The organism is Variovorax sp. OV700 (genome assembly GCF_900099805.1).
GTDB lineage: Bacteria > Pseudomonadota > Gammaproteobacteria > Burkholderiales > Burkholderiaceae_C > Variovorax.
This window is the reverse complement of record NZ_FNDR01000007.1, coordinates 110333-165769: the sequence shown is the minus strand read 5'-3', so window position 1 is coordinate 165769 and position 55437 is coordinate 110333. Positions and strand designations below refer to the sequence as shown.

The window sequence follows — 55437 nt, the reverse complement described above, 5'->3', positions numbered from 1 at the left end:
ATGCGCATGGGCGTGCTCTTCATCACGCACGACATGGGCGTGGTGGCCGAGATTGCCGACCGCGTGCTGGTGATGTACCGCGGCGACAAGGTGGAAGCCGGCACCTCCGACACCGTGTTTGCCGCGCCGCAGCACCCCTACACCAAGGCGCTGCTGTCGGCGGTGCCCAAGCTGGGCGCGATGCAGGGCACCGACCTGCCGGCCAAGTTCGAGCTGCTGCGCACCGAGGGCAGCCCGGACACCGTGCCGTGCACCAACACCACGCCGCAGACCACGGTTCGCTCAGACGCCGGCCCGATCCTGCGGGTGCGCGACCTGGTGACGCGCTTCGACGTGCGCAGCGGCCTCTTCGGCCGCGTGAAGCGCCGGGTGCACGCGGTCGAGAAGATCAGCTTCGACCTGTATCCCGGCGAGACGCTGGCGCTCGTGGGCGAATCGGGCTGCGGTAAGTCGACAACCGGCCGCTCGCTGCTGCGGCTCGTCGAAAGCCAGAGCGGCGCGATCGAGTTCGGCGGGAAGAACATCCGCGAGCTGCCCACGCGCGAACTGCAGGCGCTGCGCCGCAACATCCAGTTCATCTTCCAGGATCCGTTCGCCTCGCTCGATCCTCGGGTGACGGTCGGCTTCTCGATCATGGAGCCGCTCTTGATCCACGGCATTGCCAAGGGCGCCGAAGCACAGCAGCGCGTCGACTGGCTGCTGCAGAAGGTGGGCCTTTCGCCCGAGGTGGCGCAGCGCTATCCGCACGAGTTCTCCGGCGGCCAGCGCCAGCGCATCGCGATTGCGCGCGCGCTCGCACTCAACCCCAAGGTGGTGGTGGCCGACGAATCGGTGTCGGCGCTGGACGTTTCCATTCAGGCGCAGATCGTCAACCTGATGCTCGACCTGCAGCGCGAACTGGGCGTGGCCTTTCTCTTCATCTCGCACGACATGGCGGTTGTGGAGCGCATCAGCCACCGCGTGGCCGTGATGTACCTCGGCCAGATCGTCGAGATCGGCCCGCGCCGCGCTGTGTTCGAGGCACCGCAGCACGCCTACACCCGCAAGCTGATGGCCGCCGTGCCGGTGGCCGATCCGTCGCGCCGCCACAAGCCGCGCGCGCTCCTCGAAGGCGAGATTCCGAGCCCGATCCGCGCCGTGGGCGACGAGCCCGAGGTGCCGCCGCTGGTGCAAGTGGCGCCCGGGCACTTTGTCGCCCGGCACGCCATTGGCGGCGCCTTCTGATTGATCGACCGATTTTTTCAACCCGCAGGCCCTCCTGCTTTTTTCTCGAACCACCGGAGTTCTTTCCATGAAGCAATCTTCCTCCTCCCTGCGATGGGCATCGGCACTGCTGGGCCTGGCCGCTCTGGCGATGACCGGCACGGCAATGGCCGCGAAAGACGCCGTGCTGTCGATTGGCTACCAGCCCGAAACACTCGACCCGTACAACACCAACACGACCATCACCACGGCCGTGACCAAGACCTTCTATGAAGGCCTGTTCCAGTTCGACAAGGACCTGAAGGTGCAGAACGTTCTGGCCGAAGGCTACGAGGTGTCGAAGGACGGCCTGGTCTACACCATCAAGCTGCGCCAGGGCGTCAAGTTCCATGACGGCACCGACTTCAACGCCGAAGCCGTCAAGTTCACGCTCGACCGTGTGCTGAACCAGGAAAACAAGCTGCTGCGCTACAACCAGTTCAACCGCGTGGGCAAGGTCGAGGCACTCAACCCCACCACCGTGCGCATCACGCTGAAGGAGCCCTTCGGCCCCTTCATCAACTCGCTGGCGCACGCCTCGGCCGCGATGATTTCGCCCACCGCGCTGAAGAAGTGGGGCAACAAGGACATCGCCTTCCACCCTGTGGGTACCGGCCCCTTCGAGTTCGTCGAGTGGAAGCAGACCGAAGCGGTCAAGGCCAAGAAGTTCGACGGCTACTGGAAGAAGGGCTATCCGAAGATCGACAACCTCCAGTGGAAGCCGGTGCTCGAGAACAACACGCGCGCCGCCATGCTGCAGACCGGCGAAGCCGATTTCGCATTTCCGATTCCCTACGAGCAAGCCGAGCTGCTGAAGAAGAGCGACAAGCTCGAAGTGGTGGCCATTCCTTCGATCATCACGCGCTTCCTGGCTTTCAACATGCTGCAGAAGCCCTACGACAACCCGAAGGTGCGCGAAGCCATCGGCTATGCCATCAACAAGGAGGCGCTGGCCAAGGTCGCGTTCGGCGGCTATGCCTTCCCGGCGCAGGGCGTGGTGCCGCAGGGCGTGAAGTACGCCGAGAAGATGGCGCCCATTCCCTATGACCTGAAAAAGGCCAAGGAACTGATGAAGGAAGCGGGCTACCCCGACGGCTTCGAGTCGGTGCTGTGGAGCGCCTACAACAACACCACCAGCCAGAAGACCATCCAGTTCGTGCAGCAGCAGCTCGCACAGATCGGCATCAAGCTGCAGGTGCAGGCGCTAGAAGTGGGCCAGCGCACCGAGCAGGTCGATGCCTGGCCCGACCCCAAGACCGCGAAGGTCCGCATGTACTACACGGGCTGGTCGTCGTCGACCGGCGAAGCCGACTGGGGCCTGCGCCCGCTGTTCGCCTCCGAAGCCTGGGCGCCGAAGCTGAACAACATGTCGTTCTACAAGAGCGAAGTGGTGGACAACGCGCTGGCCAAGGCATTGGTCACCGTGGACGACAAGGAAAAGGCCGCGCTCTACAAGACCGCGCAGGAAGAGATCCGCAAGGACCTGCCACGCGTGCCGCTGGTGACCGAGCAGAACCTGTCGGCGCATTCCAAGCGCCTGTCGGGTGTGTACGTGATGCCTGACGGCAACATCAACATCGACGCGATCGCTGTGAACTGACCCACCCCCGAAGCGGCTCACTTCGTGTAGCCGCCTCCCCCTCGAGGGGCGACACCAGCGGCCCGGCAAAGCCGGTTCCGCGGTGTCCCCCGAAAGGATCCCAGAAGGCCCCCGAGAGCCTTACCGCCTGTATGCCATGCTGAATTACTTTCTCAAACGACTGTTGGGCCTGATCCCGACACTGCTCATCGTGGCAGTGCTGGTGTTCCTGTTCGTCCACATGCTGCCCGGCGATCCGGCGCGCCTTGCCGCCGGCCAGGAGGCCGACGAGCAGACGGTGGCCATGGTTCGCCACGAGCTGGGCCTGGACAAGCCGCTGCCGCAGCAGTTCGTGAGCTTTTTCACCCACATGCTGCAAGGCGACTTCGGCACCTCTATCCGTACGCGGCGGCCGGTGTCGACGGAGATCGGCGAGCGCTTTTTCCCCACGGTGATGCTGACCATCACCAGCATGGTCTGGGCTGTGTTTTTCGGCATGGGCATCGGCATCGTCTCCGCGGTGTTCCGCAACCAATGGCCCGACCGCCTCGGCATGACGCTGGCGGTGTCGGGCATCTCCTTTCCCGCATTTGCACTCGGCATGCTGCTGATGCAGATCTTTTCGGTCCAGCTCGGCTGGCTGCCCACCGTGGGCGCCGCCACCTGGAAGCACTACATCCTGCCCTCGATCACGCTGGGCGCCGCCGTGGCGGCCGTGATGGCACGCTTCACGCGCGCATCGTTCGTCGAGGTGATCCAGGAAGATTTTGTTCGCACCGCACGCGCCAAGGGCGTGCGGGAGCGCACCGTCATCATCAAGCACTGCCTGCGCAACGCGCTGATCCCGGTCGTCACCATGATGGGCCTGCAGTTCGGATTCTTGCTGGGCGGCTCGATCCTGGTCGAGGCGGTCTTCAACTGGCCCGGCCTGGGCCGCCTCTTGGTCGACGCCGTGCAGATGCGCGACTACCCCGTCATCCAGACGCTGGTGCTGCTGTTCTCGCTCGAATTCATCCTGATCAACCTGGTGGTGGATGTGCTGTACGGCTACATCAACCCCACCATCCGCTACAAGTGAGCAAGCAGCCATGACGCAAGCTTCCGGCCTGTCTGCCGCCGAATCCATCGTTTCGCTTTCCCCCGTGGCCGTGGTGCAGACCGCGGGCAAGGTCCGCACGCCCTGGGGCGAATGCTGGCGCCGCTTCAAGAAGCAGCCGGTGGGCATCGTGGCCGCGCTCTTCGTGCTGCTGCTGGTCTTCGTTGCGGTGTTCGCGCCGTGGATCGTGCCCTTCGACGCCGAGAACTTTTTCGACTACGACATGCTGAACACCGGGCCCTCGGCCACGCATTGGTTCGGTGTCGATCCGCTGGGCCGGGACATCTTCAGCCGCATCCTGATGGGCGCGCGCATTTCGCTGATGGCCGGCTTTCTTTCGGTGCTGGTGGGCGGCTTCATCGGCACGGCCTTCGGCCTGCTCGCGGGCTACTACGAAGGCTGGTGGGACCGCATCGTGATGCGAATCTCCGACGTGCTGTTCGCCTTCCCCGGCATCCTGCTGGCGCTGGGCGTGGTCGCCATCCTGGGCAGCAGCATGACCAACGTGGTGGTGGCGGTGTCGGTGTTCAGCGTGCCCGCCTTCGCGCGCCTGGTGCGCGGCAACACGCTGGTGCTGAAGCAGCAGACCTACATCGAGGCGGAGCGCAGCATCGGCGCGTCGGACTGGACCATCATCGTGCGGCACATCCTGCCGGGCACGATCTCGTCGATCGTCGTGTATTTTTCGATGCGTGTGGGCACCTCGATCATCACGGCGGCCAGCCTTTCGTTCCTGGGCATGGGTGCGCAGCCGCCGACGCCCGAATGGGGCGCGATGCTCAGCGAAGCACGCGCCGACATGGTCACCTCGCCGCACGTGGCGCTGTTCCCCAGCCTGGCCATCTTCTTCACGGTGCTGGCCTTCAACCTGCTGGGCGATGCGCTGCGCGACGCACTCGACCCGAAGATCGACCGCGAGTAGCCTGCATTTCTTTCTTCATTCATGGCATCGAATCCCCCCTGCATCGGGAACCTGCTCCAGGGTCCGCGCAACGCAATCACCGACGTGGAAGGCGTGACGGTGGGCCACCGGACGCTTGATGACGGCCCCGTGCAAACCGGTGTGACGGTGATCCGGCCCCATGCCGGCGACCCGTTCCGCGACAAGGTGCCGGCCGCCGCGGTGGTGCTCAACGGCTTCGGCAAGAGCGTGGGGCTGGTGCAGATGGCCGAGCTCGGCGTGCTCGAGACGCCAATCGCGCTCACCAACACCTACTCGGTGGGGGCGGTGGCAACTGCGCAGATCCGCCATTGCGTGGCCGCCAACCCCGAGAGCGGCCGGTCGCTGCCCACGGTCAATCCGCTGGTGTTCGAGTGCAACGACGGTTTTCTCAACGACATCCAGCGCCTGGCCGTGAGCGAGGCCGACTACCTGCATGCGCTCGAAGACGCCGGCAGCGACTTTGCACAAGGCTCCGTGGGGGCCGGGCGCGGCATGTCGTGCTTCCAGCTCAAGGGCGGCATCGGCAGCGCCTCGCGTCGGGTGTCCGCGCAGGATGGCGGCGTGCACACGGTCGGCACGCTGGTGCTGGCCAACTACGGCCGCCCATCGCAATTGGTGCTGGCTGGCCAGGCGGCCGGCCAGCAACTGGTGTCCAGGCTGGCCGCAGAAGGCAGCCGGACATCGAGGGAGCCCGAAAAAGGCTCGATCATCATCGTGGTCGCCACCGACGCGCCGCTGGACGCACGCCAACTGCGCCGGCTGGCCTTGCGCGCGGGCGCCGGCCTGGCGCGTACGGGCTCGGTCTTCGGCCATGGCAGCGGGGACATCGTGCTGGCCTTCTCGACCGCCTGCACGGTGCCCGACCGCGCCGAACGCCCGATGCCGGCCATTGCGCTGGTGCACGAGAGCCTGCTCGACGGCCTGTTCCAGGCCGCGGCCGACAGCACCGAGCAGGCTATTCTTCATGCGCTGTGGCACGCCACGGCCGTGACCGGGCGCGACGGCAACCACCGGCCGACGCTGGCCGAGCTGCTGCCCTCCTCCGTACTTTCTTCTCTCGCACCGCCACACGCCCCATGAAAGTCCTGATCTCCACCGACATCGAAGGCGTAGCCGGCGTTTACCACTCGGAGCAGGTTCGCTCCGGCAACCCCGAGTTCGAGCGCGCCCGGCTACTGATGGCGCAGGAGGCCAATGCAGCCATTGCGGGCGCCTTCGATGCCGGCGCCGTGGAGGTGTTGGTCAACGACTCACACGGCGGCTTTCGCAACATGCCGCCCGACGTGCTCGATGCGCGTGCACGCGTGGTGCAGGGCAAGCCGCGCTACCTGAGCATGGTGGCCGGCGTCGAGGAAGGCGTGGACGCGGTCTGCATGGTCGGCTACCACTCGCGTGCGCAGGGGCGCGGCATCCTGGCGCACACCATCAACAGCTTTGCCTTTGCAGGCATCTGGCTCGGCGACCAGGAGCTGGGCGAGGCCGGGCTCTATGGCGCGCTGGCCGGCGAGTACGGCGCGCCGGTGGTCATGGCCAGTGGGGACGACGTGTTCATCGCCGAGAACCGGCCGCTCTTTCCGCATGCGACCTTTGTCGAGACCAAGCGCGCCACGGGGTTCAACAGCGGCGTGTCGCTGTCGCCCGAGCACTCGCGCGAGGCAATCCGGGCCGGCGTGGCGGAGGCGCTGGCCGGGCGCGCCAACGCAAGCCCGCTGGTCTTCAAGGGCCCGCAGATGGTCACGCTGCGCACCCAGTCGCCGGCCATGGCCGATCTGTTCTGCCAGTGGCCAGCCTTCGAGCGCGTCGACGGCGTGACCTTGCGCTTCACTGCGAACACGGTGGAGGCCGCGGTGCGCATGCTGAACTGCTGTTCAGCAATGTCGTCGATGCTGCGCTAAAAGTATTACTCCCTCTCCCTCCGGGAGAGGGCTGGCGTGAGGGCCGGCAACAGTAAACCTTGCGCAATTGCCCTCTCCCCAAGCAGAGAGTGGACAAACGCGGAACTCCCGCGGGCGTTATCCTTGGTCTTGTGAGAGCACTCTCGCCTTATCCAGAATAAGCATTCAACCGCCCGGAAACCCGCATGGGCGCTGGAGAATAAGCTTATCCGCATAAAGCGCGAACCAAAAAATAGTTTGCTTCCATAAGGCCAGCTTTCAGAATCTCGGCTTCTTGCTGGGGCGCCCCGTTGTACGTGCGGCACCGCACTTCTTCAAGACACACGCACGATGTACCAATACACAGAATTCGATCGCCAGTTCGTCCATCAACGGGCTGCCCAGTTCCGGGACCAGCTCGAGCGCTGGCAAAAAGGCCGTCTCCACGAAGACGAGTTCCGCCCCCTGCGCCTGCAAAACGGCTGGTACGTGCAGCGCTACGCACCGATGCTGCGCGTGGCCGTGCCCTATGGCGAGCTTTCGAGCCGCCAGCTGCGCGTGCTGGCGCGCATTGCCCGCGAGTACGACGAGCCCGAGGCCGAGGTCTACAAGAAGGCGCTAGAAACCCAGGGCCTGCTCGGCACCCACAAGCTGCCCACGCACTACGCCCACTTCTCGACGCGCCAGAACGTCCAGTACAACTGGATTCCGCTTTCCAAGTCGGCCGACGTGATGGACCTCCTGGCTTCAGTCGACATGCACGGCATCCAGACCAGCGGCAATTGCATTCGCAACATCACGAGCGACGAGCGCGCCGGCATCGCGATCGACGAGATCGCCGATCCGCGCCCCTTCGCGGAAATCATGCGCCAGTGGAGCACGCTGCACCCTGAATTCGCCTTTTTGCCGCGCAAGTTCAAGATCGCCATCACCGGCGCCACCGAAGACCGGGCCGCCACCGGCTGGCACGACGTGGGCCTGCACGTGGTGAAACACGAGGCCGGCGATGCATCACAAAACATCGCCCCTGGCGATGTGGGCTTCCGCGTGCAGGTGGGCGGCGGCATGGGCCGCACGCCCATCATCGGCACCGTGCTGCGCGAGTTCCTGCCCTGGCAGCAGATCATGAATTACCTCGAAGCGGTGATCCGGGTCTACAACCGCTATGGCCGCCGCGACAACATCTACAAGGCGCGCATCAAGATCCTGGTGAAGGCCGAAGGCCAGCGCTACATCGACGACGTCGAGGCCGAGTACAAGCAGATCCTCGAGCACGACGGCGCACCGCACACCATCACGCAGGAAGAGTACGACCGCGTGGCCGCCTCCTTCGTGCCCCCGACGCTCGCCACCCGCGTGCTGCAAAGCGCCGAGAAGACTGACGCCGAGCTGCGCACCCACGCCGCGGACGACGTGCAGTTCGCCCGCTGGCTGGCCCGCAACGTGGCCCCACACAAGAACCCCGCGCTGCGCGCTGTCACGTTGTCGTTCAAGCGCCTGAAGCAGGCACCCGGCGATGCCTCGGCCGACCAGCTCGACACGCTCGCCGTGCTGGCCGACCGCTTCTCGGCCGGCGAAGCCCGCGTCACGCACGACCAGAACATCGTGCTGCCCTGGGTGCATGCTGAAGACCTGCATGCGCTGTGGCTTGCCGCCCGCGCCGCCGGCTTTGCCAGCGCCAACGTGCATCTGCTGACCGACATGATCGCCTGCCCCGGCGGCGATTTCTGCTCGCTGGCGAACGCACGTTCCATTCCGATTGCCGAAGCGATCACCGAGCGCTACCAGGACCTCGACGAGCTCGACGACCTGGGCGAGATCGACCTGCACATCAGCGGCTGCATCAATTCGTGCGGCCACCATCACAGCGGCCACATCGGCATCCTCGGCGTCGACAAGGACGGCAAGGAGTGGTACCAGGTGTCGCTGGGCGGCTCCGACGGCTCCGCACTCAGCGGCACCCCGCAAGCGGGCAAGGCGGTCGGCCCCTCGTTCTCGGCTGCCGAAGTGCCGGGCGTGATCGAGGCCGTACTCACCACGTATCGCGACACCCGCGAAGGCGGCGAAACCTTCATCGACACCCTGCGCCGCGTCGGCCACGACCCATTCAAGGCCGCCGCCAACGGTGCGCGCTTCAAGGTGGAGGAAGCAGCATGAACCGGAAACTGAACATCCTGGCCGCCGAAGAGCACATCGACGACGGCGACCCGAAGGTTCTGCAGCTGCCGAACGATGCCGATCCGCTCGCCATCGAGGTGTGCCTGGAAGACATCGAGCGCATCGACCTGAGCTTTCCGAAGTTCACCGATGGCCGCGCCTACAGCCAGGCATTTTTGCTGCGCCGCCGCCTCGGCTTCAAGGGCGACATCCGCGCCACCGGCGATGTGCTGATCGACCAGCTGGTGCAGATGGAACGCACCGGTTTCTCCAGCGCCGTGCTCAAGGAAGGCGTGGACGCCACCGACGCGCAGCGCCAGTTCGACCGCTTTTCCGCCTTCTACCAAGGCGATGCGGTAAAGACCGCACCGCACTTTGCCGCCGGCGCCTGAGCCCGCTTGGAAATTTAGACATGAGCATCGCCACGGACATCGACTTCGCGCGCATCAACACCGAACTCGGCCGCAACTCCGAGGGCCTGGTGGACTGGGCGATCGGCCTCGGCCAGCCTTCGATCATCACCACCAACTTCCGCCCGTTCGAGGCCGTGATCCTGCACATGGTCACGCGCGCAAAGCGGGATGTTCCCGTCATCTGGATGGACAACGGCTACAACACCGAGGCCACCTACCGCTTTGCCGACGAGGTGACGAAGCTGCTGGGCCTGGACTTGCACATCTACCTGCCGCGCCGCTCGCGTGCGCATCGTGAGGCGGTGGAAGGCCCGACCCCGGCGCTCGACGATCCGCGCCATGCCGCTTTCACGGAAGAGGTGAAGCTGGAGCCTTTTGCCCGCGCGCTGCGCGAAACGGCACCGAAGGTCTGGTTCACCGCGCTTCGGGCCACCGACACGGCCGTGCGCGCGCAGATGGACCCGGTCAGCGTCAATCCGGACGGCCTGATCAAGGTCGCGCCGCTGCTGCACTGGTCGTCGAAGGAGCTGTACGCCTACTGCGAGGCGCATGGCCTGCCCAACAACTTCGACTACGTGGACCCGACCAAGGGCGAAGACAACCGCGAGTGCGGATTGCATCTTGAGCATTGAACGCCAACGCCGCACCGAATCTTCGTATTCCGCACCCCATCCGATGAACGCCCGTACCGAAACCGAACTGCTGGTGCCGCCCATGCACTCTCCCGCGCACCTGTCCAACACCCACCTCGACGCGCTCGAGGAAGAAACCATCTTCATCCTGCGCGAAGTCGCGGCCGCTTTCGAGCGCCCCACCCTGCTGTTCTCGGGCGGCAAGGATTCGCTGGTGCTCTTGAAGTGCGCCGAAAAGGCGTTTGGCGCGGGCCGCATTCCGTATCCGCTCTTGATGATCGACACGGGCCACAACTTCCCCGAAGTGACGGCCTACCGCGATCAGCGCGCCACGGAGCTGGGCGCCGAGCTCATCGTGCGCAGCGTCGAGGACTCAATGGCGCGCGGCACCGTGCGCCTGGCGCATCCCGGCGAGTCGCGCAACGCGCACCAGTCGGTCACGCTGCTCGAGGCGATTGAAGAATTCCGCTTCGACGCGCTGATTGGTGGCGCCCGCCGCGACGAAGAAAAAGCACGCGCCAAGGAACGCATCTTTTCGCACCGCGATTCCTTCGGCCAGTGGCAGCCCAAGGACCAGCGCCCCGAACTCTGGACGCTGTTCAACACGCGACTGGCGCCGGGCGAGCACTTTCGCGTGTTCCCGATCTCGAACTGGACCGAACTCGACGTGTGGCAATACATCGAGCGCGAGCACGTCGGCCTGCCGTCGATCTACTACACGCACAAGCGCGAAGTGGTCGAGCGACGCGGCCTGCTGGTGCCCGTGACCGGACTCACCCCGGCGCGCGACGGCGAAACGGTGCAAGTGCGCGACGTGCGCTTTCGCACCGTGGGCGACATCACGACCACCTGCCCGGTCGAGAGCCTGGCCGCCGATGCGGGCGACGTGGTGCTGGAGACGCTGTCGGTCGACGTCAGCGAACGCGGCGCGACCCGGATGGACGACATGACCTCCGAAGCATCCATGGAAAAACGCAAGAAAGACGGTTACTTCTGATGAGCGCGACGACCACTGCAATCCCCGTCACAGCCGACATTCACGGCGACACCGGCACCGCCCTGCGCTTCATCACCTGCGGTTCCGTGGACGATGGCAAGAGCACGCTGATCGGCCGTCTGCTGGTCGACAGCAAGACCGTGCTGCAAGATCAGCTCGCTGGCGTGCAGCGCGGCGGCGAAACCGATCTGGCGCTGTTGACCGACGGTCTCTCGGCGGAGCGCGAACAGGGCATCACGATCGACGTGGCCTACCGCTACTTCTCGACAGCCAAGCGCAAGTTCATCATCGGCGACGCGCCGGGCCATGAGCAATACACCCGCAACATGGTCACCGCCGCCTCGGCCGCCGATGCCGCCGTGGTGCTGGTCGATGCCACCAAGCTGGCCTGGGCCGCCGAAGTGGAAGACGGTACCGTGGTCAAGCGCGAGCTGCTGCCGCAGACGCGCCGCCACACGCTGCTGGCCCATCTGCTGCGCGTGCAGTCGATCGTTTTCGCGATCAACAAGCTCGACGCCATCGAGGACGCCGCCCTGGCTTTCGAGCGCATCTCGACCGCGCTGAACGCGTTCGCCGAAGCGGCGGGCGTCGAAGTTGCCGGCATCGTGCCCATCTCGGCCCTCAAGGGCTGGAACGTGGCCACGCGCCATGCCGACTGGGTGGGCTACGAAGGCCCGAGCCTGCTCGAGCTGCTCGAAGAACTGCCGGTCACCGCGCAGGACGAGGCAGTGCCCTTCGCCTTTCCGGTGCAGTGGGTCGAAAAATTCTCGTCTTCGGCCGACACCTCGCAGGGCCGGCGCGTGTTCTGGGGCCGCGTGGCTTCCGGCCATGTGGAACCCGGCCAGCGCGTGACCGTGCTGCCGAGCAACCAGACCGCTACGGTTGCGCAGGTGCTGAGCCACACGAGGCAACCGAAGGCAGTGCATGCAGGCCACAGTGCCGGCATCGTGCTCGACCGCGAACTCGACGTGTCGCGCGGCGACTGGCTGCTGGCGCCCGGCGCCTTCGAGCCGGTGCGTGAAATCACCGCCACCGTGGCCTGGCTCGACGACGAGCCGCTGGTCGCGGGCCGCGTGTATTGGGCGCTGCAAGGCCACCGCTGGGTCAAGGCCAAGGTGGCGCGCATCGTCGATCGCGTGAACATCACGACGCTCGAATCGGAGCCCGCAACGCAGCTGGAAGCCAATTCCATCGGCGACGTGGTGCTGGCGCTGCAGCAGCCGCTGGCCGTGTTGCCCTTCACGCAATCGCGTGCATTGGGCTCCCTGGTGCTGGTCGATACGGCCTCGCACAAGACCGCTGCTGCCGTGCTCGTGCAGCCTGCCGCCGCAAAGGCCTAAAATCTGGGGTTTTCCCCGATCAAACTGACGCTAAAAGACAAATGACCCACGTCGTCTCTGAAGCCTGCATCCGCTGCAAATACACCGACTGCGTGGACGTATGCCCCGTGGATTGCTTCCGCGAAGGCCCCAACATGCTGGTGATCGACCCGGACGAATGCATCGATTGCGCGGTCTGCATCCCCGAGTGCCCGGTCAATGCAATCTACGCCGAGGAAGACCTCCCGGCCAACCAGATCGCTTTCATCAAGCTCAACGCGGAGCTTGCGCTGGCCGACGGCTGGAAGAGCATCACCAAGCGCAAGCCAGCCCTCCCCGACGCCGAAGAGTGGAAAGACAAGACCGACAAGATCGGGGAGCTGGTGCGCTGAGCACCTCGGCAGTCCCCATTGAAATCGACGCCCTGATCGTCGGTGCTGGCCCTGTCGGCCTGTTCCAGGCCTTCCAGCTGGGCCTGCTTGAGATCTCCTGCCACATCGTCGATGCGCTGCCCGCCGCGGGCGGCCAGTGCGTGGCGCTCTATGGCGACAAGCCGATCTACGACATTCCCGGCACGCCGGTCACCAGCGGACGCGGCCTCGCGCAATCGCTGCTGGAGCAGGTGGCGCCGTTCAAACCGCAGTTCCATTTCGGTGAGCAGGTCGCCACGCTGGAGCGACAAGCCGACGAACGCCTGCTGCTGACGACCTCGGCCGGCACAGCCTTCCTGGCCAAGACGGTGTTCATCGCAGCGGGTGTTGGCGCCTTCGTGCCCAAGCGCATCACGGTCGAAGGCATCGCGCAGTTCGAAGGCACTTCTCTTTTCTATCACCCCGAATCGCTGGACCGCTTTGCGGGTCAGACGGTGGTGGTGAACGGGGGCGACGATGTCGCGCTCGAAACCGCGGTTGCGCTCACGAGCATCGCGAAGCAGGTCACGCTGGTCCACCGGCGCGATGGCTTCCAGGCCGATGAGACGAATATCGCCGCGATGCGCGCCCTCGTGGCCGCGGGCAAGCTGGCCTTCAAGGTCGGCCAGCCCACCGCGTTCGACGGCAAGCAACTGCAGATCACCACGCCCGACGCAACGACCATCGACCTGCCGCTCGACGCGCTGGTCGCCTGCCTGGGCATTTCGCCGCGCCTGGGCCCCATTGCCGACTGGGGCCTGGAGCTCGAGCGCAAGCAAGTGCCGGTCGACACCGAAAAATACGAAACCCGCGAGCGCGGCGTGTTCGCGGTGGGCGACATCAACACCTACCCAGGCAAGAAGAAACTCATCGTCTGCGGCTTCCACGAAGCCACGCTGGCGGCCTGGGGCGCCACCGCCATCGTGTTCCCGGGCAAGGCGGTGCCGCTGCAGTACACGACCACCAGCACGCGGTTGCACGAGCTGCTGGGCGTCGCTGGCACTACTTCCCGCTAGGCAGCAGCGTCCGGTATTCGCCGATGAAACCGCCGATGGCGGCGACGAAGCGGTCGATGTCCGCGTCTGCCAACGGCAGCGACAGCACGATGAAGCCGCGCGGCGACGCGTAGATGCCTTGGCTCAGCAGGTGGAAGAACAGCAGCTGGCGCAGGCGCCCATCGACCATCGCCAGATCGTTCACGCGCAACACTTCACCGCTCAGGAAATGCGCATTCATCAGCGAGCCCACGCCGGTGAACTGCATGGCCACACCCTCTTTCGAACACAAGACATTGAGCCGCGCACGCATCGCTTCGCCGCGCTCTGCCAGCTTGCCCGCAGCCTCGGGCGTGAAAAGCTTCGTGAGGCCCGCATACCCCGCCGCCATCGTCATGACGTTGTTGTTGAAGGTGCCTGAATGCGCAAGCGCGCCGGTGCGCGGATCGAACTGCGCCATCACGTCCGCACGCCCGCCGAAAGCGCCGAAGGACATGCCTCCGCCGATGTACTTGCCCAGCGTGGTGAGGTCGGACTGGATGCCGAGCTTGTTGGCCAGGCCGTGCGGCGCAAGGCGTGATGTCATGACCTCGTCGAAGATCAGCAGTGCGCCAACCTGCGTGGCCGCTTCGCGCAGCGCCTGCAGAAAATCGAGGCGGCCTGGAATGCAGCCGCTCGCGCCCTGCATCGGTTCGACCAGGATGGCGGCGATCTCGGGGCCGTACTTCTGGATCTGCTCGCTCGCAAGCTGCGCGTCGTTGTAGGGCAGCACGAGGAAGTCGAAAGGCACGGTCGTCGGCGAAGGCTTGTCGCCAAAGCCGAGCACGCCGCCGTGATAGCCGCCCGAGAACACCACTATCTTTCGCCGCCCGGTGAAGTGCAGCGCGGCTGTGAGCGCCATCAGGTTCGCCTCGGTGCCCGAGTTGGTGAAGCGCAATTGCTCGATCTGCGGGAAGCGCTCGCAGATGGTCCTGGCGAGCCGCCCCTCGAGCAGGTTGTGCCCGGTGAGATTGATGCCGCTCTTCATCGCCTCGATGACGGCATCGCGAATCTCGGGCGCCGAGTGGCCATAGACACCGGCCGTGTACTCGGCGATGAAGTCGGCATAGCGGTGGCCGTCGGCATCCCACAGCGCCGCGCCCTCGCCCTTGGCGATGGTGAGCGGAAACGGCGCGTAGAAAAGCACCGAGCGGCTGTTGGCGCCGGGCATGTAGCGCGCCTGCTCGTCGAACTGGCGCCAGCTGGCCGGGTTGCTGTCGGTGAAGCGTTGATACGCACCGGCGAGGGCTTGGTCGATGGCAGCGTCGATCATGGAGCGGTCCTTGAAAGGGTGGGGGTTGGCCTTCTGGCCCGATTAATTGCTCAATGCTCAATTAATATTATTTATACAATCAATTTCCTCGCGACACAATGGCGCCATCCATGAAAAAGCCCCCTCCCCAGCCCAAACCCAAGACCGCCGGCCGGCCTACCGGCGGCGGCGCGCTGTCGAAGCAGCGCATCGCCGAAGCCGCCCTGGCGCACATCGACGAATTCGGCTTGGGCGCCTTCAGCATGCGCGAGATCGCATCGCAGCTCAGCGTCTACCCGGCCACGGTGCATTGGCACGTCAGCACCCGCGAAGCCCTGCTCGCCGAGGTGGCCGCCAGCGTCATGGCCGAGGTCACACCGCCGCCGGGCAAACAGACATGGCAGGAATGGATCGCCGAGCTGTTCCGCCGCTGCCGCGCCGCGGTGCGCCGCCACCCGAACGTGGCGCAGCTGCTGGGCGCGCAGCTGGTGTCGAACGGCAGCCTGCCGATCGCGCTGGTCGAAGGCGTGCTCGCGGCCCTGGTCGAGGCCGGCTTCGAGGGCCAGCCGCTGCTGGAGGCCTACAACTGCGTGATCGCGGCCATGCTGGGCTTCGTGACGATGGAGTTCTCGCCCCTGCCCTCGGACAACACTCAGGCCTGGGCCGAAGAGTTGCGCGAGCGCGTCCACACCATCCGGCCGCTCGACCACCCGGTGCTCACCCGCAACCTGCCGCTGCTGGCCAACAAGGCCTTCATCGTGCGCTGGGACAACGGCACCACCGTGCCGCTGGACAGCAGCTTCGAGCGGCATATCCAGATCACCATCGATGGGCTGGAAGCCTTCGCGCGCAGGGTCAAGGGCCCGTAGCCGGGTCCACCAACTCCTCGATGCGGCTTGCCACGTTGATCACATCACCGAGCGCGGTGTACGAGAGCCAGGGCAATAGCGGCTAGGCGCCCGGGAAACCCGGCTCGATCGCAGGAAGATCGAAGGCGCTGACCCTCGGCGGGTTTGCACACTTCTCGATCTGCACCAGCACGGTCTGCGCGACCGAAGACTGCGTGAGGCGCGACGTTCCCTTGTCCATCGTCACCACGTTGGGGTTGCCGTGCTTCTCGACGGAGCATGGCGCCGACGGGGTCTCAGGGTCGAACCATGCACCCGTCGCCACCTGAAGCACGCCCGGCATCAGGTCGCACGAGATCACGGCCGATGCGAGGAAGGCGCCGCGGTCGTTGAAGACCCTCACGACATCGCCAGCGGCAATGCCGTAGCGCTGTGCGTCCGATGCATGCATCGTCAGGGGTTCCCGCCCGCCCACCTTCGTCGCGCGGCTGACGGCGCCCGCATCCATCTGGCTGTGCAGCCGCCCCTTCGGCTGGTTCGACAGCAGGTGAAACGGAAATCGCGCGACGCACTCGCCGCCGAGCCATTCGGCGGGTTCGAGCCACGTGGGATGCGGCGGGCAGTCGTCGTAGCCGAAGGCTTCGATCCGACGCGAGAAGAGTTCGATCTTTCCCGAGGGCGTGGCGAGCTTGTTCGCCACGGGGTCGTCGCGAAAGGCCGAGAGGAACAGCGGCGGCTCCCCGGCCATCGGAAACTCGTAGCTGCCCGTCTCCCAGAACTCGTCGAACGCCGGCGGCGAGAAACCCAACTCGAAGGCGCGTGCGCGGGCCTGCGTGTACATGTGGCGGAGCCACCCCATCTCGTCGCGCCCCTCGGTGTAGGCCTGCCTGAAGCCCAGCCGGTCCGAGAGGTCCGCGAAGACGTCCATGTCGTTGCGTGCCCCACCCACCGGATCGATGACCTTGCGCATTGCGATGTAGTGGCGCTGCAGATCGGTCGCCAGGATGTCGTTGCGCTCCATCGTGGTCGTGGCGGGCAGCACGATGTCGGCGTACTTCGAAGGCGGGTTCCACCAGGGCTCGTGCACCACCACCATCTCGGGCTTGCGCCACGCCTGCACGAAGCGGTTCAGGTTCGTGTTGTGGTGAAAGGGATTGCCGCCCACGGAATAGATGAGCTTGATGTCCGGCATCCGGATCGTCGTGCCGTTGAATTCGAGTTCGCTGCCGGGGTTGAGCAGCATGTCGGCGACGCGCCCCACCGGCACGAAGCTGCGCACGGGGTTCTTCCCCAGCGAAAGGGTCGGACGGGGAATGCCGTCGGGCCGGCTCGTCGTGATCCCGTTGACTGCGCCGAACCCCAGGCTGAAGCCGCCGCCGGGCAAGCCGATCTGCCCGAGCATCGATGCGAGCGCCACCGTCGCCCACACCGGCTGTTCGCCGTGGTCGGCACGCTGGATGGACCAGCTGGTGGTCACTAGCGTGCGGCAGCGCGCCATCCGCAATGCGAGGTCTTCGATGGTCTGCGCGGACACGCCGGTGATGGCCGAGGCCCAGGCGGCGTTCTTCGCCACGCCGTCGTCCTGTCCGAGCAGGTAGCGTTCGAAGGCGGCGTAGCCTTCGCAGTGCGTCGCGAGAAAGCCGGCGTCGTATAAGCCGTGCGCGACCAGCGCGTGCGCCATGCCGAGCATCATCGCGACGTCGGTGTTGGGGCGGATCGGAATCCAGTCAGCGCGAAGCCCCTGCGTCATGTCGTCGCGCGACGGGCTGATGTTGACGAACCTCACGCGCGATGCGGCGGCACGCGCGATCCAGCCGGCATTCTCATGTGTCACGGCGCCGCCGGCGTCGATCTGCATGTTCTTCGTGTGCGCTCCGCCGAACATCACCACGAGTTCGGAATGCGCGACGATCGACGACCACGGAACGACCATCGCGGTGATGTCGTTGTCGCCGGTGACGTAGGGCATCACGCCCAGCGCCGCGCCGAAGCTGTGGTTGCCGCGCTTGTCGACGTAGCCGCCGAAGAGGCCGAGAAAGCGCTTGAGCACGCTGGGCGAATGGTGCAGCCGCCCTGCACTCGCCCAGCCGTAGGAGCCGCCGTAGATCGACTCGTTGCCGTGCGCCGATCTGATGCGCTGCATGCCGTCCACGACGAGGTCCAGCGCGGTGTCCCAGGAAACCGGCACGAAGGCTTCGGCGCCCCGGCCCTGCGTGGAGCGCTCCCGGTTCTTGAGATAGCCCGAGCGGACGTAAGGCTGGTCGATTCGCAGCGGGCTGCGCACCATATCGGGCAGGCTCCCGATGAGCACGGAGGGCGATGGGTCGCTCCCGAAGGGAATGCTCGAGGCGAGTTCGCCGGACGCCGACACCTCGACCGAGTACACGCCCCAATGCGAGGCGGTCTGGATGGTTTTGTTCGCAACGCTCGTCATGCGGCTTACTCCTTCGGAATGCGTCACTCCTGGCGAACGAGGTAGTCGCGCAGCCACTGGCTGCAATGGCTCGCGCCCGCGACCGGCCAGAGCACCTTGACCACCGTGTCGCCGCGGCGGATCTCGATGCAGATGTCCGTCGATTCGCGCTTGTGCGAACGGCCGAACCAGCGAGACCACCAGGTGTCGGCAGCGGCTGGAGCGTCGTGCTGCTCCACGACCGGCGGCACGACTGGCGACGCTTGCACCGGCGCCCCGACGGCCGGGCTGGCAAGGGGTATGGGCGTCGGAGCCGAAGGCCTGATCACCACCGGCGACTTCGCCGGCGCCGCCGTGACCTTGACACCGCTCGCCGCTGCATCGCCGGTCCCCGTGATCCGCGCCACGAGTTTCTCGGTGAACTCGTCCCACATGCGGTCGGCCTTGGTCTTCATGGCGCTCAGTCCGAAAGTGCCCAGGCGGCCCAGCACGTCGACCTTCACGAGGATGCGCAATTCGGTCTGGCCGTCCGGCTGCTCCGCGAGGAAGATCTCGCTCGTCTGCTTGAGCGAACTGGCAACCGACGCGTCTTCGCCCGTGCCTTCGGTTCGCAGGTAGTGCGGCGCGCGCTGCTCGACGATGGTGGTCTTGAGCTTGAACTTCGCGCTGATGAACGAGACCTTCACCTTGATCTCGGCGATGTACTCGACGTCGCTGATGACCTGGATGGACTGCATGCCGGGCACGCAGCCGCCCATCACCTGGGGATCGAGCAGGAGTTCCCACACGCGGTTCGCGGAGGCGGGAACGACAACGGTTTTTTCAATTTCCACGCATCTTCTCCGCAGCAACAAGAATGGATTCGACGATCTGGGTGTAGCCGGTACAACGGCAGAGGTTGCCATTGAGCCCATGCCGCACCTCGTCTTCGGATGGCGACGGGTTGCGCGCCAGCATGGCGCAGGAGGTCATGAGAAACCCAGGCGTGCAGTAGCCACATTGCAGGCCACCGCATGCCATGAAACTTTCCTGGAGGGGATGCAGGTCCTGGCCTTCGGACAGGCCCTCGACCGTCGTGATGCTTCGGCCGTCGACCTGCACCGCGAGCAGCAGGCAGGACTTCACGACCTCCCCGTCGAGATGGACCGAACACGCGCCGCAGATGCCGGTCTCGCAACCGCGCTTGGTACCGGTCAGGTGCAGGTCATCGCGCAGGAAATCGCAAAGCAGCCTGCGGGACGGAACCTGCGCGGTGTGGACCTCGCCGTTGACGGTGACTTCGATGTCGTGTTGGCTCACGGCCTGGCTCCTTCTTCGTCGTGGTGCAGCCCGAACAGTTCGAGCAGGGTTCGCCGGGCGACGACGCGCACCATGTCGCGCCGGTACTCGGCGGCGCCGCGCTGGTCGGATACCGGCTCGATGTCGGCGGCCACGATGTCCGCGGCCTCGCTGAGGCGGTCGCTCGTCACTTCGCTTTCCGCGAGAAAGGCTTCCGCCCTTCTCAGCCGCAGCGGGATCGGTGTCGATGCACCGACCGCAATTCGAATGAAATGGCAGCCCCTGCCGCTGCGGCGCGCCGATGCGGCCACGCTCGCGAGCGGCCGGTGTTCGGCCGCCGTGCGCAGGAACCGCGAATACACGCCGGTGGTGCCGGGCTCGGGCGGCGCGATACGGATCTCGGACAGGAGCTCATCCGGTGCGAGTGCCGTCGTGTAGTAGTCGATGAGGAATTCCTCGATGCCCATCACCCGGTCGCCCTGCGTGCCGGTGACAACCACTTCGGCGTCCAGCGCCATGAGGCAGCCCGGCGGATCGGTCGCCGGATCGGCATAGCAGAGATTCCCGCCGATGGTTCCCTGGTTGCGCACCTGCGGGTTGGCCACGCGCGCGGCCATGCTCGCGAGCATCGGGTAATGCATCTGCACGATCGGCGAACGCGCAACCTCCGCATGCAGCGTGAGCGCACCGATGCGCAACCCACGTGTCTCGTCGTAGTCGATGCCCTTCAGGCTTTGCAGCATGCCGAGCGAGACCAGGTGCGTGGGCGTCAGCATGCGCTGGCGCATCGCGAGCATCAGCGCGGTGCCGCCCGCGATGACACGGCATTCGTCGCCGAGGTCGGCCAGCATGTGGGCGGCCTCGGACACCGATACGGGCTGCAGTAAATCGAAATCACGCACCGGCGGCTTCCTTCTGCTCGCGCAAGGCGGCAAGTATTTTTTCGGGCGTGATCGGCAGGTCGTTGATGCGCACGCCGACGGCGTCGTAGACCGCATTCGCGATCGCGGGCGCACCTGGAAGAATGGCCGTCTCGCTCGCGCCCTTGGCGCCGTAGGGACCGTTCGGGTCGTTGGACTCGACGAACCCGCCGCGCAGCATGGGCACGGAATCGGCCGTGGCCATCGTGTAGTCGGCGAAGTTGCCGTTGGCGATGCGACCCGCTTCCAGGTGCAGTTGCTCGTACAGCGCCCAGCCGAAGGCCTGCACCGTCGCGCCATTGGTCTGGCCGTGGATCGCCATCGGGTTGAGCGCCTTGCCGCAGTCGTCCGACACGAAGCTGTCGACGACCGTCACCTGCCCGGTGTCGATGTCGACCTCCACCTCGACCGCCTGCGCCGCGAACGAGTAGGCCGGTGCGATGTTGCCGTAGACCTTGTCGTCGTGCATCACGGTCTTCGCGTCCCATGTCGCGCTCACCTGGATGGCCTCGCCACCATGGCGCCACACATGCTGCCGCGCGAGATCGCCGATGGCGAGCCTGCGATCGGCCGCCTCGCGCACGTGGACGGCACCATCGGCCATGTCGAGGCTCTCGACCGGCACCTCCAGCAGTTCGGCCGCCAGGTCGAAGAGCCTGGCCCTGGCCTTGCGGGCCGCTTCGATGGCGGCATTGCCCGCGACGATGGTCACGCGCGATGCGAGCGAACCGATGGCGAACGGCGCGACGTCGGTGTCCGGCGCCATCACGTGCACGTGCGAGAGCGGAATGGCCAGCTCGTGCGCGACGATCTGGCTCAACATGGTCATCGCGCCCTGCCCCATGTCGCATTCGCCGCTGTGGACGACGACACGACCGTCTTCATTGATCTTCACGACCACGGTCGAGCCGTCCCAGTTGCCGATGGTCCGGTTGCCGCTGACATGCATGGCCGCGGCCATGCCGACGCCGCGGCGCTTGGAACTGCCGGGCGAGGCGGCCTTGCGCGGCGCGCCCCACCGGAGCGCGCCCGTCGCCTGGTCGATGCATTCGACCAGCCCGGTGCTCGCGACCTTCCAGCCGTGCACCGACACCTCGCCGGCGCCGATGGCGTTTTTCTTGTGGACCTCGGCCGGGTCCAGCCCGAGCTGCTCGGCCATCATGTGGATGTGGCTGTTCAGCGCGAACAGCATCTGCGTGCCGCCGAAGCCGCGAAAGGCGCCGTGCGGCGGCGTGTGGGTGTAGACCATCGTGGCGTGCGAGCGCACGTTCTTCAGGCGGTGCATGTTGTCGCTGCGCATGGCACTCACGTGCATCACTTCGGAGGCGAGCCCCGCATATGCGCCGCAGTCCGCGACGATGCGAACGTCCTTCGCGACGATGAGGCCGTCGCGCGTCATGCCCAGCTTGAGCGTGATGCGCTCCGGAACGCTGGTGGCGCAGGCCACGAAGTCTTCGAGCCGGTTGTTGACGAGGCGAACCGGCTTGCCGGTCTTCACTGCAAGCAGGCCGGCGACCAGTTGGTTCGCGTCCTCGACGATCTTTCCGCCGAAGCCGCCGCCGGTCGTCGCCTGGATCACGCGGACCGTGGACACGGGCCGCTCGAGCGCCAAGGCCAGGCGCGCACGTGCGAGGAAAGCGGATTGCGTCGAGGTCCAGACGACCAGGCGCCCTTGCGCATCGACCATGGCGACCGAACCCATCGGCTCGAGGTAGGCGGGGTACTGCGCATGCGTCGTGTAGGTGGCTTCGTGGATCAGGTCTGCCTGCGCAAAGCCTTCGTCGACGCTGCCGCGCTCGAACCGGATCTCGTGCGCGATGTTGTCCTTGCGGCCGTCATGAATGTTCGGCGCTTCTTCGTCGAGTGCCTCCTCGGGCAGCAGGACGGCGGGGAGTTCCTCGTACTCGATGTGGATCAGGTCGAGGGCGTCTCTTGCGATCTCTTCGGAGATCGCAGCCACGGCGGCGACCTCTTCTCCGCAGAAGCGGACCACGCCTTCCGCCAGAATGCGCCGCTCCTTGTGGCTGACGCCCCAGAGCGCGCGCGGGGCATCGGCGCCCGTCAGCACCGCCTTGACCCCGGCCAGCGCCAGTGCCCCGGACGTGTCCACCGAGACGATGCGCGCATGCGGGTACGGGCTGCGCAGGACCTTGCCATGCAGCATTCCGGCGACCTTGATGTCGCCCGCGTACTGCGCCTTGCCGAGCACTTTGGCGCGCGCCGTGACCTGCGGCGTGTCGCGTCCCAAGGTCGATTGCGTCGTCGTCATGACCATGAGTGCTCAGTCGGCCTGGATGTTCAGGTCTTTGATGACTTTGCCGAGCCGCTCGTAGTCCGACGCATTGACCTTGGCCATCGCCGAAGGAGGCCCGCCCACCGGCGCCGCGCCGAACGTTCCCATCTTCGCGATCACGTCGGGCATCCTGAGGATCTCGTTGAGGTTGGCGTTCAACACGTTCACCACCGCGGCCGGCGTATTGCGAGGCGCGAAGAGCCCGTTCCATGCGCCCGAGTCGATGTCCCTGTAGCCAAGCTCGGCGAGCGTGGGAACGTTGGGCAGCAGCGGCGAGCGCTTGGCGTCCGAGATGGCGAGCGCGACCAGCTTCCCGGAAGCCACGTACTGGGCGACCGGGCCGAGCGTCACGTAGGCCAGGGGGATATGTCCCGCAACGACGTCTGTGACCGATGGTGCGACGCCGCGGTAAGGCACATGCTGAACCTGGATGCCTGCTTCCCGGTTCAGCCACTCGCCTGCGATGTGCATCGGCGAGCCCGCACCGGGCGTGCCGTACGACAAGGGCTTGCCCGCTTTGGCCTGGGCCACCAGGTCGGCCACGCTCCTGATGCCGGACGACGGATTCGCGACCAGCAAGACAGCCTGGTTGGCCGAATGAATCACGGGGGTGAAGCCGTTGACCACGTCGTACGAAGCCGAGGCCCCGAGCTTCATCACCAGCGGCGCGGTCGTGAAGGGGTTGGGCGTAAACAGCAGCGTGTAACCGTCCGGCGCCGCGCGGCCCACATAGGTGTTGCCGACCGTGCCGCCCGCGCCGGGCCGGTTGTCCACGATGACGGACTGGCCAAGGCGCGCCGACAGCTTCTCGGCGAAGAGGCGCGCCATGGCATCGGTGTCGCCGCCGGCCGGGTACGAGACGACGATGGTGATGGGCTTCGTCGGGTATGCCGGGGCCGGGGCCTGGGCGTGCACCGCACTTCCCCAGAGACCTCCCGCAAGAACACCCAGGGCAAGGAACAACTTACGGCTGACTTTCATCTTGGAGCTTTCATAGGGAGCGCGCGCCGGGGCGATCAGGGCGGAACGGCGCAACACCCGAACCAACAACTGGATTACACTGACGTTTCATATATGGAACATCGAACCGTATTTGAAACGTTGGCGCATCGTAGAATGAAGCCGTTGATCAATCAACCAAGTGAAACTTCGTATTGACATTGGAATTTTTCTTCTAGACAAATAATAAATAGTTGTGATCATGGACGAAGGTCCGCCTCATCGACGAGATAACCTATGCAAGACAACGCCCTGACCGAGCGCTCCGCCCTCCAGCCTGCCGTGCCCGCCGACCCGTGGTCGGGGCTCGACGAATCGGGCGACAACCTCACCGTCGACAACTTCATCACCACCGTGATGAGCCAGACCGTGAACGCGCTGCGGCGCGTGACGACGCTGCCCTACGCAAGGCGTTTCGGGCTCACCGTGTCGGAGTGGCGCATCCTGTCGCTGATGGCGCACGCGCGCTCGATACCGTTCGCGGAGTTGGTCGTGCAGTCGACGTCGGACAAGGCGCTCGTGAGCCGCACGCTGCGGTTGCTCGAGCAACGCGGGCTGGTCTCGCTCGAGGCCGAAGGCCCCACACCGAGGAAACGGCTTACCTGCAACATCACGCCCGCCGGCGAAGCGCTGCATGCGCAGGTCATCCCGGTCGCACGGAAGGCGCAGGCGTCGATGATCCAGCTCATGACGCCGGAGGAGCGCCGCGTGATGTATGTCGCCTTGAAGCGCATTCATCGCCAGTGCCTCGAAGTCGACGCGTCCGGCGGCGAAGACGAGGAGAGCTAAGGGCAATCCCGCCGTCGCCGGGTCTGGAAGGCGCGACTGCAGGCTCGTACAATGACCGCTGCTCTGCGCTCAGGCGCGGAGCACACGCTAGGGGTGTCGAACCGGAATCCGTTCCGGGGCTGACTGAGAGAGTCCCTTTGAACCTGACTGAGGTAATCCTCGCGCAGGGAAGCTGGTCCGGCGGCCTGTCACGTTGTCTCGCGTGGCGGCTGCGCTGCTGGAGCCTCGCCCACCTGCCAAACCTTTTGCACTGGAGCAACTGGATGGCACATGACGATGAACTTTCTTCCGCCAATGAGGCGCTGACGCCGCTGCCCGCGTCGCAGCGCGTGTTCGGCTGGCATGACCACGCATCGCTCTGGTTCAGCCTGGGCGTGGGGCTGCTGGTGATGCAGATCGGTGCCTACCTGGTGCCGGCGGTGGGCACGCGCGACGCGGCCATCGCGATCGTGCTGGGCTCGCTGCTCGGCGCGGGCCTTCTGGCGTGGACCGCGCGACTGGGCTGCGAAAGCGGGCTGGCAAGCGCCGGGTTGATGCACGCCACCTACGGCAGCGCCTTTGCGCGGCTGCCGGTGCTGCTCAACATCGTGCAGCTGGTGGGCTGGACCACCTTCGAGCTCGTGATCATGCGCGAGGGCACGCAGGCCATCGGCCAGCAAGCGTTCGGCCTGACGCTCACCGGACCACTGGGCGGCGCCCTCACCACGCTGCTCTGGGGCGCGGTGCTGCTGGCGCTGCTCGTGGGTTCCATGGTCAAGCTGGTGCGGCGCTTCGTGAGCCGCTTCGGCCTGCCGCTGGTGGTGCTGTCGCTGATCTGGCTCACCTGGCAGTTTGCAACGCGGCTCCAGGCCAAGGGGCTGGACGCCTTCTGGGCGCGGCCGGGCGATGGCGGCATGGGCATGTTCGGCGCGCTCGACCTGGTGATTGCGATGCCGGTGTCCTGGCTGCCACTGGTGGCCGACTATGCGCGGCACGGCAAGCGCAATGCCAACGGACGGGGCGGTCTCGGCAGCGCATTCACCGGCACCTGGCTAGGCTATGCGTTGGCCAACGTCTGGTGCTATGCGCTCGGCGTGATGGTGGTGAGTGTGGCGGAGCCCGGCACAGGGCTGGTCACGGCTCTGCTTCTTGCGCAAGGCGGTCTGGTGGCGCTTGGCCTGATCCTCATTGACGAACTCGACAACGCCTATGGCGACGTGTACTCGGGCTCGGTGTCCACCCACAGCCTGCTGCCGCGCTGGAGCGTGCGGCGCTGGGGCCTGCTGCTCGCGGCGCTGTGCACTGCGCTGGCGCTGGTGCTGCCGATGCACACGCTCGAGCCGTTCTTGCTGATGCTGAGCTCGGTGTTCGTGCCACTCTACGGCGTGATCCTGGGGCGGCTGGGCACGGGCCAAGCCATTTCATCGATAGGCACGCGCAGGGTGGATATCGGCGCGGCGCTGATCTGGATTGCGGGCATCGCGGCCTATCACGCCTGCGCCAAATGGGCGCCGCAGTTCGGCTCGGCGCTGCCGACGCTGGCGGCCACATTCCTCCTGGCCTGGATCAGCCGGCCCAAGCCGACGTCTACGACGGCAGGCGGTGCGTCGGCACTGGTGCAAAGCCGTGGTTGAGCGGACCATGGCCTGCACCGACATGCACACCTGCCCCGGCCGCCATGGCGCCGATGACATAGGCACGCGCGCGTTCGACGGCCTCGGGCAACCCGAAGCCCAGCGCCAGATGCGCCGCAACGGCGGACGACAGCGTGCAGCCCGTGCCGTGCAGGTTGCGGCTTGCGATGCGCCGCGAGGCCAGGCGCTTGCGCGTGCCGCCTGCCTGCAGCAGCACGTCGACCACGTCATCGCCAGGCAGGTGGCCGCCCTTGAGCAGCACGGCCTTCGCACCGAGCGCCAGCAATTCGTCGGCCGCACCGTCGAGCGCATCGATGCCGTCGATGGCATGGCCGATGAGCAAGGCAGCTTCGTCGAGATTGGGCGTGACGACCACGGCGCGCGGGAACAGCTCGCGCACCAGCACCTGTACGGTTTCCGAAGCAATCAGCCGGTCGCCGCTGGTGGCAACCATCACCGGGTCGAGCACCACGTTGGGCAGCCGGTAGTGATCAATGGCCCAGGCCACCACCTCGACCACCTCGGGCGCATGCAGCATGCCGAGCTTGACCGCATCGACGCCAATGTCCTCGACCACGGCCTGGATCTGCGCCTTGAGAAAAGCCGCCGGCACGCTGTGAATGCCCGACACGCCGAGCGTGTTCTGGGCAGTGAGCGCAGTGATGGCCGTCATGCCGTAGCAGCCCAGCGCCCCGAAGGTCTTCAGGTCGGCCTGGATACCGGCGCCGCCGCCGCTGTCGGAGCCGGCGATCGAGAGCACGCGCACATAGCGCTGGGGCGCTTGCGGCGCGTCGGGATGTGCAGCTTGGGTCATGCGGAAAATTATCGGCGAACGGCCTTGCCTTGCTCCCTCCCCTCCCGGGGGAGGGTTGGGGTGGGGGCACGCAGCGTATTCGTTGAGCGCTCTGGCCGCCCCCATCCCAACCTTCCCCCAGAGGGGGAAGGAGCAATGCCATGAGCCTGCCATTTCAATCCGCCGCCATCCTCGGCGCGGGCCTCATGGGCCGACTGCTTGCGGTCACGCTGGCACAGGCCGGCTGCAAGGTCGAACTGTTCGAAGCTGGCAGCCCGGAGGCCGAAGGCGCCGCCGCGCGCGTGGCGGCTGCCATGCTCGCGCCACTGGCCGAATCGGCCGTGGCTCCGGTGCCTGTCGTGCGCATGGGGCAGTATGGACTATCGCGTTGGCCCGAACTGCTTGCGCCCTTGGCACAGCCCGTGTTCTTCCAACGCGACGGAACGCTGGTGCTGTGGCACCGGCAGGACGCCGCCGAAGCCGCGCGGCTCGCGCGCGTGCTGGCCCGCACCGGTGCAGAGGTGCCCGAACTCGACGCGATGCAAACGCTCGATGGTGCCGGCGTTGCCGCACTGGAGCCGTCGCTCGGCCAGCGCTTTGCACAAGGCTTGTTCCTTCCGGGCGAAGGCCAACTCGACAATCGCGCGCTGTTGGCCTCTCTGCTCGCCACGCTGCAAGCCAGCCCCGAGGTCACGCTGCACTGGAAGTCGCCACGCGAACCGGGCGATTTTTCTCCGGGCACCCCGGGCCAGCCCGACTGGGTCATCGACTGCCGTGGCCTTGGCGCGCGCCCGCAGTGGAATGCACTGCGCGGCGTGCGCGGCGAAGTCATTCGCGTGCATGCGCCTGAGGTGGCGTTGCAGCGGCCCACGCGGCTGGTGCATCCGCGCTATCCGCTCTACATCGCTCCCAAGCCTGGCAGCGTGTTCGTGATCGGCGCGACCGAGATCGAGTCGGACGACATGTCGCCGGCCAGCGTGCGCTCCACGCTCGAACTGCTGAGCGCGGCCTACGCTGTGCACAGCGGCTTCGCCGAGGCGCGCATCCTCGAGATCGCAACACAGTGCCGACCCACGCTGCCCGACAACCTGCCCGCCATTCGACAGCCGCACCCGCGCGTGCTGCAGATCAATGGCCTGTACCGCCACGGTTTCATGATCGCGCCCGCCGTGCTCGATGCCGCCATGGAGCTGCTCGTGCATGGCCGCTCGGCGCTTGCGCAGACCCTTGGCCTGGAGACATCCCAAGCATGACGATGAACGTCCTGATCAACGACAAGCTTTTCACGCTGCCGGACGGCGCCACAGTGATCGACGCGCTCGCCGCTCTGGATGCTGTGCCGCCGTTCGCGGTGGCCGTGAACCGGGAGTTCGTGCCGCGCTCGGCCCATGCGGCGCGCGCACTGCAGCCCGAAGACCGCATCGAAGTGATCCGCCCCGTGACCGGCGGCTGATCCAGACGACCCACAGAGATGGAGACAACACACACCATGACCACCACATCTTCCGTTCCGGACAACGATCCGCTGGTTCTCTACGGACAGACCTTTCACAGCCGCCTGCTGCTGGGCACCGCGCGGTATCCGTCGCCGGACCTGCTCGAAGCCGCGGTGAAGCGTGCAAAGCCCGCCATGCTCACCGCTTCGCTGCGGCGCCAATCCGCGAGCCCGGGCGCCAGCGACAGCGGCAACGGTTTCTGGGAACTGCTGCGCCGGCTCGCCGTGCCCGTGCTTCCCAACACCGCCGGCTGCCACAGCGTGCAGGCGGTGATCACCACGGCGCAGATGGCGCGCGAGCTCTTCGACACACCGTGGATCAAGCTCGAACTCATCGGTGACGACTACACGCTGCAGCCCGACACGCTGAACCTCGTCGACGCCGCGTCGCAGCTGATTCGCGACGGGTTCCAGGTGCTGCCTTACTGCACCGAAGACTTGGTGCTTTGCCAGCGGCTGGTCGATGTGGGCTGCCAGGCCGTCATGCCCTGGGCCGCACCCATCGGCACCGGCCGCGGGCCGGTCAATCCCTATGCGCTTCAGTTGCTGCGCGAGCGGCTGAGCGTGCCGATGCTGGTCGACGCGGGCCTGGGACTGCCCTCGCATGCCTGCCAGGTCATGGAATGGGGCTATGACGGCGTGCTGCTCAACACCGCGGTGGCGCTGGCGCAAGACCCGGTGTCGATGGCCGGTGCCTTTGCCGACGCCGTGCAAGCCGGCCGCGCCGCCTATCGCGCCGGCGCCATGGCCGCGCAAGACTCCGCGCAACCGAGCACGCCGGTGCTCGGCACGCCCTTCTGGCATCACGCAGCATGAGCGCATTGAACGACCATCGGGCTGTTGCCCATGCCATCGTCGCAGCCCACGGGCTGCGATTCGGTGCCATCACGGCCGCAGCCATTTCGGCAAGCAACTTCTCCTCGGACGATCCGGTGTACCGTGGCGCAAAGCAGGCCTGCTCGGCACTCGGCTTCATCGAGATCGATGCCGAATGCCTCGCGCATGCGTGGCAGGCGCAGACAGTGCGAACCGGCGCGTTCGACGCGAACCAATGGCCCGAGACACCGGCCGATTTCGGCCTGCGCGCCTTTCCACCCACGGCGCGCGACGGCGCCTTTGCGCCCTGCCCCCAACGGCTCGGCCTCTACGCGGTGTTGCCCGATGCGCAATGGGTCGGCCGCATGGCGCGCGCGGGCGTTCCCACGGTGCAGCTGCGCTTCAAGTCGGACGACGCGGCGGCCGTCGAGCGCGAAGTGCAGGCGGCTGTCGCTGCCGTTCGCGGCACAGATGCCCTGCTGTTCATCAACGACCACTGGCAGACGGCGATCGCCGCCGGCGCCTATGGCGTTCACCTGGGCCAGGAAGACCTCGATGCACTCGCGACCGAGCAGGTGCGGCAGATTCGCGATGCGGGCCTGCGCCTCGGCGTCAGCACCCACGGCTATGCCGAGATGGTGCGCGCCGATGCGGTGAGCCCGAGCTACATCGCCATGGGTGCGGTGTATCCCACGACCCTCAAGAAGATGGCCACTGCCCCCCAGGGCGTGGCACGACTCGCGGCCTATGCGCGCCTCCTGCGCGGCTATCCGCAGGTGGGCATCGGCGGCATCGATGCGGTGCGGCTGCCCGAGGTGCTTGCCACCGGCGTGGGCTCGGTCGCCGTAGTGCGCGCGCTGGTGACAGCAGAAGATCCTGAGGCCACGGCCGCGCAATGGATGGCCGCCATGGGCGCAGCCTCCGCCTGAACAGAACAAGATGACAAAACAAATCCACGCTCCCTCACGTCCGCTGTCACCCATCTCGAATGCAGTGGCTGCCGCCCTCTTTCTGACCGCCACCGGGGCGCAGGCCCAGCAGCAAACAGAGCTGCCCGCCATCACGGTGAACGAAAGCAATGCGGCGCCCCAAGCCGAGGTGAGCGGCTTCGGCGACGTGCCGCTGCGCGAACTGCCGCTCTCGGCCACGGTGATCGGCGGCACGCAGCTTCGCGAGAGCGGCGCACGTCGCCTCGCGGACCTCACGCAGTTCGACTCCTCCGTGACCGATGCCTACAACTCCGCCGGCTACTGGGACTACCTGACGGTGCGCGGCTTCGTGCTGGACAACCGCTTCAACTACCGACGCGAAGGCTTGCCGATCAGCGCCGAGACTTCGATCCCGCTCGACAACAAGGAACGCGTCGAAATACTGCGCGGCACCAGTGGCATCCAGGCCGGAACCAGCGCGCCGGGCGGGCTGGTCAACTACGTGGTGAAGCGGCCGACCGAGCAGGACCTGCGCACGCTGCGCCTGGAAACCACCAGCCGCGGCAGCGTGCTCGGCGCGATCGACCTCGGTGGCCGCTTCGGCGCCAACCGCGAGTTCGGCTATCGCCTCAACGTGGCGAACGAAAACCTCAAGCCGCTGACGCACAACCTCGACGGCAACCGTAACATGTTCTCACTCGCGGGCGACTGGCGCATCACGCGTGATTCGGTGCTCGAGTTCGAGATCGAACGCAGCCACAAGACGCAGCCGAGCCAGAACGGCTTCAGCCTGCTGGGCAACACGCTGCCCGCGCCGGTCGACCCCAAGATCAATCTGAACAACCAGCCGTGGTCGCAGCCCTCGGAGTTCAACGCGCTGACCGGCAGCGTGCGCTTCAGCCAGGCGCTCAATGCCGACTGGCGCTGGAGCGCGCAGATCGGGCAGCAAAGGCTCAAGTCCGATGACCGCCTGGCCTACGCGTTCGGCTGCGGCGCCGAAGGCAACTACGACCGCTATTGCTCCGACGGCACCTTCGACTTCTACGACTTTCGCAGCGAGAACGAGCGGCGCACGCAAACCGCTGGCAGCCTGAACCTCAAGGGCAACGTGATGACCGGCAGCGTGAAGCATGAGCTGGGCTTCGGCCTTCTTGCGAGCCGCGTGCGCAACCGCTTCCAGAACCAGGCCTACAACTACGTCGGCACCGGCAACGTCTGGGCCACGGCCGTGGTGCCGCCAAACGCCGACGCCATCACACCGCAGACCAACCGCGACGAGCGTTCGACAGAACTCTCGGTGCAGGATGCGATCCGCTGGAACGACCGCTTCACCACCTGGCTCGGCGTGCGTCATACGCGGCTCGATCGAAGCAGCATCGGCAACGACGGCTCCAACCCCACCGGCTACAAGCAAGGCGTGACCACGCCGTGGATGGCCGTCAGCTACGCAATCCGGCCCGGATTGCTTGCCTACGGAAGCTGGGGCAAGGGCGTCGAGTCACAGGTCGTGCCGAACAGGAGCGATCAGTACAGCAACGCTGGCCAGGCGTTGCCCGCGCTGACTTCGCGCCAATGGGAACTGGGACTCAAGGGCGGCAGTGACGTCTTCAACTGGCAACTCGCGTGGTTCGACATCAAGCGGCCGATGACCAACCTCGACGCCTGCAACCGGCTCTTCATCACGCCCTGCGATGGCCGCTACGACGGCAGCGCGGTGCACCGCGGACTCGAGGCCGGTGCGCAATGGAACACGGGGCCCTGGCGCTTTGGCGGCAGCGTCACGCTGATAGATGCCAAGCGCCGCGGTAGCACCGCCGAGCCTGCCATCAATGGCCAGTCGCCCACCAACGTGCCCAAGCAGGTGCTGCGCGCGCAGGCCGGCTATCGCGTGGCCTCCGTGCCCGGTCTCGAACTGCTGGGACAGCTGTCGCATGAGGGCCGGCGCAACGTGTTGCCCGACGGCTCGATCACGCTGCCCTCATGGACGCGCGTCGATGCCGTGCTGCGTTACGACACCAAGCTGCGCGGCGTTCAGACCAGTTGGAGCCTCGCCATCGACAACCTGTTCGACCGCCGCTACTGGAAGGAATCGCCCTACCAGTTCGGCCACGTCTATCTCTTTCCCGGTGCACCGCGCACGCTGCGCCTTGGGTTGAGCGTGTCGCTCTGAACAGGGCTCAAAAAATTTTCGGAAATTTATTGCGGCCATATGGGCGCACTCGAAAGCCCAAAAAAATCACGCTATAATCTGAGGCTTGTTCCTCGATAGCTCAGTTGGTAGAGCGCCGGACTGTTAATCCGTAGGTCCCTGGTTCGAGCCCAGGTCGAGGAGCCACTACAAGCCGCCAGGCCTCTGGAAAGCCCGCTACATTTTTTGTAGCGGGCTTTTTCCTTTTTGGGCATCTTATTTGGCAATCGCCAAATATCCAGTAGTTGACGACGCTTGCAGCGAACGTCAGAAGGCCGCGATCCACCACGCTCTTAGCGTTTGAATCGCACGGCAGGAATCGCACCCTTCCGCTTCACCCAGTCGCTCGAGCGGACGTCCGGCCGGTAGATGCTGTCCACGCGTTTCACCACGAAGCCCTCGAGCTTCAGAAAAATCACCGCATCCAACGCACTAAGCCGCGATCGGCCCGGCGTCGAACGCTTCGATGGGCGCTAGCTTCAACAATTTCTTCGCCTCTTCGATGGTGCCGGCCAGCCAAAGGTCGAACTCGTGCACCTCGAGCGGGATGACGCTGCGCTTGTCTTGCCGATCGGGTGGCAGCTTGGGATCGGGCTTGTGCATCCGACCCATCAGCGGGTGGCCGTCCGCGTTTAGCGTCAGCATCGTGTAGTTGTCCCAGACCTCGCCGGTTTCGTTGTCGGTCCAGGTATTCCATAGTCCCGCCAGGCCCCAAGGTGCACCATCCGCACGGCGGAATCGCCACCAGACGTTCTTGCCAGTCTCCCAGTTCGGCTCGTCGAAGCTGGCCGCCGGAATGATGCAGCGCTTGCCGCGGGACCAGGCCTCCTTGTAGGTTGGCGATTTCTCCATGCCCTCGGTGCGCGCGTTGACCGTGCTCAGGCGTGTGCCCCGTGCGGTAAGCGGGATGCTTGTTTTCGACCAGGGCGGGATCATTCCCCATTGCCCGACCGCGAGCTCGCGGGCGTACTCCACGTCATCGGCCCGCCGGATGAAGCTGGCCAGCGAAAGCGGAAACACGGTCAGCAGGTTCTCCCAATCCTTGCGCTGGTTGGACGTGCGGTCGATCTTCCAGAAGGCTTCTATCTCGCGCTGTTCGGGGCTGATGTAACGCGTGCACATGGGCCGATTCTTGTGTCCCGAATGCGCTACGTCACTCGGTAATTGGCCTCAGCCACTCTACTGCCGCAGCCTCGGGAGGCAGTGCTCGCAGACGCTCGTCGCGCCATAGATCGCGGGCGACATCCTCCAGTTCGAGCGGATCAACGGTATGCCACTGTTGCTGCAGCCGGTGCGCGCAGGCGGCGATCCAGACAGTCGAGGGCACGTTTTCCACGCGTCCATTCTAGGCAAACTACTGTATATTTGTACAGCATAAAAGTAGTAACTGCGATCTGCGAAGACAAGCGTCATGCCTGAGCCTCCCATTGAAGAAGAAATCGCCGAGATGGCGCGGCGGGCCGGTGAACTCGCCGAGGGAGAGCCGTTGCGACCGACGCTGCTGGTGTTCGCCGATCTGGTGTCCGGCCGGTGCGCGAGGATCGGCGACCAGTACGGTGACTGGGATCGGAACGCGGGAGATCACATTCGTGCGGTGATGCACGGCATCCCCGGCCTGCTGCCGAAGCAACGGACCAACGCTTGAGGCGGCCATGCGAGTGAAGATGAAACCGCGATACCGCGGCGGCACTCAACTCAGTAAGCGGGAGTTTGTGGATCAACCGTGGGTGTGCGGAATGCTGACGCTACGCGACGTGGAAGGAAGGCCGCAGCTCGGCCTTTGGCAGGCAAGACCGGGCGACGTTGCGCCGCCTTTGGGCTTGCTCTGGCGCCCCGAATTCGTCGCCTGTGCCTCTGACACCATCAGCTTTGCCGGGATTGAACTGGTTGAAGGACAGTGGTGCTACCAGGTCTGGTACTGCGAGACCCATAGCCTGCCGGGCGCCCTCTCCCTGCAACTGCTTCAGAACGCTGTGGATGTGAACCATGACCCAAGCTGAACTTTTTCTATCGCAAGATGTGGCGCAGGCGCAGCCTGTCGCCGCCCAAGAACCAACGCCGCACGAAGATGCGCCCTTCCGTTTCGAAGACCTCGAGCCCGAGCATCGGGTCACCTACACCGTGCGGCTCGCGGACTACCCACATCCAGCAGCCGATGCCGTCAAAGTGGCAGGGCAGCGCTTCCGGCGCGAGCTCGACCGGCTGCTTGGCGACGACGCGGTGCCCGCACTTCGCGCATTCCAGAACGCCAGTGAGTCCGGAGAAAGCGACCTCACGAAAGATGAGGTGGCGTTGGCGAAGCGCTGGATTAAGGCCTTCGATGCGGCCAGGACCGCGGGCTTCCGCGATCTCGGCGACACCGACGAGGCGTACTTCGACGTCAGGCCAATTTGAACGTGGCTCACCAGGACAATGACCGCACGAGCCAAACTGAATTTTTCGCCGAGCCCATCACCATCCTTCGCACGCCGTCCTGGCTCGGGAGCCAGGTGCACGAAGACCGCGAGCAGCCCCTGGCACCCGGCGCCTGGTGGACCGTCACCTGCGTAAAGACGAATGCGACGATCTAGCGGCAGCGGCCCCGTTGAGATCCTGCGGGCGCGCGCCTCGGGCGCGTCGCGGTGAGGCCGCACCCTCTCCTACTCTTTGCATGCTTGCTGGCCCTGCCCGCGTTGGCCGAGCCGCCGAGCCCCGCACGTGCTTGGTGGTCCGCGCGAGCGGAAGAGAGCCTTACGCTAACCGACGTTTTGGCCAACAATTTTGTTGGTGCCTGTACCGTTGTCTGCGATCCCTCCAGAGCTGTTTCCGCTCACACGATTATTTGTGATGATGTATCGATTGGAAGCGCCGTTAGATACGACGATGCCGTAAGTGTTGCCGACCCCAGGATGAGTTGGGTCATATGCCCCAGCACTGACGTTCGTGATAGTGAAGTCCGAGACATTTGGTCCCGCGGCCACCCCATAGAAGTGGCCTTGGACCATGCCGCCGTTGATGGTCACGTCTTTGATGCCGGCGCCCTGAAACAGAATCCCGGTGCCGCCCGGGCCGAAGTCGTTGTGGCACGTGAAATTGGTGATGTTCACGTTGCCTATGCTGCCGGTGTCCGCGTTGAACATGAAGCCGTTGGCATTCTGTTCCGCCGGACTGGTCCACACGTTTGTGAACTTCAGCCATTCTGCAGCGCCGCCTGCTCCCGGCTGCACCAACACGCAGTTTCCGTAGCAGGTATCGAAGTACGTGTTGGTCACAAAAACCGCTTGCACTCGTTGACCGGCCTGGGGATTGATTAGCAGCGCGATGCCCTGCTTCACAATTTCAGTGTTGCTTATCGTGAGGGCGCCGACGCGCTGGACGTTGATGCCGTAAGTTGCTGGACCATTCACGTCGTTGAGCAAGAGCAGACTGTCCAGATAGACGTCAGTGCTAGGGCGGTCGATCCAGATGGCCCCGCTGCCATATGCGGTTGCTCCGGGAGTTGCATCGTGAAAGACACTATGACTAACCCAAACAGGAGCCGGTTGAGCGGGATTAGTAATTGAAATCGCGACCCAGTGGTGATCGAAGCGGCATTGCGTAACGCGGCTGAATGGACCCGACAACACGATGAAGCTACCGCCGGTCTTGGTTGTGGTTGTATCGAAGCCGAGATATTCGACGCCCGAATTCCATCCAGTAAGGTTCAGGCAATGGGCGGTTGCTGAAGTCGTCTTGATGATCGATCCTTGAGAGCCACTCCCCAAAAAAATCAAGCCGTTGACCGAGGAATTCACCTGGGAACTAATGATGTACGTCCCAGCAGGAAAGTAGAGCGTTCCGCCGCTCGAAAAAGAGTTGATCGCGGTCTGAATGGCCGCCGTGTCATCGGTGGAACCGTCCCCTTTCGCGCCAAAGTCCTTCACACTGATCACATCGGCCAAGCGCAAATCAGCAGTCCGGGCAACAGCCCCTGTACGCGGTGCGGTGTAGGTAACGTCGGATGCATTTATAGGCATAGAGTCCTCGAAAGATGGCCGTTGGCCTTAACTTGATAGCACCTTGCGGTGCCGCTCTTCAAAACACAGCCTCTAGGTTTTCGATGGCACGAGCTGTCTGAAGGAGCTTCCGCGACTGTGAGAGACACCTCGAGTTGCTGTGGTTTCCTACAATCTAAGCGCAGGAGCACGACCACCCTCGATGATCTTTCTTCATCGGCCGACCAACATTTGACAAGCTGCGATGGAAGGCCGTTTTGAATCGCCCCGACTTTCGCGGATGCCGGTTGGTTTAAGTCGTGCCGCCGTGTAGTGGACTCGCTGGTCAGGCGTGTGCCTGAAGACCAATGCGACGGTCTACGATGACCTTGGCCGGGTCGAAATCCTGCGTGGGCGTCTCACGATCCAACGCGCGCCGATGTTGACAGTTGTTCACGCTGCTTTGTGCATTCGTTCACATCCAAAGTTTTGGAATGCTGGCACAACTGACTTGCTCGCCTTGCGGGCGTCCTCCCTGAAACTGCCCCGCAGTTTCTTGCCCGCCTCGGCGGGCTTTTTTTGCCCGCACTTTCCTGCAGGCACGAGGGCCGCCTCAGCACCCCCTCTTTCGTGTGAATTGTCACGGCCGCGCCAAGTCGCGTGGAGACGAGCCCAGGAACGCGGCGGGATACTGTTTTCACAAAACTTTCAGGGAGAGAAAGCTGATGAAAGCCGGTCTTTCGGACAGCGAGAGCACATTCCTGTGCGACATGAGGATTCCCATCCTGGTCAACAACGACAGGCAGAGGTGCATTTCAATCGTGGGAGTTTTTCGAAGCGGCATGCCTGCCCCAAACGTCGACGAGTGGGTCTTGGATGCTGACGGCAAGCCTCGCAGCGATCGCGACCTGGCAGCAGAGGTGCTCATCGAGATCCGAAAGCCGCTCAGGTCGACGAGCAGGAGGTTGCTGCACACCCTCGGCGTTGCAGACATCCTGCAATTGGAAAGTGCCGCGGCCATCGTCGTCTCGACGTTTCTTGCGGCACTGCCGCGAAGCTCCGGGCGCTACTGGCGAAAGGGCAAGGTGCATCTTGATGCCTCATAGGGCGCCTCGTTAGCCATGTCATCAATCCCGCTCAGGCGGGATTTTTTTTGCCCGGAGCGTTCGCACTGGACGTGTGAGCGCGCGCACCGTCCGTTCTTCCCTTCCAGAATTCCGGTGAGGGTTCGGGGAAAGCCTGATCTTCCTAATCGACAACCAGAAACACCCCGGGAAGCCTTTATCCATGCGGGTTTCGGCTGTTCTGAGAAACCTAATTTTTTCCTAATCTAAACCTAACCAAATCAGGGTTGCTCTCTCTGATCTGGGGGAAATAAATACCTATACAAATCAACCACTTAGCAAAAAATTAGGTTTGAGGTTAGGTCAGATTAGGGTGAGACCTAACCTGCTCATCGCTAGACGCCATGCGGGTTTGCGGGCAGTTTGGGACCCACGATTAGGAAATCAGGCTTTCCCCGAACCCAAACCGGATTTGCTCCCGCGAAGGTCTGCCCTGCCCCAGGGCGAAACGCCTCAAAGACGGCTGCAAGGGTCGTCGATCCGCGTCATCTGCTAAAGGGTTGCTCAACGCTTCGTGGCGCCCGCGCACATCGATGCGGGCTCTGTGACGACGGCGCCGACGAAAGCCACACATCTAGCGCGCGGGCGGGGCGGGGTCTCGACCGCGCGCCGCGACCGGCCGCCGTGTTTCACCCCACATTGGTGCGTTCGAGTTGCAAGGGTGTTCGAGCTTGGTCCGAGCCATCTGCTGGTCCGCAGAGGCCATGTCGTGATTCCGCTAGGTCAATGGCATAACATTTAACCGCCCACATCCGAAGGCTCGACAGAAAATACGTATGACCAAAACTTTCACGCCACCGGCTTCCGAAAAAATCCTGCAGGTGATCAAGGAGCACTTTGGCATCGACCAAACCGACACGGTTGTGAGTGTCGAAGTGCTGTATCGCGCTGCTGCACCGGACGCGTACGACCAACTGCGTTCGGATTTTGAGATCGGAATGCAGGATCACCCTGATGCGGAATCCATGCGTCGACGCAAATACTTTGGTCCGGAATTCGCTGTCTTTTTCGAGACGAGCTACCCCCGTAAAGATATCGAGGGTCTGACTATCGATCTCGCACTTTATTACCCAATCTGCACCCGAGAAGAAATTCTGAAAATCGAGCATCCGACTACTGCTGCCGATTTTCTTCTCAAGGTCAGAGCGGATGAAATTGTTGACAACGCTCGCCTTACTCGCGTGTTCCTACGCCGGCGAGAGCGGGCAGCCGGTCGATGGTCGTTGACATCGCACTTTGATGCCTCGCCGTTCGAAGAGTACCTATGGAGTCTTTCCGACGCGAAGAGACTTCAGTGCGAACAATTGGAAGCGGGCTTTGCATACTTGCTCGAGCCAAATGGTGCCTGTATTCGCTCCCCGTACGGCGATGTCATCGTCATTTCCGAGACACTGAAGGAGTATCTCTTCTTCATGAATCTGTACCTCATGACACTGGACGGAGAATCATTTCCGGCCGAAGATTCTATGTGCGCGCTCTTCATCGCAGTGAGAACCATGATGCTCACGGAAACACCGGATTTCGATCTGGATCCACGGGGTGATCCTCCTGAGCCACTAAAGAGGCAATGCCTAGCGTTAGCACGGGAGCAAATGCAGTTCGTGATTGGGCACGAGTTCGCGCATCATTTGCTCGGACATCTTGGTGTTCGCGGAAGCGCTGGGGCTGGACACAAGGTGATTCCCGGCGATCGGGGCTCCAGTGTCCAAATCTACTCGCGAAGGCAGGAGCAAGAATTCGACGCAGACCTTGGAGCGCTACTTAACCCGGATCTTTCAGATAGTCAGTTGGCTTTTCGATTGAATGCCACAACTTGGTTCTTCCTCGGCCTAGATGTGTGGCACGCAGTCAAAGAGTACATGGCCCCGCCAATTCATCCGAGCACGCATCCCTCTTCACGGGACCGCTTGTTGAGGTTACGGAATGGAGTCCTTAGCGCTCGAAACTTAGACCTCGAAACAGTCGGGACCGACGAAGTTGTCCGCAACAACTTCGATAGACTGGACAGCGTCAAGCGCATTCTTCGCAACAAGGTTTTACCGCTGCAGGTCGAAGAGCTGGAGATGTACGGATCGATGTATCTCCCCTCTTACAGGCCTAAGATTCTGCGTGATCGCATCGACTTTTGAGCGCACGATTCAGGCTTGAAAAACTGCCCTGGCGCCCGGACAGTTCACCCGCCGTTTTGTGATTCAGGGCGCGGCCGTCCCCTCGCCTGTGGACACCTCGTAGTCGGTGAACCGGACGACCTCGTCGCCGATCCACTGGTTGATCTCCCGGAACCGATCCTGCAGCGGCTTGATCTCGTTGCGCGCGAAGACTTGAGCCGCTGGCAGCACCGCGCCGAAGCCGCCCGTGTTACTCGGCACGATGCCCATCAGCTGCGGAGGGACGCGATGGGCCGCGAGCACGTCATCACGGCTCACGTTCTTGATGTTGAAAAACTCGTCCTTCGCGGCCACCTCGCTGACCGGGATCAGCTGCACGCCGTCCTTTTTTCCGTTCGGCGAATAGAGGAACAGGTTGCGGAAATTGCCCGGCCCCTTGCTCTCCTTGAGAGCGGTGCGCATCGCATCGATGTCGTCCTGCTGCTGCGCGGGATCGCTGATGTACAGGATGAAGCCCGCGTGGCTGCCGTTGTTGTAGTAGCGGCGACGGAACAGCGTGGCGCTCTCGTTGAGCCAGGCCGACTGCAGCGCACTCAGGTATTCCGGCAGGCCGTACACCTCCTGGTTGATGTCCGCCTCGCGCATATGGAACACGCTGCCGGCCTTGAACTCGTGCTCGTCCTTCCACCCGCGCACGAAGAAATAGGCGTCGAGGTCGGCGCCGCGGCGCATGTACTTCGCCAGCGCGTGCTTCAGGGCCACGGGGCGGCGAGTCATCGAGTCACGCCGCTCGAGGTACGCATTTCCGAAGATCAGGTAGTCCAGCGCATAGGCGCTGAAGGTGGCCCGGTCGAACAGCTTGTGCGGCACGAAGGTGCTCAACAGGATGTTGCGCTTGAAGTAAATCGAGCTGCTGTGGTGCGTGCTGGCGCGGAAGGAGCGCGCCAAGCCTTCCAAGCTGATCGGCGGTTCGTACCAGCGGCCATTCATCCAGCACTCGATGTAGTCGAGCAGTTCGCGCCGGTCCATCACTGACGTGGGATCGCCGAAGCTGAATGCTTCCATGCGCGCCGGGTTGTTGGCGGGCGCTGTCGTCGTGTCCATCAGGAGATCTCCATGAAGCCGCTGTTGGCGGCGTTGAGGCCCTCGAGGGGCTCGTTGTCGAGGGCGTGCATGCAGGCCCACGCGAGATCGGCGTGGCCGGTCTCTTCATTACGGCCGGCGTCGAATGTCACGTTTCGGCCGCTGGCCGTGAGCGTCCGGCGGATGGCCAGGAAGGCGTGCGCGAGGTCGGTCCAGCCGGCGTCGAACTCGAGCCGGCCCTTGCCGATGACGTTCTTGGCCTTGAGCACCAGGCGCGTCTTCACTTCGACGGAATAGTTGATCGACTTCGCCGCGGGAAAGAACTTGGTCACGAGCTGGTAGACGCCCTGCCCCAGCCCGGTCGTGTCCACGCCTATGAATGTGACGTTGTAGCGAAGCGTGATCTGGCGGATAGCCTCGGCCTGGGCTTCGAAGTCGAGCCCGCGCCACTGGTGGCGCTCGAGGACGCGGAACTTGCCGCCAGGCTTCTCTGGCGGCGCCAGCACCACGCAGCCGGCCGTGTCGCCGGTGTGCGAAGGGTCGTAGCCCACCCACACCGGCCGATAGCCGTATGGGCGCGCGGTGAAGGGCTTGTAGAACTCGGCCCAGTCCACCCACGAATCCACCATGCAGCCCTGCAGCTCCGACATCGGGAACACCGACTGCGTGTCGTCGATGAACTCGCACATGAGCAGGTTGGCAAACTCCTCGGAGTTGTACTCAAGCCGCAGCTCGTCAATGTCGAACAGGTCGCACCCGCCCGCCTCCGCGTCGAGGATAGTGACGATGTTGCGCCACACCTTGTCCTCCCCCGTGAAGCCGCCTGCGAGCCGGTCGTGCGACAGATCCAGCAGAACGCGCTGGTCCTTCGGCCGGCGCTTGTTGAAACGGTCCCCGTTCCAGTAGGCAAAGGCCGCATGCTGGATCGAGCTGGGCGTGCTGAAGTAGGTCTTGCGCCACTGCTTGTGCATAGCCATGCCGCTCGCAACCTTGTTCAGCTCCTCGAACCGGTGAGTCCAGAAAAACTCGTCGAAGTAGAAGTTGCCGTGGTAGCCCTGGGCCGTGCGCGCATTCGTGCCGAGGAAGTACAGGTGCGCACCGTTCGCCAGGATGATCGGATCGCCCGCCAGGTCGACGCCGCAGGCCTCGTGCGCGAACTGCACGATGTACTGCTTGAAGATATGCGCCTGCGCCTTGCTGGCACTCAGGAAGATCTGATTGCGGCCGGTCTTGATCGCATCCAATAAGGCCTCGCGGGCGAAGTACCAGGTCGCGCCAATCTGCCGGCTCTTGAGCACCATGCGCGTGCGCTCGTGGCTGTTCCGGTACCAGACCTTCTGGTGGCCGAAGAGCGAGTCGCGGAAGGCCTCCTCGAGCTGGGCCGTCTGCTCGTCGTTGACGTCGTTGCGCGAAGCACGTTTCTTCGGCCCAGCGTTGCGCTTGTCGATGTTCGGATTGAGGTCGGCTTCCTTGCCGGTCTTCTCGTATTTGTGGACCCGCGCCAGCCGCTCGATCTGCCGGCCGAGCAAGTCGATCTCCTTGAAGTCGCCGCCGGTTTTCGGGTCTTTCGCAATCAACTGCACCAGTCGGGTTTCAAGTGCCCCTTCGACGCGCTCGATGGGTTGCGCCTTGTCCCATTGCTCGGCATCCTTCCACCCGTGCAAAGTCGTCCTGGGTTCTCCAAGGAACTCCGCGATGGACGAAATCCGCCATCCCTGCCAATAGAGGTGGCGTGCGCTCCGGCGCCTTTCGGCGACCGGCGCCACGGGTGTTTCTGAGACAGCAAGGCATGAGGACATGGCCTGAGGCTATGGGCGCTGGCGCCACGGCGCGACCGATCCCGAGGTGCTTTCGCTTGTAGACCACCGCTCTACAAGTGAAACGCGTTGAGCCGTGCGGGCGCTGGGCCGACCATCGGTCCCAACGCAAACCGCACCTCAACCTACCCGCACACCACCATGGCTAAAAAGTCCAAGATGTTCCGCGTCGCCACCGAAGGCGCCACCACCGACGGCCGCCGAATCGAGCGCTCGTGGATCGAACAGATGGCGAAGAACTTCGACCCCAAGAAGTACGGCGCCCGCGTGTGGCTCGAGCACATGCGCGGCGTCTACCCGGACAGTTCGTTCCGCGCCTATGGCGACGTGCTCGCAGTCGAAGCCCGCGCGGTCGAAGACGGCAAGCTCGCGCTGTTCACTGAGATCGCCCCTCTGCCCGATCTGGTCGCGATGACCACCAAGGACAAGCAGAAGATCTACACCTCGATCGAGGTGAACCCCAAGTTTGCCGACACGGGCGAGGCCTATCTGGTCGGCCTGGCCGTCACCGACAGCCCCGCGAGCCTCGGCACCGAGGTGCTGAGCTTCGCGGCGAAGAACCCGAACGCCAACCCCTTCACCAGCCGCAAGACCTCGCCCGAAAGCCTCTTCTCCGAGGCCGTCGAGGTCGCGCTGGAATTCGAAGACGAGGCGCAAGACAACACGCTGCTCGACCGCGTCAAAGGCTTCGGAGATTCGTTCAAGAAGAAGTTCGCAGGCTTCACCAAGAAGACCGATGACACCGTGAGCGAGTTGCTCGGCGTCGTCGAAGAAGTGGGCGGCGCCGTGGGCGAGCTCGCGCAGCGCTACAGCACCGATTCCAAGTGTCTCGCCGACCTGCAGACGAAGTTCGCCACGCTGGAGACCGAGCACAAGGCGCTGAAGGCGAAGTTCGAAACGATCGACACCACCGATGCCGGCAAGCACACCCAACGCCCTCCGGCCACGGGCGGTGATACCAAGCAGCAAAAGACGGACTGCTGATCGCAGCCGCCGAACCACGCCCCCTGAATACGCACACCCGGAGCCCTACATGCAAAACGCCACCCGCCTCGTCTACAACAACCTGCTGATCCGTCTCGGCGAACTCAACAACGTGCCTTCGGCGCGCGAGCAATTCGCCGTCGAGCCCTCGGTGCAGCAGACGCTGGAATCCAAGATTCAGGAATCCAGCGAGTTCCTCAAGCTGATCAACATCATCGGCGTGAAGGAGATGAAGGGCGACAAGCTCGGCCTCGGCGTGAGTGGCCCCATCGCCAGCCGCACGAACACCGATGTTGCTGACCGCGATCCGCGTTCGGTCGAGGCTCTCGACGAGAAGGGCTACGAGTGCAAGAAGACCAACTACGACACTTTCATCAAATACGCCACGCTCGATGCTTGGGCCAAGTTCGCCGATTTCCAAACCCGCGTGCGCGACCTGATCCTGAAGCGTTCGGCGCTCGATCGCATCATGGTCGGCTTCAACGGCACCAGCGCCGCGGCGACCACCAACCTCGCGCTGAACCCGCTGCTGCAGGATGTGAACATCGGCTGGCTGCAGCACATCCGCGAAGACGCTCCAGCGCGCGTTCTGGATGATGGCGCCGTCGCCGGCAAGGTCACCGTGGGTGAAGGCGGCGACTACAAGAACCTCGATGCGCTGGTCTACGACGCCTACAACACGTTGCTCGACCCGTGGTTCCGCAATGACGGCGCGCTGGTCGCGATCGTCGGGCGCAACCTCATGCACGACAAGCTGTTCCCCCTGGTCAGCGAGCCGAGTGCCCCAACCGAGATGCTCGCCGCCGATATCGTGCGCAGCCAGCGCCGGCTGGGTGGCCTGCCGGGCGTCACGGTGCCCTACTTCCCCGAGAACAAGGTGCTGATCACGCGCATGGACAACCTGTCGCTCTACTGGCAAGAGTCGGCGCGCCGCCGCAAGCTGGACGACAACGCCAAGCGCGACCGCATCGAGAACTACGAATCGAGCAACGATGCCTTCGTGGTCGAAGACTACGGCCTGGCGTGCCTGGTCGAGAACATCGAAGTCCTCGGCTGATCGCCATGCGACAAACGCCCGCCCAGCGCCACCTCGAGCGAAAGCTCGCCGTCCTCGCGGTTGCCGCGGCGCCGGCGGGCGGCCAGCTCGAGGGCAGCGCCTACGAACTCATGCTGGTGCAGCTTGCCGAGCACCGCCGCCGGCTCAAGGACATTCAGTCCATCGAGCGAAAGATCGAAGCCAAGCGCCAGTTCCTCCCCGACTACGACGCATGGATCGACGGTGCGCTTGAAGCCGGCAACGGCGCGCAGGACCAGATCTTCACCACGGTGCTCGTCTGGCACATCGACGCCGGCAACTACCGGCGCGCGCTGCAGATGGCGCCCTACGCCATCAAGCACGGCCTGCAAATGCCCGACCAGTACGACCGCAGCCTGGGCACCGTGCTGATCGATGAATTCGGCGCCGCGGCCCTGGGCGGCAAGATGACCATCGACGAGGCGCGCGAGCTGCTGCCCCACGTGCTGGACCAGACCGCAGAACTCGACGCCCCCGACCAGGCCCGCGCCAAGCTGCACAAGGCCATGGGCTACGCACTGATCGGCAAGACCGGTCCGGCGGACCTGGACTACGACACCGTGCCGCTGCCCGCAGTGAAAGCTGGCCTTGACCACTTGCAGCGCGCCCTCGACCTGTTCGACCAGGTCGGCGTGAAGAAAGACATCGAGCGCCTCGAGCGACGGCTGAAGAACGCCGCGCCCGCGACGCCGTAACGATTCCGGACCCCGGAACCCCGGCGGCTCGGGCTGATTCCTGTAGGCCCCCGGCCTCCATGGACGAAGCCCGATCACCGCCGACCTATTCCCAGAGCACCAGCCCAGACCATGAGCTTTCTCGCCAATCCGCCCACACCGACTGCGACCGAAGAGCAGCAGCTCACGAACGACGGCTGGTTCCCGGATATCGACCTGGCGAAGCTGCGCGCCACGGCGCGGCTGGACGGCACCGTGACGCCCGAGCGCCTGCACTACAGCGCGCTTACGGCGGTGCTGGGCATCAATGCGGAGTTGGCCCCCTACAAGGGCGCCCAGCAGCTGCTCGGCCATGCCACGCTGACGGCCGTTCCGGCACCCAGCATCGATGGCCAGAGCGCACAGATCGCCCGCTACCTGAGAGCGGTCTACAGCAGCGTGCAGGCCGATCTGATCGAGCACTACCGAGACTTCGACACCACGGGCGCCGGGGACAAGGTGGCAGAGAAGATGGAAATGCGGACCAGCGAACTGCGGCGCGATGTGCGCTGGGCGGTGTCGGATCTGCTCGGTATCCGCCGCACCACCGTGGAGCTGATTTGATGAAAGCGCGTGCCATGCAGGGCGACACGGTCGATCTGCTGTGCTGGCGCGCGCTCGGCACCAGCGACATCGTGGAAGCCACCTACCTCCTCAACCCCGGCCTGGCCGATCACGGGCCCGTGCTGCCCACCGGCCTGCTGGTCGAGCTGGCAACGCCGGTCGCCGCCACTACCCGGCCCACCGTGAGCCTTTGGGACTGACCACATGCAAGACTGGCTCAAGAAGCTCTTCACCGAACCCCACACCTTCGGAATCATCATCTCCAGCGCGCTGGTCGGGCTGTTCGCCGGGCTCGCGCAGGGCGTTGTCGAGAAACGCCATGGCGGCTGGGGTGGCTTCGCGCGCGCGGTTCTGACCGGCGTTGCCGTCGCCGTGATCGTCGGACTTGGCATCCAGGGGTTCGTGGCCTCCGAGACCCTGCGCCTGGCCATCGTGGGCGCCTGCGCGGTGATCAGCGAAGACATCTGGATGGGCCTGCGTGCTATGGGAGTCGCCATGCGCAACGACCCGCTCGGCTTTGCGGTGCGGCTGCTCGATGCGATCCGCGGGCGCGACCATGCGTCGCGCACGCCTGCCAGCCCAGACCTTGCGCCGCGGCCCGAAGAAGGGAGCAAACCATGATGTGGGTACTTGCCGTGCTGCTCGGCCTGGCCGCCCTGCTGCAGCTCGCGGTGCACGTGGCACCTGACATTCACGACGCGCCGCTACGGGGGAAGGCCCGCCGGATCAAGATCGCCGCGCTGTCACTGCTGTGCGGTTACTTCGGCTGGGCCGCATTCCTCGGGCACAGGGAACACCCCTGGCTGCTGCTCGCACTCGTCCTGGCCTGCCTGGCCGAAATGGGATTCGCCATCAATCGCCTCTTTCCCGGCGAAAACAACCGCCTGCAAAGGGCCAGGGAGGCTCGGCATGAATGAGCATCTCAGCATGGGGCTGGACGGCCACGCCGTGGCGCACTACTTCGAAGATTGCAAGCTGCGCGCCTACCCCGATCCCGGCTCGCCTTTGTTCGCCGCGTTGCGCACGGCAGGCATTGATCCCTACTCGCTCACCTCCGTGCCCTCTGCTTTTGCGCACCTGAGCGGCAAGCCTTGGACCATCGGCCGCGGCGACACCGGTCCGGGTGTGGTGGTGGGCCTGATCATCGGTGCGGCGGAGGCAGACCGCCGATACGCACGCCGCATGTCCAGCGAATTCGAGCCGGCCGTGCGGCGCGCCGTCGACGTGCCGCTGGTGCAGCGCCAGTTCGACGCACTCGTGTCGATCTTCTACAACGGCGGTGTCGAAGCGCTCAGCACGTCCACGCTCGTTCGAATGCTCAACCGTGGCGACCGCACGGGCGCCGCGGCGCAGTTCCCACGCTGGAACAAGTCCGGTGGCAAGGTGATGAAAGGCCTCCAGCGCCGGCGCGAAGCCGAGCGGCTGCTGTTCCTCGGTAGCGACCCGAAGCCGGCCATCGCCGCCGCCCTGGCGAAGTTCCCATGAGCGCCCTGTTGAAAGCGCTGCCCTACCTGCTGGCCGCCGCTGCAGCCCTGGCCTGGACGGCCCTTGCCTACTACCTCGGCGGTGAATCGCGCGGCGATGCTGTGCTTCTCGCTTGGCAGACCGAACGCGCCGGCAATGCGCGTGCGGTTCTCAATGCGCTCGAGCGCACCCTCGACGCCGAGCGTGGTCTTGGCGAAACCCTTGCGGCGCATGACGCGCGGCATCAAAAGGAGTTGGAACGTGTCCGGACTGAAAAGAAGCTTCTCGAGCACCTGCTTGGCACTGGCGCTGTGCGCGTGTCAGTCCCCGCCCGCCCTGCCGCCTGTTGCGCCGTCGTTGCTTCAGGTTCCGTCCCTTCCTGCGACCCTAAAGAAGCGCGAGCCGAACTTGACCCTTCGTTTGCGGGCGCTTTGGCAGGAATCACCAGCGACGGCGACAGCGCCATCGTCGACCTCAACGTCTGCATCGACCGCTACAACGCTGTCCGCGACGCAGCCGCCACCCTGAGCCATGCGCAAGCCCGCTAGCCTGCGCTCTCACCTCACGGCGGCCACGCCCGAGTTGCGGCGCGACCCCGACAAGATCAGCATCTTCGTGCGCGAAGGCCGGATCGTCGCCGCGGGCGCGGAGTCGCTGTCGTTCGAATACAGCTACACCGTCAACGTGGTGCTGCTCGACTACGCCGGAGACGCCAACGCCCTCATGGTGCCGCTGCTCGCCTGGCTGCGCGTCAACCAGATCGAGATCTTCGAGAACACGGCGCTGCGGCAGAAGTCGATCCGCTTCGAGGTCGAGCCGCTCAACAAGGAGACAGCAGATATTTCCATCGAGATCGATTTGACCGAGCCAGTTGTGGTGGCACCTGGTGCTGACCCCACCTCGCCCGAAACGACGAAGCGCTACACCGTGTCCAGCCCGGCCGAGCCGGAGCGCGTTGGCGCTCTCCGAGTCGCGGAGCACTGGGAGGTGTGGTTTCAGGGTGAGCTGCTCGCAGATTGGGACTTCGAAGCCACCGAGCCATGACCGCCGGAGACCCGCTCAGCGCGCTCGAGGACTGGATTGCGCCGCTGCTTGCAAAGCTCGAGCCGGCGCAACGGCGCATGCTGGCCCGCAATGTAGGCCAGACGCTGCGGCGCAGCCAAGCCGAACGCATTGCTGCCCAGCAGAACCCGGACGGCAGCGCCTATGCGGCGCGCAAGCCGAGCAAGGCTCGGCAGCAGCAGGGCCGCATCCGTCGCACCATGTTTGCCAAGATGCGGACGGCGCGGCACCTACGGCTGCAGGCTAGCGAAGACGTGGTGACCATTGGTTTTCTGAGCCGCACTTCACGCATTGCGCGCGTGCATCAAGAGGGCCTAAGCGATCTCGTCGAGTCCGGCGGCCCTGCGTATCGCTACCCAATGCGCGAACTGCTCGGCTTGTCGGGCCCCGAGCGTGAATACATCAAGGATCTGCTGCTCCGGTTTCTCGCCAACTGAGGCCAGAATTCGGTGAGCAAATTGGTCGGCCTTCAGAGGGGCAACCTCAGCATAGTCGCGACCGGCTACAGTGCGTTAGGAGGACTTCACACATGGGCAAACAATGGCCGCCGGTCACACATTGGCAAGACTTCGAAGAGCTCTGCCTCGCTCTACACACTGCTGAGCACAAACCAACACAAAGCTTCAAATACGGTCGCGCCGGACAAGCTCAATTCGGCGTGGACATTGTCGCGCGCGACCGATCCACGCATTTATGGACTGGAATTCAGTGCAAGCTCAAGACTGAGCTTCTCGGCAGCATCCTCACTCAACGACAACTTATCGACGCCTATGAAAAATCGAAGCAGTTCGAGCATGGATTGGAGAAGCTCGTCGTAGCAACAACTTGTCCGACAGACCGAGACGTGCAGGATCTTGCTGCACATATTTCAAGCAGCTTCCAGCAGCGGCATCCGGTCGAGGTAATGTTTTGGGATCAGATCGAGGTCCTTCTCGATAAACATGTCGAGGTCGCGAAGCGCTTCTATCCGGAGTTCTTTGATGCTGACTCGTCCATCGTCGATCCCCTCGATGGTTCTCTACACGTCACTTTGACTGCGAGCGATTGGGAGAAGCGGCTCGCGATGTTGTTTAAGCACCGGTCTTTTCGAGCTGCTGTTGGCGGTCACGCGGCAGCTATTGCCACGATCGCGTCTGAGCTGGTTGATAACGCGCTCAATCCTGGAAAGGGCGGCGCGTCACGCGTGTTCATTTCCCTTTCAGATGCAGTGCTCAGCATCCGCGATGACGGCGTTCCCTTCGACTCAGTTTTGACTCAGACGAGTCTCAGTCCTGAGATGCAAGGAGTCCGCGCCATCCGGGCACATTTAGAAGCCTCCCGCGGAGCGTTGCAATACAAATATATTGAAGCGGATCGGCGGATTACAAGGTTCAACGAGACGAGGCTTCACATCATCGAAGCGACGGCGGAGCCAATGGACCCGTGCCGAGCGGCAGGGCCAGCACACTACTTGCTGAGTAGAGATGCTGCTTATAAGTTTGTACGAGAACTGAAGCTCCCACCTGATTGTGAGAGCTTCACGCTGCGCTTATTGGGCGACGAGTTTTTTAATCAGTCGGCAACGGCCCAATTAATCACGTCGCTTCTTGCAAGACTTGGTGGCAAGCGCTTAGTTATCAGGGTTGGCCAAGATTGCCACGGCTATCTTTGGGCCCTGCAAGCACAAGCCAACCTGCACCCGGAGGTGTCAATCGAACTGGTATAGGTCACGATAGGGTCGGCAGGAACAACCGGCTCCCTTCGGCTTCTCTTGTAGATTGCCTCTCTACAAGCGATATCAAGTGCACCCCGCGCGAGCCCTCGGCACCATCGGTGCATGGTCAGTCAAGGCTCCAGCAACGCTGAATTGGTTCGCTGCATCGAGAACATCGTGCGGGCGGGCACCATCGCCCAAGTGGATCACGGGGCCGCACGCTGCCGGGTCAAATCCGGCGGGCTCGACACCGATTGGCTGCCGTGGATCTCGATGCGCGCTGGCGACGTTCGGCGCTGGTCGCCGCCCTCCTCCGGCGAGCAATGCGTGGTGTTCTCGCCTGGCGGGAACATGGCATCGGCTTTCGTACTGGTCGGCATCTTCAGCGACACGATCCCCGCCAACGGCGACAGCGGTGATGTGGAACGCACCACATATCCCGATGGCGCAGTCATCGAATACGACCACGCCGCACATGCCCTGACGGCCACGCTGCCGGGCGGCGGTACCGCCGACATCACGGTGCCCGAATCGGTCACAGTGCACTGCAAGACCGCCGACGTGACGGCCAGCGAGAGCGCCACGGTGCACTCGCAGCAGATCACCCTCGACGCGCCGATGACCATTGCCACCGGTCAGCTGCTGGTGCAGGGCCTGCTCACCTACACTGCCGGCATGGCTGGCTCCGGCGCCGGGCCCGGCGGCAAGACCGCGCAGATCGACGGTGACATGGAGTTCGTCAACGGCCACGGCTTGGCAACGGACGGCGGTGACATCGTTGCGGGCAACATCAGTCTCCTGAGCCACAGGACCTCCGGCGTGGTCAAGGGCGGCGACACCAGCGACGGGCCAGTGCCATGAGCGGCATGAGCCGGCTCACCGGCAAGCCGCTGGATGCCATTGAGCACCTGCGCCAGAGCATCGCCGACATTCTGGGCACGCCGATCGGCAGCCGCCTGATGCGGCGCACTTACGGCAGCCAGCTGCCCGACCTGATCGACCAGCCCGACAACGGCGCCACGCGCGTGCGCGCCTACTCGGCCGTCGCCGGCGCGCTGATGAAGTGGGAGCCACGCCTGCGCCTTTCGCGCGTGCAGCTCTCCAGCGGCACGCGGCCAGGCCAGGTGGTGCTCGACCTCTCGGGCGTCTACACGCCGCCCGGCCTGGCCGCGAGCGTGCTTGCGTTGCGCGTGCCGGTGCAGATGAGGGCCGCCGCATGACCATCGATATGTCGCAGCTGCCCGCGCCGCAGGTGATCGAGCCGCTGGACTACGAGACGATCTACCAGCGCAAGCTGGCGGAGTTCCAGGCGGCGTACCCGGACTTCACGCTGGTGCTCGAGTCCGACCCGGCGGTGAAGCTGCTGGAAGTCATCGCGTACCAGGAGCTCGTCATGCGCCAGCGCATCAACGACGCGGCCAAGGCGTGCATGCTGGCCTACGCGGTCGGAGCGGATCTCGACAACCAGGCAGCCAACCTGGGCGTGACGCGCCTCGAAGTGACGCCGGCCAACCTGAATGCAGTGCCTCCCATCGAGGCGGTGATGGAAAGCGATGACCGCTTGCGCGAACGCGCCCAAATGGCGTTCGAAGGCCTGACGACGGCCGGGCCGATCGAGAGCTACCGCTTCCATGCCATGACTGCCAGCGCGCACGTGGTCGACGCCGGCGTCGACAGCCCTCTGCCCGGCACGGTGCGCGTGTCCATCCTCACGGACAACGACTCCGGCCTTCCCGATGAAGCTCAGCTCACGCTGGTGCGCAATGCCCTCAACCAGGAGAAGATCCGCCCGCTCTGCGACCTGGTCACCGTGCAAGCCGCGCAGATCCTCGAATCGCCCATCGTGGCCGTGCTGCATCGCAAGAACGGTCCGGTCGCCGAGGTTGCCGAGCAAGCGGGCCGGATCGCGCTCGACAAGTGGCTGGTCAAGATTCGCAAGCTGGGTGCAGGCCTGGCGCGTTCGGGTATCGATGCCGCGCTGCATCAGCCGGGCATCGACCGTGTGGAACTGACCTCCCCGGCCGTCGACGTCCTCTGCGACCGCACGCAGTGGGTGCGCGTCTCCAGCATCACGATCACCGAAGAGGTGACCAATGAGTGATGCGCGGCTCCTGCCGCCCAACCGCACACCACTCGAATCGGCCATTGCGGCCGTGTCTGCGCTGACGCTGAACACATCCGGCCTGCGCCACCTGTGGAGCGCACGTCATTGCCTGCAAACGGCCTTGCCGTGGCTGTCGTGGGCTCTGACTGTCGAAGGCTGGAGTGACGCCCGCAGCGAGGACGCGCGACGCGCCGTCATCCTCGACAGCATCGACATCCACCGCCACAAGGGCACGCCTTGGGCAATCCGGGCGCTGATCCGCGCCATCGGCTTCGGCGAGGTGACCATCATCGAACGTGTCGGCGGGCGCACCCACAACGGCACTATCCATCGCGACGGCGAGTTCCCACATGCGCCCCTCGCGGCGACCTGGGCCACCTACAAGATCGTCCTCGAACGTCCCATTACCAACGCGCAGGCCGAGCGCCTGCGCAAGCTGCTGCCCGCGGTTGCACCTGCGCGCTGCCATCTGGTCGGGCTGCGCTATGCCGCGGTCGCCAACAGCCACAACGGCGCCACGCGACGCGACGGCACCTACAACCACGGAAGCGCCTGACATGGCCAATCTCAACGAAACCGACCTCTGGGAACCGGGCATCTACCAGCTCGAGGAAGACGATCCTGTGCTCGGTGGACCCACGGGCATCGACAACCTCTCGCCGCGGCAACTCGCCAGCCGCAGCCGCTACCAGCGGCTGCGCAATGTGACGCCGTGGGCCGCGGACTTCGCCTACCCGGTGGATGCCTACGTCAGCGAGGCCGGAAAGACCTGGAAGAGCGTCGTCGCGAGCACCGGCGTCGTGCCCGGCTCCGATCCCGCAAAGTGGATTCGCTGGGCGCACACCGAAGAGGAACTCGCTGCCGCGCTGGATGGCTCCGTGGCCGCGCACGAGGCCAAGGCTGATCCGCACGCGCAGTATGCGACCGACGTGGCGCTGGCAGCGGCCTCATTCGGCCGCCTGCTAGCGGTGCAGAGATTCACCGCCCCCGGCTTGTCCATTTACACCCCGACGCCTGGCACAAGCCGTGTGGTGGTGGAGGTCCAAGGCGCGGGAGCATCTGGAGGCAGTGCGCCAGGCGTCTCGAACACGGCCGCTGCGGCACTCTCAGGCGGCGGTGGTGGTGGGGGCTACGCGCTGGCGCTCCTACTCGCAGGCTTCGCGGGCGTCACTGTGACTGTGGGCGCCGGCGGCGCCCCAGCGGCCGTGGGCGCCAGTGCCGGAAACGCGGGTGGCACGTCCTCGTTCGGCGCGCTGATATCGGCACCGGGCGGCGTAGCCGGCCTGGCTGGCGGCGTTGCGGCCGTTCCCTGCAGTGCAGGCGGCGGCAATCTGTCGCCCCAGCCATCTGGCGGAAACATCCTCTCTCTTCAGGGCGGGCCTGGCGCATTCGCCATTGCGGCGAGTTACTCGAACGGCTCGGCTGCCAACGGCGGCGTGTCCAGATACGGGATCGGCGGGCAGACGGCCCCTGGGTTGAACGGCTCGTCAGGTTTCGGGTTTGGTTCTGGAGGTTCGGGAGTCATGGTGCCCGGCAACTACACCGCAGGCCTTCAAGGTGGGTCTGGCGCACAAGGCATCGTCATCGTCTGGGAGTACGCATGAAACAGTTCGCTCTGATGCACGAAGGCCGAGTGCTCGAAGTCATCGACGACATCGTGCTGGTCGACGGCAACCTTGTTCCCCTCGCAGACCGCTACCACCCCGACCTGGTCAGGCAACTTTTGCCGTATGACCCGGCCAATCCCCCCTTGCCGCCTGCCGCGGCGGCGCAGACTCTTGCCCAGCTTCAGGAAGCCCTGACTGCGGCCGCGACCGCCCACCGTTGGAAGATGGAAACGGGCGGCATCGTTCTGCCCTCCGGCGTCCGGATCGCCACAGACAGGGGCGGCCAGGACCGGATCACCTCCGTGATCGTCAATGCCGAGCACGCCGGCATCGAGCCGATCGATTTCAAGGCGGAGAGCGGCTGGGAAAGCCTGACGCGCTCGGAACTGCGCGTCATCGCAACCGCCATGGCGCAGCACATCCAGGCGTGCTTCTCTGCCGAGCGCAGGCACCACGAGGCCATCGCCGCGCTGCAGACGCTCGCCGCCGCCCAGAACTACGACCTGTCGAACGGCTGGCCCCAGCAATCCCTCGCAGGCCTGCCCGAGGCCTGACCACTCAATCCAAGGAGCTCTCCCATGTCCCTCATCGACTACCACCACGGCGTTCGCGTCCTCGAAATCACCGAGGGCACGCGGCCGATCCGCACCATCCAGACCTCGATCATCGGCCTGGTGGCCACCGGCCCCGACGCCGACCCGCTCACCTTCCCGCTCAACACGCCGGTGCTGATCACCAACGTCTACAGCGCCCTTGCCAAAGCCGGCACATCCGGCACGCTGGCACGCACGCTGCAAGCCATCGCCGACCAGTCACGGCCGGTCACCGTGGTAGTCCGCGTCGAAGCAGGCGCGGACGAAGCGGCGACCACCACCAACGTGCTCGGCGGCGTCAACGCACAGGGCCAGTACACGGGCATGAAGGCCCTGCTCGCCGCGCAAGCCAAACTCGGCATCAAGCCGCGCATCCTCGGCGCTCCCGGGCTCGATACGCAGCCTGTGGCGGCTGGCCTGGCCGCCATCGCACAGCAGCTGCGCGCCTTCGCCTACGTCAGCTGCTGGGATTGCGAAAAGATCGAGGAAGCCACGGACTACCGCGACCAGTTCGGCGCGCGCGAGCTGATGGTGATCTACCCCGACTTCCAGAGCTGGGACAGCGTGTCCAACTCGAAGACCGCCGTGCCAGCCGCCGCGTATGCCCTGGGCCTGCGATCCAAGATCGACAACGAGACGGGCTGGCACAAGACGCTTTCGAACGTATCGGTCAACGGCGTGCTCGGTATCTCGAAGGACATCTACTGGGATCTGCAGGACCCGAACACCGATGCCGGCGTGCTCAACGCGGCCGACGTGACCACGCTGATCAACAGCAACGGCTACCGGTTCTGGGGTTCGCGCACCTGCAGCGACGAACCGTTGTTCGCATTCGAATCGGCCACCCGCACTGCGCAGGTTCTGGCCGACAGCATTGCAGAGGCGCACATGTGGGCCGTCGACAAGCCGATGCACCCGAGCATCGTGAAAGACATCATCGAAGGCGTGAACGCCAAGTTCCGCGAACTGAAAGCCGGCGGCTACCTGCTCGACGGCTCGGCCTGGTACGACGAGGAGATCAACCAGAAGGAGACGCTCAAGAGCGGCAAGCTGGTCATCGACTACGACTACACGCCGATTCCTCCGATCGAAGACCTGGCCTTCCGCCAGCGCATCACCGACCGCTACTTTGCCGACTTTGCGGCGCGCGTGGCCGCCGCCTGACCGCGGC

60 protein-coding genes, 1 tRNA gene and 1 riboswitch (1 of these 62 running past the window's edge) are annotated in these 55437 nt (G+C 64.7%); of the genes, 47 read left to right on the top strand and 14 right to left on the bottom strand.

Features of this window, described 5'->3' with window-relative positions; all coding sequences use genetic code 11:
• From BLR24_RS17950 to BLR24_RS17890, 13 genes are all read left to right on the top strand, one after another.
• Window positions 1-1224: the 3' portion of a dipeptide ABC transporter ATP-binding protein gene (locus tag BLR24_RS17950; RefSeq protein WP_093019296.1), read on the top strand. Its footprint begins 654 nt before the window's first position; only the last 1224 of its 1878 coding nucleotides appear in the window; the start codon falls outside the window, past its left edge; it ends in the stop codon at window positions 1222-1224.
• Window positions 1225-1291: 67 nt separating this feature from the next.
• Window positions 1292-2842, top strand: a complete 1551-nt coding sequence (gene gsiB, locus BLR24_RS17945) for a glutathione ABC transporter substrate-binding protein GsiB (protein ID WP_093019294.1) — start codon at window positions 1292-1294, stop codon at window positions 2840-2842.
• Window positions 2843-2978: 136 nt separating this feature from the next.
• Window positions 2979-3899 carry a glutathione ABC transporter permease GsiC gene (gsiC, locus tag BLR24_RS17940; RefSeq protein ID WP_093019292.1) on the top strand — a complete coding sequence of 307 codons (921 nt, stop codon included), beginning with the start codon at window positions 2979-2981 and terminating at the stop codon, window positions 3897-3899.
• A gap of 10 nt (window positions 3900-3909) precedes the next feature.
• Window positions 3910-4839 (top strand): glutathione ABC transporter permease GsiD, encoded by a 930-nt coding sequence (gene gsiD / locus BLR24_RS17935; protein WP_093019290.1) that lies wholly within the window; start codon window positions 3910-3912, stop codon window positions 4837-4839.
• A gap of 21 nt (window positions 4840-4860) precedes the next feature.
• Window positions 4861-5940, top strand: a complete 1080-nt coding sequence (locus BLR24_RS17930) for a DmpA family aminopeptidase (protein WP_093019289.1) — start codon at window positions 4861-4863, stop codon at window positions 5938-5940.
• Window positions 5937-6755, top strand: coding sequence for a M55 family metallopeptidase (locus tag BLR24_RS17925; protein WP_093019287.1), 819 nt, complete (start codon window positions 5937-5939; stop codon window positions 6753-6755). The genes BLR24_RS17930 and BLR24_RS17925 overlap by 4 nt, the downstream gene beginning before the upstream one ends.
• A gap of 330 nt (window positions 6756-7085) precedes the next feature.
• The gene (locus BLR24_RS17920; protein WP_093019285.1) at window positions 7086-8891 is read left to right on the top strand and encodes a nitrite/sulfite reductase; all 1806 of its coding nucleotides are present in this window, start codon (window positions 7086-7088) and stop codon (window positions 8889-8891) included.
• Complete coding sequence (locus BLR24_RS17915; protein WP_093019283.1) at window positions 8888-9283, top strand: DUF934 domain-containing protein; 396 nt, start codon at window positions 8888-8890, stop codon at window positions 9281-9283. Before BLR24_RS17920 ends, BLR24_RS17915 begins: the two co-directional genes overlap by 4 nt.
• A gap of 20 nt (window positions 9284-9303) precedes the next feature.
• Window positions 9304-9936, top strand: a complete 633-nt coding sequence (locus tag BLR24_RS17910) for a phosphoadenosine phosphosulfate reductase domain-containing protein (RefSeq protein ID WP_093019281.1) — start codon at window positions 9304-9306, stop codon at window positions 9934-9936.
• Between the two features lie 43 nt (window positions 9937-9979).
• A complete protein-coding gene (cysD, locus tag BLR24_RS17905; RefSeq protein ID WP_093019279.1) occupies window positions 9980-10933 on the top strand; it encodes a sulfate adenylyltransferase subunit CysD in 954 nt (317 codons plus the stop codon).
• A complete protein-coding gene (locus BLR24_RS17900; protein WP_093019277.1) occupies window positions 10933-12273 on the top strand; it encodes a sulfate adenylyltransferase subunit 1 in 1341 nt (446 codons plus the stop codon). The genes cysD and BLR24_RS17900 overlap by 1 nt, the downstream gene beginning before the upstream one ends.
• 41 nt (window positions 12274-12314) lie before the next feature.
• On the top strand, window positions 12315-12644 hold the full coding sequence (gene fdxA / locus BLR24_RS17895) for a ferredoxin FdxA (RefSeq protein ID WP_055806301.1): 330 nt from the start codon (window positions 12315-12317) through the stop codon (window positions 12642-12644).
• The gene (locus BLR24_RS17890; protein ID WP_093019275.1) at window positions 12602-13678 is read left to right on the top strand and encodes an NAD(P)/FAD-dependent oxidoreductase; all 1077 of its coding nucleotides are present in this window, start codon (window positions 12602-12604) and stop codon (window positions 13676-13678) included. The genes fdxA and BLR24_RS17890 overlap by 43 nt, the downstream gene beginning before the upstream one ends.
• Here the strand turns inward: BLR24_RS17890 and BLR24_RS17885 are convergent.
• Window positions 13665-14969, bottom strand: a complete 1305-nt coding sequence (locus tag BLR24_RS17885) for an aspartate aminotransferase family protein (protein ID WP_093019273.1) — start codon at window positions 14967-14969, stop codon at window positions 13665-13667. The genes BLR24_RS17890 and BLR24_RS17885 overlap by 14 nt on opposite strands.
• Before the next feature lie 110 nt (window positions 14970-15079).
• Between BLR24_RS17885 and BLR24_RS17880 the strand changes: the two genes are divergently transcribed.
• Complete coding sequence (locus BLR24_RS17880) at window positions 15080-15817, top strand: TetR/AcrR family transcriptional regulator (protein WP_093019271.1); 738 nt, start codon at window positions 15080-15082, stop codon at window positions 15815-15817.
• Between the two features lie 82 nt (window positions 15818-15899).
• Here the strand turns inward: BLR24_RS17880 and BLR24_RS17875 are convergent, their stop codons facing one another.
• The 6 genes from BLR24_RS17875 to BLR24_RS17850 are packed head-to-tail and all read right to left on the bottom strand — an operon-like array spanning window position 15900 to window position 23681.
• Window positions 15900-18230: a molybdopterin-dependent oxidoreductase gene (locus BLR24_RS17875; protein WP_093019269.1), complete on the bottom strand. Its 2331-nt coding sequence runs from the start codon at window positions 18228-18230 to the stop codon at window positions 15900-15902.
• A 23-nt stretch (window positions 18231-18253) separates the two neighbouring features.
• The gene (locus BLR24_RS17870) at window positions 18254-19042 is read right to left on the bottom strand and encodes an SRPBCC family protein (RefSeq protein ID WP_093019267.1); all 789 of its coding nucleotides are present in this window, start codon (window positions 19040-19042) and stop codon (window positions 18254-18256) included.
• A complete protein-coding gene (locus tag BLR24_RS17865) occupies window positions 19032-19508 on the bottom strand; it encodes a (2Fe-2S)-binding protein (RefSeq protein WP_093019265.1) in 477 nt (158 codons plus the stop codon). The genes BLR24_RS17870 and BLR24_RS17865 overlap by 11 nt, the downstream gene beginning before the upstream one ends.
• Window positions 19505-20389 carry an FAD binding domain-containing protein gene (locus BLR24_RS17860; RefSeq protein ID WP_093019263.1) on the bottom strand — a complete coding sequence of 295 codons (885 nt, stop codon included), beginning with the start codon at window positions 20387-20389 and terminating at the stop codon, window positions 19505-19507. Before BLR24_RS17860 ends, BLR24_RS17865 begins: the two co-directional genes overlap by 4 nt.
• Entirely contained in the window at window positions 20382-22676 is a 2295-nt protein-coding gene (locus BLR24_RS17855) for a xanthine dehydrogenase family protein molybdopterin-binding subunit (RefSeq protein WP_093019592.1), read from the bottom strand. The genes BLR24_RS17860 and BLR24_RS17855 overlap by 8 nt, the downstream gene beginning before the upstream one ends.
• A 12-nt stretch (window positions 22677-22688) precedes the next feature.
• Complete coding sequence (locus tag BLR24_RS17850) at window positions 22689-23681, bottom strand: Bug family tripartite tricarboxylate transporter substrate binding protein (RefSeq protein WP_093019590.1); 993 nt, start codon at window positions 23679-23681, stop codon at window positions 22689-22691.
• Window positions 23682-23936: 255 nt separating this feature from the next.
• Between BLR24_RS17850 and BLR24_RS17845 the strand changes: the two genes are divergently transcribed.
• Both BLR24_RS17845 and BLR24_RS17840 read left to right on the top strand, forming a co-directional pair.
• Window positions 23937-24488 carry a MarR family winged helix-turn-helix transcriptional regulator gene (locus tag BLR24_RS17845; RefSeq protein ID WP_093019261.1) on the top strand — a complete coding sequence of 184 codons (552 nt, stop codon included), beginning with the start codon at window positions 23937-23939 and terminating at the stop codon, window positions 24486-24488.
• 79 nt (window positions 24489-24567) lie between these two features.
• Window positions 24568-24675, top strand: a riboswitch (TPP riboswitch).
• A 76-nt stretch (window positions 24676-24751) separates the two neighbouring features.
• Window positions 24752-26101, top strand: coding sequence for a purine-cytosine permease family protein (locus tag BLR24_RS17840; protein WP_093019259.1), 1350 nt, complete (start codon window positions 24752-24754; stop codon window positions 26099-26101).
• On the opposite strand, the gene thiD is transcribed toward BLR24_RS17840, so the two are convergent.
• The gene (gene thiD, locus BLR24_RS17835; protein WP_093019257.1) at window positions 26055-26915 is read right to left on the bottom strand and encodes a bifunctional hydroxymethylpyrimidine kinase/phosphomethylpyrimidine kinase; all 861 of its coding nucleotides are present in this window, start codon (window positions 26913-26915) and stop codon (window positions 26055-26057) included. The genes BLR24_RS17840 and thiD overlap by 47 nt on opposite strands.
• A 140-nt stretch (window positions 26916-27055) precedes the next feature.
• Here thiD and BLR24_RS17830 point away from each other — a divergent pair, with 140 nt between their 5' ends.
• The 6 genes from BLR24_RS17830 (at window position 27056) to BLR24_RS17805 (ending at window position 32469) form a co-directional block, all read left to right on the top strand.
• Window positions 27056-28147 (top strand): FAD-dependent oxidoreductase, encoded by a 1092-nt coding sequence (locus BLR24_RS17830; protein WP_093019255.1) that lies wholly within the window; start codon window positions 27056-27058, stop codon window positions 28145-28147.
• On the top strand, window positions 28144-28347 hold the full coding sequence (gene thiS, locus BLR24_RS17825) for a sulfur carrier protein ThiS (RefSeq protein ID WP_093019253.1): 204 nt from the start codon (window positions 28144-28146) through the stop codon (window positions 28345-28347). The genes BLR24_RS17830 and thiS overlap by 4 nt, the downstream gene beginning before the upstream one ends.
• Before the next feature lie 36 nt (window positions 28348-28383).
• The gene (locus BLR24_RS17820) at window positions 28384-29205 is read left to right on the top strand and encodes a thiazole synthase (protein ID WP_093019251.1); all 822 of its coding nucleotides are present in this window, start codon (window positions 28384-28386) and stop codon (window positions 29203-29205) included.
• Window positions 29202-30134, top strand: a complete 933-nt coding sequence (thiE, locus tag BLR24_RS17815) for a thiamine phosphate synthase (protein ID WP_093019249.1) — start codon at window positions 29202-29204, stop codon at window positions 30132-30134. Before BLR24_RS17820 ends, thiE begins: the two co-directional genes overlap by 4 nt.
• 10 nt (window positions 30135-30144) lie before the next feature.
• A complete protein-coding gene (locus tag BLR24_RS17810) occupies window positions 30145-32304 on the top strand; it encodes a TonB-dependent siderophore receptor (protein WP_093019247.1) in 2160 nt (719 codons plus the stop codon).
• Between the two features lie 89 nt (window positions 32305-32393).
• Window positions 32394-32469, top strand: a tRNA-Asn gene (locus BLR24_RS17805).
• A gap of 146 nt (window positions 32470-32615) precedes the next feature.
• Here BLR24_RS17805 and BLR24_RS31275 read toward each other — a convergent pair.
• From BLR24_RS31275 to BLR24_RS17795, 3 genes are read right to left on the bottom strand one after another with little or no spacing between them, the layout of a single operon-like run.
• A complete protein-coding gene (locus BLR24_RS31275; protein ID WP_368086195.1) occupies window positions 32616-32741 on the bottom strand; it encodes an ATP-dependent DNA ligase in 126 nt (41 codons plus the stop codon).
• A gap of 13 nt (window positions 32742-32754) precedes the next feature.
• A complete protein-coding gene (locus BLR24_RS17800) occupies window positions 32755-33444 on the bottom strand; it encodes an SOS response-associated peptidase (RefSeq protein WP_093019245.1) in 690 nt (229 codons plus the stop codon).
• Window positions 33445-33475: 31 nt separating this feature from the next.
• Window positions 33476-33658: a hypothetical protein gene (locus BLR24_RS17795; RefSeq protein ID WP_093019243.1), complete on the bottom strand. Its 183-nt coding sequence runs from the start codon at window positions 33656-33658 to the stop codon at window positions 33476-33478.
• A 75-nt stretch (window positions 33659-33733) separates the two neighbouring features.
• Here BLR24_RS17795 and BLR24_RS17790 point away from each other — a divergent pair, with 75 nt between their 5' ends.
• From BLR24_RS17790 to BLR24_RS17775, 4 genes are read left to right on the top strand one after another with little or no spacing between them, the layout of a single operon-like run.
• Complete coding sequence (locus BLR24_RS17790; protein ID WP_093019241.1) at window positions 33734-33967, top strand: hypothetical protein; 234 nt, start codon at window positions 33734-33736, stop codon at window positions 33965-33967.
• Window positions 33968-33974: 7 nt separating this feature from the next.
• Window positions 33975-34322: a hypothetical protein gene (locus BLR24_RS17785; RefSeq protein ID WP_254787411.1), complete on the top strand. Its 348-nt coding sequence runs from the start codon at window positions 33975-33977 to the stop codon at window positions 34320-34322.
• Window positions 34309-34716 carry a hypothetical protein gene (locus BLR24_RS17780; protein WP_093019237.1) on the top strand — a complete coding sequence of 136 codons (408 nt, stop codon included), beginning with the start codon at window positions 34309-34311 and terminating at the stop codon, window positions 34714-34716. Before BLR24_RS17785 ends, BLR24_RS17780 begins: the two co-directional genes overlap by 14 nt.
• Before the next feature lie 2 nt (window positions 34717-34718).
• Window positions 34719-34892 carry a hypothetical protein gene (locus tag BLR24_RS17775; RefSeq protein WP_254787407.1) on the top strand — a complete coding sequence of 58 codons (174 nt, stop codon included), beginning with the start codon at window positions 34719-34721 and terminating at the stop codon, window positions 34890-34892.
• A 165-nt stretch (window positions 34893-35057) separates the two neighbouring features.
• Here BLR24_RS17775 and BLR24_RS17770 read toward each other — a convergent pair whose 3' ends face one another.
• Complete coding sequence (locus tag BLR24_RS17770; RefSeq protein WP_254787420.1) at window positions 35058-36233, bottom strand: glycosyl hydrolase family 28-related protein; 1176 nt, start codon at window positions 36231-36233, stop codon at window positions 35058-35060.
• Window positions 36234-37000: 767 nt separating this feature from the next.
• On the opposite strand from BLR24_RS17770, the gene BLR24_RS17765 reads away from it, so the two are divergent.
• Together BLR24_RS17765 and BLR24_RS17760 are read left to right on the top strand one after the other, a co-directional pair.
• On the top strand, window positions 37001-37381 hold the full coding sequence (locus BLR24_RS17765) for a hypothetical protein (RefSeq protein WP_093019233.1): 381 nt from the start codon (window positions 37001-37003) through the stop codon (window positions 37379-37381).
• A 794-nt stretch (window positions 37382-38175) separates the two neighbouring features.
• Window positions 38176-39528 carry a M48 family metalloprotease gene (locus BLR24_RS17760; RefSeq protein WP_093019231.1) on the top strand — a complete coding sequence of 451 codons (1353 nt, stop codon included), beginning with the start codon at window positions 38176-38178 and terminating at the stop codon, window positions 39526-39528.
• A gap of 63 nt (window positions 39529-39591) precedes the next feature.
• On the opposite strand, the gene BLR24_RS17755 is transcribed toward BLR24_RS17760, so the two are convergent.
• On the bottom strand, window positions 39592-40611 hold the full coding sequence (locus tag BLR24_RS17755) for a phage portal protein (RefSeq protein ID WP_093019229.1): 1020 nt from the start codon (window positions 40609-40611) through the stop codon (window positions 39592-39594).
• On the bottom strand, window positions 40611-42389 hold the full coding sequence (locus tag BLR24_RS17750; RefSeq protein WP_093019227.1) for a terminase ATPase subunit family protein: 1779 nt from the start codon (window positions 42387-42389) through the stop codon (window positions 40611-40613). The genes BLR24_RS17755 and BLR24_RS17750 overlap by 1 nt, the downstream gene beginning before the upstream one ends.
• 159 nt (window positions 42390-42548) lie before the next feature.
• On the opposite strand from BLR24_RS17750, the gene BLR24_RS17745 reads away from it, so the two are divergent.
• The 19 genes from BLR24_RS17745 (at window position 42549) to BLR24_RS17655 (ending at window position 55430) form a co-directional block, all read left to right on the top strand.
• On the top strand, window positions 42549-43391 hold the full coding sequence (locus tag BLR24_RS17745) for a GPO family capsid scaffolding protein (RefSeq protein WP_093019588.1): 843 nt from the start codon (window positions 42549-42551) through the stop codon (window positions 43389-43391).
• A 49-nt stretch (window positions 43392-43440) separates the two neighbouring features.
• Complete coding sequence (locus tag BLR24_RS17740) at window positions 43441-44448, top strand: phage major capsid protein, P2 family (RefSeq protein WP_093019225.1); 1008 nt, start codon at window positions 43441-43443, stop codon at window positions 44446-44448.
• A gap of 5 nt (window positions 44449-44453) precedes the next feature.
• A complete protein-coding gene (gene gpM, locus BLR24_RS17735) occupies window positions 44454-45161 on the top strand; it encodes a phage terminase small subunit (RefSeq protein WP_093019223.1) in 708 nt (235 codons plus the stop codon).
• A gap of 111 nt (window positions 45162-45272) precedes the next feature.
• Entirely contained in the window at window positions 45273-45743 is a 471-nt protein-coding gene (locus BLR24_RS17730; RefSeq protein WP_093019221.1) for a head completion/stabilization protein, read from the top strand.
• Window positions 45743-45943, top strand: coding sequence for a tail protein X (locus BLR24_RS17725; RefSeq protein WP_093019219.1), 201 nt, complete (start codon window positions 45743-45745; stop codon window positions 45941-45943). The genes BLR24_RS17730 and BLR24_RS17725 overlap by 1 nt, the downstream gene beginning before the upstream one ends.
• A gap of 4 nt (window positions 45944-45947) precedes the next feature.
• Window positions 45948-46364: a hypothetical protein gene (locus tag BLR24_RS17720; RefSeq protein ID WP_093019217.1), complete on the top strand. Its 417-nt coding sequence runs from the start codon at window positions 45948-45950 to the stop codon at window positions 46362-46364.
• Window positions 46361-46660, top strand: a complete 300-nt coding sequence (locus BLR24_RS17715; RefSeq protein ID WP_139188776.1) for a hypothetical protein — start codon at window positions 46361-46363, stop codon at window positions 46658-46660. Before BLR24_RS17720 ends, BLR24_RS17715 begins: the two co-directional genes overlap by 4 nt.
• Window positions 46653-47228, top strand: coding sequence for a lysozyme (locus BLR24_RS17710; protein ID WP_093019213.1), 576 nt, complete (start codon window positions 46653-46655; stop codon window positions 47226-47228). Before BLR24_RS17715 ends, BLR24_RS17710 begins: the two co-directional genes overlap by 8 nt.
• The gene (locus BLR24_RS30435) at window positions 47225-47755 is read left to right on the top strand and encodes a lysis system spanin subunit (RefSeq protein WP_139188775.1); all 531 of its coding nucleotides are present in this window, start codon (window positions 47225-47227) and stop codon (window positions 47753-47755) included. Before BLR24_RS17710 ends, BLR24_RS30435 begins: the two co-directional genes overlap by 4 nt.
• Window positions 47739-48251, top strand: a complete 513-nt coding sequence (locus BLR24_RS17700; RefSeq protein ID WP_093019211.1) for a phage tail protein — start codon at window positions 47739-47741, stop codon at window positions 48249-48251. Before BLR24_RS30435 ends, BLR24_RS17700 begins: the two co-directional genes overlap by 17 nt.
• Entirely contained in the window at window positions 48248-48706 is a 459-nt protein-coding gene (locus BLR24_RS17695; protein ID WP_093019209.1) for a phage virion morphogenesis protein, read from the top strand. Before BLR24_RS17700 ends, BLR24_RS17695 begins: the two co-directional genes overlap by 4 nt.
• A gap of 92 nt (window positions 48707-48798) precedes the next feature.
• A complete protein-coding gene (locus BLR24_RS17690; protein WP_139188774.1) occupies window positions 48799-49974 on the top strand; it encodes a restriction endonuclease in 1176 nt (391 codons plus the stop codon).
• 111 nt (window positions 49975-50085) lie between these two features.
• Window positions 50086-50823, top strand: a complete 738-nt coding sequence (locus BLR24_RS17685; RefSeq protein WP_093019204.1) for a phage baseplate assembly protein V — start codon at window positions 50086-50088, stop codon at window positions 50821-50823.
• A gap of 5 nt (window positions 50824-50828) precedes the next feature.
• A complete protein-coding gene (locus BLR24_RS17680) occupies window positions 50829-51182 on the top strand; it encodes a GPW/gp25 family protein (RefSeq protein ID WP_217636330.1) in 354 nt (117 codons plus the stop codon).
• Window positions 51179-52063, top strand: a complete 885-nt coding sequence (locus BLR24_RS17675; protein WP_093019200.1) for a baseplate assembly protein — start codon at window positions 51179-51181, stop codon at window positions 52061-52063. The genes BLR24_RS17680 and BLR24_RS17675 overlap by 4 nt, the downstream gene beginning before the upstream one ends.
• Entirely contained in the window at window positions 52056-52622 is a 567-nt protein-coding gene (locus BLR24_RS17670; RefSeq protein ID WP_093019198.1) for a phage tail protein I, read from the top strand. Before BLR24_RS17675 ends, BLR24_RS17670 begins: the two co-directional genes overlap by 8 nt.
• A gap of 1 nt (window position 52623) precedes the next feature.
• Complete coding sequence (locus tag BLR24_RS17665; protein WP_093019195.1) at window positions 52624-53670, top strand: glycine-rich domain-containing protein; 1047 nt, start codon at window positions 52624-52626, stop codon at window positions 53668-53670.
• The gene (locus tag BLR24_RS17660) at window positions 53667-54227 is read left to right on the top strand and encodes a DUF4376 domain-containing protein (protein ID WP_093019193.1); all 561 of its coding nucleotides are present in this window, start codon (window positions 53667-53669) and stop codon (window positions 54225-54227) included. Before BLR24_RS17665 ends, BLR24_RS17660 begins: the two co-directional genes overlap by 4 nt.
• 24 nt (window positions 54228-54251) lie before the next feature.
• Window positions 54252-55430: a phage tail sheath protein gene (locus BLR24_RS17655; protein WP_093019191.1), complete on the top strand. Its 1179-nt coding sequence runs from the start codon at window positions 54252-54254 to the stop codon at window positions 55428-55430.
• The last annotated feature ends 7 nt before the right edge of the window (window positions 55431-55437 follow it).

Bases quoted from the DNA above. Each gene is read 5' to 3' on its own strand.
- gsiB (WP_093019294.1), top strand. From the start codon at position 1,292: ATGAAGCAATCTTCCTCCTCCCTGCGATGGGCATCGGCACTGCTGGGC.
- gsiC (WP_093019292.1), top strand. From the start codon at position 2,979: ATGCTGAATTACTTTCTCAAACGACTGTTGGGCCTGATCCCGACACTG.
- gsiD (WP_093019290.1), top strand. From the start codon at position 3,910: ATGACGCAAGCTTCCGGCCTGTCTGCCGCCGAATCCATCGTTTCGCTT.
- BLR24_RS17930 (WP_093019289.1), top strand. From the start codon at position 4,861: ATGGCATCGAATCCCCCCTGCATCGGGAACCTGCTCCAGGGTCCGCGC.
- BLR24_RS17925 (WP_093019287.1), top strand. From the start codon at position 5,937: ATGAAAGTCCTGATCTCCACCGACATCGAAGGCGTAGCCGGCGTTTAC.
- BLR24_RS17920 (WP_093019285.1), top strand. From the start codon at position 7,086: ATGTACCAATACACAGAATTCGATCGCCAGTTCGTCCATCAACGGGCT.
- BLR24_RS17915 (WP_093019283.1), top strand. From the start codon at position 8,888: ATGAACCGGAAACTGAACATCCTGGCCGCCGAAGAGCACATCGACGAC.
- BLR24_RS17910 (WP_093019281.1), top strand. From the start codon at position 9,304: ATGAGCATCGCCACGGACATCGACTTCGCGCGCATCAACACCGAACTC.
- cysD (WP_093019279.1), top strand. From the start codon at position 9,980: ATGAACGCCCGTACCGAAACCGAACTGCTGGTGCCGCCCATGCACTCT.
- BLR24_RS17900 (WP_093019277.1), top strand. From the start codon at position 10,933: ATGAGCGCGACGACCACTGCAATCCCCGTCACAGCCGACATTCACGGC.
- fdxA (WP_055806301.1), top strand. From the start codon at position 12,315: ATGACCCACGTCGTCTCTGAAGCCTGCATCCGCTGCAAATACACCGAC.
- BLR24_RS17885 (WP_093019273.1), bottom strand. From the start codon at position 14,969: ATGATCGACGCTGCCATCGACCAAGCCCTCGCCGGTGCGTATCAACGC.
- BLR24_RS17880 (WP_093019271.1), top strand. From the start codon at position 15,080: ATGAAAAAGCCCCCTCCCCAGCCCAAACCCAAGACCGCCGGCCGGCCT.
- BLR24_RS17875 (WP_093019269.1), bottom strand. From the start codon at position 18,230: ATGACGAGCGTTGCGAACAAAACCATCCAGACCGCCTCGCATTGGGGC.
- BLR24_RS17855 (WP_093019592.1), bottom strand. From the start codon at position 22,676: ATGACGACGACGCAATCGACCTTGGGACGCGACACGCCGCAGGTCACG.
- BLR24_RS17850 (WP_093019590.1), bottom strand. From the start codon at position 23,681: ATGAAAGTCAGCCGTAAGTTGTTCCTTGCCCTGGGTGTTCTTGCGGGA.
- BLR24_RS17845 (WP_093019261.1), top strand. From the start codon at position 23,937: ATGCAAGACAACGCCCTGACCGAGCGCTCCGCCCTCCAGCCTGCCGTG.
- BLR24_RS17840 (WP_093019259.1), top strand. From the start codon at position 24,752: ATGGCACATGACGATGAACTTTCTTCCGCCAATGAGGCGCTGACGCCG.
- thiD (WP_093019257.1), bottom strand. From the start codon at position 26,915: ATGACCCAAGCTGCACATCCCGACGCGCCGCAAGCGCCCCAGCGCTAT.
- BLR24_RS17830 (WP_093019255.1), top strand. From the start codon at position 27,056: ATGAGCCTGCCATTTCAATCCGCCGCCATCCTCGGCGCGGGCCTCATG.
- thiS (WP_093019253.1), top strand. From the start codon at position 28,144: ATGACGATGAACGTCCTGATCAACGACAAGCTTTTCACGCTGCCGGAC.
- BLR24_RS17820 (WP_093019251.1), top strand. From the start codon at position 28,384: ATGACCACCACATCTTCCGTTCCGGACAACGATCCGCTGGTTCTCTAC.
- thiE (WP_093019249.1), top strand. From the start codon at position 29,202: ATGAGCGCATTGAACGACCATCGGGCTGTTGCCCATGCCATCGTCGCA.
- BLR24_RS17810 (WP_093019247.1), top strand. From the start codon at position 30,145: ATGACAAAACAAATCCACGCTCCCTCACGTCCGCTGTCACCCATCTCG.
- BLR24_RS17800 (WP_093019245.1), bottom strand. From the start codon at position 33,444: ATGTGCACGCGTTACATCAGCCCCGAACAGCGCGAGATAGAAGCCTTC.
- BLR24_RS17790 (WP_093019241.1), top strand. From the start codon at position 33,734: ATGCCTGAGCCTCCCATTGAAGAAGAAATCGCCGAGATGGCGCGGCGG.
- BLR24_RS17785 (WP_254787411.1), top strand. From the start codon at position 33,975: ATGCGAGTGAAGATGAAACCGCGATACCGCGGCGGCACTCAACTCAGT.
- BLR24_RS17780 (WP_093019237.1), top strand. From the start codon at position 34,309: ATGACCCAAGCTGAACTTTTTCTATCGCAAGATGTGGCGCAGGCGCAG.
- BLR24_RS17765 (WP_093019233.1), top strand. From the start codon at position 37,001: ATGAAAGCCGGTCTTTCGGACAGCGAGAGCACATTCCTGTGCGACATG.
- BLR24_RS17760 (WP_093019231.1), top strand. From the start codon at position 38,176: ATGACCAAAACTTTCACGCCACCGGCTTCCGAAAAAATCCTGCAGGTG.
- BLR24_RS17755 (WP_093019229.1), bottom strand. From the start codon at position 40,611: ATGGACACGACGACAGCGCCCGCCAACAACCCGGCGCGCATGGAAGCA.
- BLR24_RS17750 (WP_093019227.1), bottom strand. From the start codon at position 42,389: ATGTCCTCATGCCTTGCTGTCTCAGAAACACCCGTGGCGCCGGTCGCC.
- BLR24_RS17745 (WP_093019588.1), top strand. From the start codon at position 42,549: ATGGCTAAAAAGTCCAAGATGTTCCGCGTCGCCACCGAAGGCGCCACC.
- BLR24_RS17740 (WP_093019225.1), top strand. From the start codon at position 43,441: ATGCAAAACGCCACCCGCCTCGTCTACAACAACCTGCTGATCCGTCTC.
- gpM (WP_093019223.1), top strand. From the start codon at position 44,454: ATGCGACAAACGCCCGCCCAGCGCCACCTCGAGCGAAAGCTCGCCGTC.
- BLR24_RS17730 (WP_093019221.1), top strand. From the start codon at position 45,273: ATGAGCTTTCTCGCCAATCCGCCCACACCGACTGCGACCGAAGAGCAG.
- BLR24_RS17725 (WP_093019219.1), top strand. From the start codon at position 45,743: ATGAAAGCGCGTGCCATGCAGGGCGACACGGTCGATCTGCTGTGCTGG.
- BLR24_RS17720 (WP_093019217.1), top strand. From the start codon at position 45,948: ATGCAAGACTGGCTCAAGAAGCTCTTCACCGAACCCCACACCTTCGGA.
- BLR24_RS17715 (WP_139188776.1), top strand. From the start codon at position 46,361: ATGATGTGGGTACTTGCCGTGCTGCTCGGCCTGGCCGCCCTGCTGCAG.
- BLR24_RS17710 (WP_093019213.1), top strand. From the start codon at position 46,653: ATGAATGAGCATCTCAGCATGGGGCTGGACGGCCACGCCGTGGCGCAC.
- BLR24_RS30435 (WP_139188775.1), top strand. From the start codon at position 47,225: ATGAGCGCCCTGTTGAAAGCGCTGCCCTACCTGCTGGCCGCCGCTGCA.
- BLR24_RS17700 (WP_093019211.1), top strand. From the start codon at position 47,739: ATGCGCAAGCCCGCTAGCCTGCGCTCTCACCTCACGGCGGCCACGCCC.
- BLR24_RS17695 (WP_093019209.1), top strand. From the start codon at position 48,248: ATGACCGCCGGAGACCCGCTCAGCGCGCTCGAGGACTGGATTGCGCCG.
- BLR24_RS17690 (WP_139188774.1), top strand. From the start codon at position 48,799: ATGGGCAAACAATGGCCGCCGGTCACACATTGGCAAGACTTCGAAGAG.
- BLR24_RS17685 (WP_093019204.1), top strand. From the start codon at position 50,086: ATGGTCAGTCAAGGCTCCAGCAACGCTGAATTGGTTCGCTGCATCGAG.
- BLR24_RS17680 (WP_217636330.1), top strand. From the start codon at position 50,829: ATGAGCCGGCTCACCGGCAAGCCGCTGGATGCCATTGAGCACCTGCGC.
- BLR24_RS17675 (WP_093019200.1), top strand. From the start codon at position 51,179: ATGACCATCGATATGTCGCAGCTGCCCGCGCCGCAGGTGATCGAGCCG.
- BLR24_RS17670 (WP_093019198.1), top strand. From the start codon at position 52,056: ATGAGTGATGCGCGGCTCCTGCCGCCCAACCGCACACCACTCGAATCG.
- BLR24_RS17665 (WP_093019195.1), top strand. From the start codon at position 52,624: ATGGCCAATCTCAACGAAACCGACCTCTGGGAACCGGGCATCTACCAG.
- BLR24_RS17660 (WP_093019193.1), top strand. From the start codon at position 53,667: ATGAAACAGTTCGCTCTGATGCACGAAGGCCGAGTGCTCGAAGTCATC.
- BLR24_RS17655 (WP_093019191.1), top strand. From the start codon at position 54,252: ATGTCCCTCATCGACTACCACCACGGCGTTCGCGTCCTCGAAATCACC.